We start from the raw sequence: 56,302 nt of genomic DNA, 5'->3' as shown, positions 1-56,302 counted from the left end.
AACGAGGACCGCGACCGTTAGGTCGAGGCCCTCGATTCCGTATCGCTATAAGGAGTGTCCGAGGGGGGACTTGAACCCCCACGCCCGATAAAGGGCACTAGCACCTCAAGCTAGCGCGTCTGCCATTCCGCCACCCGGACTAGGTGTCTGCCGCCTTGCCGGGGGTGTTCCCCGCGGCGACAGGGACAACAATACCAAGGTTTCGGAGTGCGTTTCACCTGCGTATCCGTCCCTGGGAAGCGGCCCGGGGCGTGCCGGGCCGCCTGGTCGGTGGTGGTTTACGGAATGCGTGATCCTGTGTACACACGGCGAGGATCACGGCATGAGCTGGTACTCCGGGAAGTTCCCGGGCAGCCGCTCCCCCGCCGGGCCGCGGGTCACGGCGCGCACCAGGAGATCGCCGCCGACGAACGCGCCCCGCCAGGAGGCACCGAAACCGCCGAACAGCTCGTCGCGGTCGCCCCGGGAGCGTGGGACGCCGTGGCCGGTCTTGAAGGCGCGGATCTGCGGGGCGAGCCGGTCGTAGGTGGCCCGGTCGTCCGTGGCGAGGGTGGCGACCAGCGCGCCGTTGGATGCGTTCATGGCGGCCAGCAGCTCGGCCTCGGTGTCGACCAGGACGATCGTGTCGACCGGTCCGAAGGGTTCCGCGTGGTGCAGCGGGGAGGACGGCGGCGGGTTGAGGAGGGTGACCGGGTGGACGTAGGCGGAGGTGTCCTGGCCCGGCAGGAACCGTGTGTCGTCGGGGCGGCCGCGGTGGAGCGGTACGGCACCCCGGTCGACGGCCTCGGCGACCTGGTCGGTGAGTTCCTTGGCCTTGGCCGCGTTGATCAGCGGGCCGAAGTCCAGCTCGGGCGGCGGGTCGGCCGGGGCCGCTACCGCGAGGGGATGGCCGACGCGGACGGAGCGGACCGCGGGGAGGTAGGCGGCCAGGAACGCGTCGAACAGGGAACGCTGCACGACGAAACGCGGGTAAGCGGTGCAGCGCTGTTTTCCGTAGTCGAAGAGCTTGGGGATCACGGTGGTGAGCCGCTCCCAGCCGGAGAAGTCCCAGATGCCCCAGGTGTTCAGGCCCTCCTGTTCCAGGATGTGCCATTTGCCGAGGCCGGCGACGGCGGTGGCGACGTCCGCTCCCGTGTCGCGGCCGCCGACGAAGGACACACAGCCGATCTCCGGCGCCCGCACCAGTGCCTGGTTCAGCTCGCGGCCGCTGCCGCCGACCAGGGTGACCGGCACCCCCTCGCGGGCGGCCAACGCCATGGCCAGGGTGAGGCATGCCACACCGCCGTCGGTCGGGGTCTTGGCGATCACGGCGTTTCCGGCCAGGGCCTGCACCAGGGCGGCGTGCACGAGCACGCTCATCGGATAGTTCCAGCTGGCGATGTTGGAGACCGGTCCCTCCAGCGCGCTCCGGCCGGCGAGCATGGCCTCGATGCCGTCGGCGTACCAGCGCACGCCGTCGATCGCCCGGTCGACGTCCGCGAGGGCGAGGCGCCAGGGCTTGCCGATCTCCCAGACGAGCAACAGGGCGAGCAGATCACGGTGGGCGGTGAGCGCGTCCAGGGTGGCGGCGATCCGCGCCCGCCGCTCGGGCAGCGGGATGTGCCGCCAGGCGCGGTGCTGGTCGAGGGCCGCTCGTACGGCCTGCTGGGCGGTGGCGCCGTCGAGCCGCGGGGCCCCCGCGATCGGGGTGCCGTCGACCGGGGTGGTCGCCGGGAGCGTACGTCCGTCGGGCCGCCAGGTCGCACCCCACAGATTGAGGACACGGTCGTCCCGGAAGGCCTCCGGTGCGGCGGCGAGGCAGCGCCGCCAGGCGTCGGCGTAGGCCGTGCCGGGTTTGAGGAGCGCGGGAGCCGGGGCGGCCGGGCGCTGGGCGGGGTTCGGGGGCGGAGGGTTCGGGGTGAGGGTGGGTGTCATACGTCGGCTCCGCTCTCGGTGCACGGTCGGGGCGGGGTGAGTGAGGTGGGGCGGGGCGGGGTGGGGTCAGGTGGGGAGAGGTGGGGGATGGCTCGAGGATGGGGTGGGGGGCTTGAGGTTGGTTGGGAAGGGAGTGGGGGCTCGGTGGGGCCCGGATCGGTTCGCCGCGGCTACGCGATCTCCAGCACACCCGCGCCCCCTCCGCCCGCCTCGGCCGGAGTCAGTCCGGCGGCGAAGGCCCGAAGGCCGCCCGGGTCAGGTCAGCCGGCCCGCAAGACGTCCTTGACCAGCCGGGCCGTCTCGGTCGGGGTGCGGCCTACGCGGACCCCGACCGCCTCCAGGGCCTCCCGCCTATGCGCTGGCCGGCGGGGTGTCGATGGTGGCGGCGGCGATCGCGCTGCTGCTGCGCCAGCCGGGTCGGGACAAGGCCGAGGCGGCCGGGGATGCCGTCACGGCCGCGAGGCCGCAGCCGTCGTCCTGAGCACGCGTTCCGGATGTTCCCCCGCCACGATGCTCACCGATCGCCGGAGGGGGAACTCCGCATGCGCAGCACGCTCGGCTTCGCCGTACGCCCGCAGTCCTGGCCACCGTGTCGGTGACGGCGCCAGGGTCGTCAACGGTCTTGCGGCGGACGGGCTTTGGCGAACGGCGGTCGCCCTGCGGGACGGGAAGGCCGCCGAGGCCGCGTTCCGTGCGACGCCTCCCCCGGCCCACCGGCGCCTGGCGATGAACGCCCACTTCCACGCCTGCGGCCGGGCCGCTTCCGAGCGGCCGGGCCGCGCTCGCCTTGGCCACCGCCGCGGCCGGCGTCCGTATGCCGGTCCACGGCGAACTCCTGCTGCCGATCAGGAACCGTTGCGCTCATGGTAGGAGTGGCGGGTGTGTTCCGTGTGGGTGCGCATCAGCTGGGCGGCCCGTTGTTCGTCGCGGGTGGCGATCGCGGTGATCAGTTCCCGGTGCTCGATCCACGACTGTCGTCCGCGCTGCCGGGCCACCGGGGTGTAGTACCAGCGGACCCGGCGGTCGACCTGGGCGGCGAGTTCGGCGAGGACCGCGTTGCCGGCCAGCTCCATGATCTTGGCGTGGAAGGCCGCGTTGAGGGCGACCGCGCGGTCCACGTCGTCGGCGGCGACGGCCTTCTCGCCCTCGGCGCACAGCTCCTCCAGCGCTTCGACCCCCGGGGCGCCGGCATGCAGGGCGGCGAGCCGGGCCGCCTCCGCCTCCAGCAGGGTGCGGACCGTGAGCAGCTGGTCGGCCTCCTCCTCGGTCGGCTCGTGCACGAACGCGCCCTGCGCGGGCCGCAGATCGACCCAGCCCTCGGTGTTCAGCCGCTGCAGCGCCTCGCGCACCGGCTGCCGGGAGACGCCGAGGTGTCCGGCGAGCTCGCTCTCGACCAGATGCTGGCCGGGCTGCAGCGCACGGGTGGTGATCAGCTCCAGCAGTGCCTCGTAGACGCGCTCGCGCAGCGGCCCGGGGCGCTCCAGCTTGGGCACCGCCCCCTGCGGCAGTCCGGTCGACAACATCGCGGTCCCCCTTCTGGGCAGGTCTGGCGTGCGCACGCTGGACTCTCAGTATCGATTGTCTTTTGTCTACAGTCTACGGTGCACAAAAACCAGGCGTGTTTGCGCCCACTTCACGCCGCACTTCGCCGCTCACGGGCAGCGCACGACCTGCCCGGCGTAGGACAGATTGCCGCCGAAACCGAACAGCAGCACCGGGTCGCCGGCGCTGAGCGCCCCCTGTTCGAGCAGCTTGGAGAAGGCGAGCGGGATGCTGGCGGCCGAGGTGTTGCCGGATTCGGTGACATCGCGGGCGACGACGGCGTTGACGGCGCCGAGCTTCTCGGCCAGCGGCTCGATGATGCGCAGGTTGGCCTGGTGCAGAACGACTCCGGCGAGGTCCTCGGGGGCCACGCCGGCCCGCTCGCAGGCGCTGCGGGCGATGGCCGGCAGCTGGGTGGTGGCCCAGCGGTAGACGCTCTGCCCCTCCTGCGCGAACCGCGGCGGGGTGCCCTCGATCCGCACGGCGTGCCCCATCTCCGGCACCGACCCCCACAGCACCGGCCCGATCCCCGGCTCCTCCCCCGGCGGGCAGGCCTCCACCACGGCGGCCCCGGCCCCGTCGCCGACCAGGACACAGGTGGTGCGGTCGCTCCAGTCGGTGACGTCGGACATCTTGTCGGCGCCGATGACCAGCGCACGGGCGGCCGCACCGGCCCGGACGGTGTGGTCCGCGGTGGCCAGGGCGTGGGTGAAGCCGGCGCACACCACGTTCACGTCCATCGCGGCCGGCTGCGGGATGCCGAGCCGGGCGGCGACCCTCGCGGCGGTGTTCGGGGAACGGTCGATCGCCGTGGAGGTGGCGACCAGGACGAGGTCGATGTCGCCGGGGGTCAGACCGGCGGCGGCGAGGGCCTTGGCGGCGGCGTGCGCGGCGAGCTCGTCGACCGGCTCGTCGGGTCCGGCGATGTGCCGGGTCCGGATGCCGACCCGGCTGCGGATCCACTCGTCGCTCGTGTCGACCATGCCGGCCAGGTCCTCGTTGGTGAGCACCCGGGCGGGTTGGTAGTGACCGATGGCGGCGATGCGCGAGCCGTTCATGGCGGGAGTCCCCTCGTGGCCGTGGGTAGCGGGATCCACCAGTCTGATCAGTGACCCACGGGTACGGCGGCAGGTGAAGCCACAGGAATCGGGCGGCCGAGTTGTCGGCTTCCCTCAGACCCTCGGACGCCCGAACACTCTGGGGGTCGGCGGCCACGGGAGGCCTCAAACGTCGCCGCGCGAACCCTTGCCGAGGTTCATCCCATACTGTAGACAATATTTCGTCACAGCATTCAGCCGACGAGTGCCCCGTCGGCCCTTCTCCCCGACACCTCCGCGGTATCCCTCAAACCGAACGGAGTGCTCCCGTGAAAGTGGCAGTTCTCGGCGCCGGCGCCATCGGTGCCTACGTCGGAGCCGCGCTCCACCGCGCCGGCCGACCGGGGCGCTCGCGCCGAAGACGGAGTTCGACATGCGGGCGGCGGGCACCTGGGACGAGTCCCGGCAGACGCGGACGTCCACCGTGTGCGCGTACTGCGGAGTGGGCTGCACCCTCACGCTCCATGTGCAGGACAATGAGATCGTGAAGGTCACCTCGCCGCACGACAACCCGGTGACCCACGGCAATCTCTGCATCAAGGGCCGTTTCGGCTACCAGCACGTACAGAACCGGGGCTGATCAGGACATGGGACGAGTCACGGAACGCCGCAAGGTCCTCCGCATCCGGGGCGGGGCGCCCTCCACCCGGCCGGACACACTCGTCGCCGAGGAACCCCTGGAGATCCGGCTCAACGGAAAGCCCCTCGCGATCACCATGCGCACACCGGGCGACGACTTCGCGCTCGCGGCGGGGTTCCTGGTGAGCGAGGGCGTGTTGGCGACTGCGGACGATCTGCAGAACATCGTCTACTGCGCGGGGGCGACGGCGGACGGCTCGAACACCTACAACGTGGTCGACGTGAAGACCGCGCCCGGCGTCATCCTCCCGGACTTCACCCTGGAGCGGAACGTCTACACGTCCTCCTCGTGCGGCCTGTGCGGCAAGGCCAGTCTGGACGCGGTACGGACGACTGCCCGCTTCCCGATCGCCGACACTCCCCCGGTCCGGGTCACCCCGGAGCTGCTGGCGAGCCTCCCCGACCGGCTGCGGGCGGCCCAGCGGGTGTTCGACCGGACCGGGGGCTTGCACGCGGCCGCGCTGTTCACCGAGGACGGCGAGCTGCTGGACATCCGGGAGGACGTGGGCCGGCACAACGCGGTCGACAAACTGGTCGGGCGGGCACTGCAGAACGGCGACCTGCCGCTGTCGCGGGCGATCCTGCTGGTCTCCGGGCGGGCCTCCTTCGAGCTGGCGCAGAAGGCGGTGATGGCGGGCATCCCGGTGCTGGCTGCCGTGTCGGCGCCGTCGTCGCTGGCGGTGGACCTGGCCGCGGAGACGGGTCTGACCCTGGTGGGCTTCCTGCGGGGCAGCTCGATGAACGTGTACGCGGGCGAGGACCGCATCGCCCTGCGGGAGGCGGCCGCCCAGGGCTGAGGCCTCCCCGCGGCACGGCGGCGGGGCCCGGCCGGCGGGGAGCGCCCCCTGCGCCGCCGGACCCCGCCTCAGCCGAGGGACTGCGCCGCTTCGACGAACGCCGTGATCAGGGGTGAGCGGCGGCCCGCCGCCCAGGCCAGCAGCACCTGGTCGGGTTCGGCGTCGGGGACCGGTACATAGCTGATGTCGGGGCGGGAGTACTGCTCGGCGACCGAGTGCGGCACGAGCGTGATACCGGTGCCGGCGGCCACGCATTCGAACTTCTCCTCGATGGTGCGGATCGGCAGATCGCCGGGCCGGGGATCGGCGTATCTGAGCCATCGCTCGCCGTCGAGGTCGGCGAGCGACAGCTCCTGCTTCCCGGCCAGCCGGTGGCCCTCCGGGAGCATGGCCACGCGGGTCTCGCTGTACAGGGGACGCAGCTCCAGCCCGTCCTCGCGGACCGGTCGCCGTACGTAGGCGATGTCGACGGTCCCGTCGAGGATCAGCCGCTCCTGGTCGTCCCACTCGACCCGGCGGGCGTTGGTCTCCACGTCCGGGTGAGCCGCCGCGAAGGCGCGCAGGGCACGGGTGACGACGACACCGGCGCGGAAACCGACGAGGAGGCGCCGGGGCCCGCGCGCGGCCCGCAGCACGCGACGGCGGGTCCCGTCGGCCGTGGCGAGCAACTGCCGTCCGTCGTCAAGGAGTTGCCGTCCGGCGTCGGTCAACCGCACGCCATGGCCGTCCCGTACGAACAGCTCGGCGCCCAAGTCCTTCTCCAGAGCGCGGATCTGACGGCTGAGCACAGGCTGTGCGATGTGCAGCTGCTCGGCGGCGCGGCCGAAGTGCAGGAGCTCGGCCACCGCCACGAAGTACCGGACTTTCCGCAGGTCGAGGTCCATGGCCGCCCCTTTCACCGGCGATGCCTTCAGGGTATCGCCACAGCCGGAAGAGGTCTTGGACGGCTGGGCGGAGGCGGTCGCAGGCTGGTGTCGGCAAGCAACGACGGAAGGGAAACGCCATGGGCCTGCAAGGACAGCGGATCGTCGTCATCGGCGGCACGTCGGGCATCGGGCTCGCGGTCGCCGAGGGCGCGGCGCGGGAGGGTGCCGAGGTGGTCGTCGCCTCACGCCGGCAGGAGAGTGTGGACGCGGCGCTGAAGCGGCTGCCGGGGACCGCCGAGGGACATGCGCTGGACGCGACCGACGAGGACGCGGTAATCGGCTTCTTCGAGCGGGTCGGCGCATTCGACCACCTGGTCTACACCGCGGGTGAGTCGCTGCTGCTGGAGACGCTGGCCGAGGCGAGTGTCGTACGGGCGCGGCGGTTCCTGGACACGCGGCTGTGGGGTGCGTACACGGCGGTGAAGTACGGCGCCGCCTCGATCCGCCCGGGCGGGTCGGTGGTGCTGACCACGGGGACGGCCGGACACCGGCCGCTGCCGGGGTCGAGTGCCGCGTCGGCGCTGTGCGGGGCGATGGAGTCGCTGACCCGGGCGCTGGCCGTGGAGCTGGCGCCGCTGCGGGTCAATGCGGTATCGCCCGGGCTGGTGCGCACCGAGCTGTGGCGGGAGGTGCCTCAACAGGCGCGGGAGGGGCTGTTCCGGACGTCCGCCGAGTCGCTGCCGGTGGGGCGGGTGGGCGAGCCGGCGGATGTGGCGGAGGCGTATCTGTATCTGCTGCGTGGGGGATACAGCACCGGTTCGGTGGTGGTCGTGGACGGGGGCGGGACGCTGGTGTGAGGTCAGGCGGGGGTGAGGCGTACGGCGGCGGCGGTCACCACCGTGCCGAGCCGAGGAAAGTCGAGGCGTACGGACGCCTCGTGCTCGGCGGTGGTGAAGGCGGCCATGGCGTCCTCGACGAAGACGAGGTCGTAGCCGAGGTCGGCGGCGGCGCGGGCGGTGGACTCGACGCCGAGGTTGGTGGCGATGCCGCCGAACACCAGGGTGCTGACACCGCGTTCACGCAGCCGCTCGTCCAGGCCGGTGCCCTGGAAGGCGCCGATGGTCCGCTTGACCACCTCCAGGTCGCCGGGTCCGGCGAGGCCGGGCACGAGTGAGCTGCCGGGCGGTTGTTCGGCCACCGAGGGCCGTTCGACCCGGACGAGGACGACGGGCGCCCCGCCGGTGCGGAAGGTGTGCGCCAGCTCCTCTGCGGTGGCCAGCACTTCGGTGCCTTTGCGGGGTTCCAGGGGCAGCGCGACGATGCGTTCCATCAGGTCGACGAGGACCAGGGCGGTGCGCTGCGGGTGGAGGACGGGGGCTGCGGTCATGACGGAACGTTAGCCGCCGTCAGCCGTCCGTGCCGGAAATCCGGATCAACAGGCCCGTGAACTGATCGCGTTCGGCGGCCGACAGGGGGGCGAGCAGCTCGTCGTTGGCCTCGCGGGCGGCCTTCTCGCAGCGCGCGAGGAGGCGGGCGCCGTCGCCGGTGAGGGACACGGCGTTCTTGCGCCGGTCCTTGGGGTCGGGGGCGCGCAGGACATGGCCGGCGGACTGCAGGTCGTTGAGCACACCGACCAGGTCCTTGGGGTCCAGGCCCACGCTGCGGCCGAGGTCGGCCTGGGCGACGGGCTGGAGGTCACGGACGGCGGAGAGCACCACGTGGTGCCACATCTTCTGCCCCTCGGCCGCGAGGGCGTCTGCGACGAGGGAACGGCCCCGGGCGGCGGCGCGGCCGAGGAGCCAGCTGGGCAGGGAGCGGATCGCGGGCAGGGGTGCTTCGGCCATGCCGGCAGCCTAACCGAGAAAACGTTGGAGGTCCCCATGAATCTCCACTACCGTTGGGAGCCCCAACGAGTTCGTAGGTATTCCCAACGATCTATGCGCCGGGTGCGCCCGGCGTGGAGGTGTGTGCGATGCGTCGCGTCCGATATGAATCCACCGGCGGCCCGCTGTTCCTGGAGGAGGCGCCCGTCCCCGAGCCCGGCCCCGGGGAGCTGCTGGTCCACTGCGCGGCCATCGGGGTCACCCTGCCCGTGGTCCGCAAGGTGACCGAGGCCGCCGAGCCGATCGCGCTCGGCGGCGAGATCGCCGGCGAAGTGGTCACCGTCGGCGAGGGCGTGACCCGCTTCCGGCCGGGCGAGCAGGTGACCGGACTGTGCTTCGGGCACGGGTACGCCGACTTCGCCCTGCTGCACGAGGCCATGGCCTCTCCGGTACCGGACGGCGCCGACCCCGTGGACGCGGTCGCACTGGTGCGCAGCGGCCTGGTGGCGTTCGGCGCGCTGGAGGCGGCGCGCCCGGTGCCGGGCGAGTCGGTCCTCGTCACGGCGGCGGCGAGCGGGGTCGGTCACCTGGCCGTGCAGCTGGCACGGGCCCGGGGTGCGGGGCGGGTGGTGGGAGCCGTGTCCGACCCGGGCAAGGCGGGGTTCGTCCGCTCGCTCGGCGCGGACGACTGCGTTCGGTACGACGACGACAGCTGGGGAGATCCTGTCGACTGCGTCCTGGACGCCGTCGGCGGTGCGCTGCTCACCCCCGCCCTCGCCGCCCTGGCCCCGCACGGCCGCCTCGTCGCCTACAGCTCGGGCGGCGGCACCGTCCAGGCGTACGACCTGCTGGTGGGCGCCAAGTCGGTGATCGGCTTCCAGATGGCCCTGATCGCCCGCGGCCGGCCGGACCTGTACGAGCGGTGGCGCCAGGAGCTGTGGCGGCTGTTCACCGAAGGCACCCTGAAGCCTGCCGTGCACGCCGAGTTCGCGCTGGAGGACGCGGCCGAGGCGCATGACGTGATCGAGCGGCGGGCCAACCTCGGCAAGGTCGTGCTGTGCCCGTAGGCCCTTCGCGGGCTCCTTGTGCTGCACGCTTCTTGTGAGGCGACCTGGCCCGAACTACCTTCGATGGGGCGCACGTTGGACATGGGATGTCCAGATGTCCGACCGACGAAGGGCAAGGTCGCACCATGCCGTCAGGTCTACGCGCCCGTCTCAGAGCCGTATTCGCCACCGCCCTCACCACGGCGGCACTGCTCCTGGTGCCGCTCGCAACCCCCCACCCCGCACATGCCCAATCCCCCGCAGCCGACCCCGAGTTCGAGCAGCAGATCCTCTTCAAGGCGTCCCAGGACCCCGGCTACGCCTGCTTCCGCATACCGGCGATCGTGAAGACGACCGACGGCACCCTCCTGGCGTTCGCCGAGGGCCGGGTCCTCAACTGCGGGGACGCCGCCGACATCGACATCGTGCTCAAGCGCTCCACCGACGGCGGCCGCACCTGGGGCCCGTTGCAGGTGGTCAACGAGGGTGCCGGCGACACGCATGGCAACCCGGCGCCGATCGTGGACCGCGCGACGGGCCGGGTCTGGCTCGCCGAGACGTACAACACCGGCCGTACCGACAGCGCCAGTTGCTCGGTCCCCTGCGACCGCACCCCGCACCTCCAGTACAGCGACGACGACGGCCGGACCTGGTCCGTGCCGCGCGATCTGAGCCCGGAGATCCTGCCCGCCGACTGGAACTCCTGGTACGCGACCGGGCCGGTGCACGGCATCCAGCTCACCAAGGGCCGGTACGCGGGCCGGCTGGTCTTCGGGGTCAACACCGAGACCTGGAACGGCAGCCGGGTCACCGCCAACCACGCGGCGCTGATCGTGAGCGACGACCACGGCGGCCACTGGCGGATCGGCGCCACCGACACCTGGCCCATCGCCGACGACGGCACCTTCCGGCAGAAGCCGTCCGAACTCACCCTCGCCGAGCGCGGCGACGGCTCCGTCCTGGTCAGCGGCCGGGAGCAGGACGGCACCGACCTCGGCCACCGCACCGAGGCCGTCAGCCGCGACGGCGGAGGCAGCTTCACCGCGCCCTTCCACGACCTGCCCGACCTGTACACCCCGCAGGTCCAGGGCTCGATGCTGCGCCTAGGCGACCGCCTCCTGCTCGCCTGCCCCGCCGACCCCGACCGGCGGCGCACGATGATGATCCGCTCCTCCTACGACGGCGGCCGCACCTGGGACAGCGTGGACCGCGGCACGGTCGTCACCACGAACTGGTCCGGCTACTCCGACCTGGTCCGCGCCGACGCGGACACGGTGGGCCTGATCTACGAGGGCGGTGCGGTGGACGCGCGCGACGAGATCCGCTTCGCCCGCTTCACCGAGGACTGGCTCGCCCCGCGCCGCGGCCCCGACCCGATCACCGCCGACCTCGCCCCGCACGCCCGTCCGGCCGCGGTGCTCGGCGGCGCCGAGGAGACGGACGGGGTCTTCGGCGGCGCGCTGGAGTTCGACGGCACCGACGACGCCGTACGCCTGCCCTTCCGCACCGAGCTGCCGCTCGGGACGAAGGACTTCACGGCGTCCCTGTGGTTCCGGTACACGGCCACGACCGGGGAGCAGCCACTGCTGTGGATGGGCGGGATCGGCACCACCCAGCCGCAGGTGTGGGTGCGCGGGGAGCCGGCGAACAACCGGATCCAGGGGCTGATCACGGTCCGGAACGGGGCGGTCGCGCCGCAGACCACCTATGTGCGCACGGACACCGCGTACAACGACGGGCAGTGGCATCACCTGGTGCTGCGCCGGGGCGGGGGCCGGCTGTCGTTGTTCGTCGACGGTACGGAGACGTCCGTCGCCGACGTCCCGGGGTCGGTCAGCCGTAACTCCCCCTTCGGCGTGCACATCGGCCAGCGCATGGACAGCCGGGCCTTCTTCACCGGCGCCCTCGACGAGGTGCACGTCTGGGACCGGGCGCTCACCGACGCGGAACTGTCGGACCCGAAGGCGCTCAGGTCACCGAAGGACACGGTCCTGTGGCTGCCCCTGGACCAGGTGAGCGGCTGACGCGCCGACGCCGGCGCCCGGGACCTCCCGCGGGTCCCGGGCCCGGCGCTTGGCGATGACGGCGCACACCATCAGCTGCATCTGGTGGAAGAGCATCAGCGGCAGCACGGCGAGCGAGGCGTGGGCGCCGAACAGGACGCTGGCCATCGGGAGCCCGGAGGCGAGGGACTTCTTCGACCCGGCGAACTGGATGGCGATCCGGTCCTCCCGGCCGAAGCCGAGCGCCTTGCCGCCGTACCAGCTCAGCAGGAGCATCACGGCGAGCAGGGCGGCCTCGACGGCGAGCAGCCCGCCGAGCCGGGCGGGGCTGACCTGGTGCCAGATGCCCCGGATCATGCCTTCGCTGAAGGCTGTGTAGACGACCAGCAGGATCGAGCCGCGGTCGACCAGCCCGAGCACCTTCCTGTGCCGGGCGACGAAGCCGCCGATCCAACGGCGCAGCACCTGCCCCGCGAGGAAGGGCACCAGCAGCTGCAGCACGATCTTGACCAGCGAGTCGGCGGAGAACCCGCCGCCGCTGTTGCCGAGCAGCCCCGCCGCCAGCAGCGGGGTGAGGACGATGCCGATGAGGGAGGAGAAGGAGCCCGCGCAGATCGCCGCCGGCACGTTTCCGCGGGCGATCGAGGTGAACGCGATCGACGACTGGATCGTGGACGGCACCAGCGTCAGGAACAGCAGCCCCTGGTAGAGCGGCTGGGTCAGCAGCACCGGCACCAGAGCGCGCGCCGCCAGCCCGAACACCGGGAAGAGCACGAACGTGCAGACCAGCACGGTGACATGGAGCCGCCAGTGGCGCAGCCCGTCCAGCGCCTCCCGGGTGGAGAGCCGGGCGCCGTAGAGGAAGAAGAGGAAGGCGATCGCGGCCGTCGACGCGCCCGAGGCCACGTCGGAGGCGGTGCCCCGGGCCGGCAGCAGCGCGGCGAGGACCACGGTCCCGAGCAGCAGGACGATGTACGGGTCGATCGGCATCCAACTCGGCCGGCGCAGGCGTTTCACGGTGCTCCGATTCATGGGCGGTCGTACGCGGGCCCGCAGGCCCCCGTCCATGGTCCTCCTCGGACCGCTGATCGGGAATCCCACACGCCACTCTGACTGTCATCATGATGTGCGATATCCGGCTAGGCTGCCTGTCGTGTACGACCCGACGCAGCTGCGTACCTTCCTCGCCGTGGCCCAGACGCTGAGCTTCACGCAGGCCGCGCGCCGGCTGGGGCTGCGCCAGTCCACGGTCAGCCAGCATGTGCGCCGGCTGGAGGACGCGGCCGGGCGGCAGCTGTTCAGCCGGGACACCCATTCGGTGGAGCTGACCGAGGACGGCGAGGCGATGCTGGGCTTCGCCCGCCGGATCCTGCAGGTCCACGAGCAGGCGACGGCGTTCTTCACCGGCACCCGGGTACGCGGCCGGCTGCGCTTCGGCGCGTCCGAGGACTTCGTGCTCACCCGGCTGCCGGAGATCCTGGAGGGCTTCCGCTACGACCATCCGGAGGTCGACCTGGAGCTGACCGTGGAGCTGTCCGGCACCCTGCACGAGCAACTGGCCGCCGGGAAGCTGGACCTGGTGCTGGCCAAGCGCCGCCCGGAGGATCCCCGGAGCCAACTGGTGTGGCGCGACGACCTGGTGTGGATCGGCGCCGAGCGGCTGCGCCTGGACCCGGACCGGCCCGTCCCGCTGATCGTGTATCCGCCGCCCGGCATCACCCGGGCCCGCGCGCTGGAGGCGCTGGAGCGCGAGGGCCGCGACTGGCGGATCGTGTGCACCAGCGGCAGCCTCAACGGACTGATCGCGGCGGCCCGCGCCGGGCTCGGCGTGATGGCCCACTCCCGGCGTCTGATCCCGCCCGGCCTGTTCCGCCTGCCGGACCGTGCGGGGCTGCCCGACCTGGGCAAGGTCGACTTCGTCCTCGTCCACGGCTGGCGCCGGGGCACGGCGGAGGAAGCGGCGAACGCGCTGGCCACGGCCGTCCTTGCGGGCGGGGAGCGGCTGCGGCGGCGGGTCGGCTGAGGCCGGTCAGCGCAGCACCGGATACGTCAGCTGCTTGACCCGGCGCAGTAACGGCGTGGTCTCCACGTACTGGACGCCGTCCAGGCCGCCGAGGGGGCCGCTGAGGTAGGCGTACAGGTCGGCGGTGCTCCTGACGACCACGGTCGCCAGGAGGTTGGACGGGCCGGCGGTGGCGGTCGCGTAGGCCACCTCGTCGTGGGCGGCGAGGGCTTGGCCGACCGAGTGCAGGGCGGCGGGCGCGGCGATGATCCACAGCGCGGCGAGGGTGAGATAGCCGAGGCTCTCCAGGTCGTACTCCACGTCGATGTAGATCGCCCCGGACGCCACCAGCGCGGCCAGCCGGCGTTTGACGGCGGACTCGGAGCGGCCGGTGGCGCGCTGGAGTTCGGGGTAGGTGGCGCGTCCGTCGCGTTCGAGGGCGGCGACGAGGGACTCGTCCTCCGGGTGGATGCGGGCCGGTCCGGGCTCGGGTACCGGGTCGGGGCGCAGGGCCGCGATCTCGTCGTCGTCGAGCGCCCGGAACTTCCGCAGCCAGCCCTGCGGGCCGCCGTAGAACCGGTGGAGCAGCTGGTGGGCGCGGATCTCCACGATGCTGGGGGTGCGCGGCAGCTTGCCGAGGAGCAGGTCGTCGCGGTCGCCGGGGCTGCGTGGCCGGGTGCCGCAGATCACCTCCGTACCGCCCGAGGCGAGGCCGATCCAGTTGGTGTCGGGACGCTTGGCGAGTGCGGCGGCGATGGTCGCCGCGGTGTCCGGGACGCACCGCAGACGCAGCATCCACTGGTCCTCGCCCAGCATCTCGGGGTCGCGGACCGCCACCACCCGCAGCCCTGCCTCGGTACGGAGCCTGCGGAAGCGGCGGGCGACGGTCTGGTCGGAGACGCCGAGCACCGCCCCGATGCGGCTGAAGGGAGCCCGGGCGTCGACCTCCAGCGCCGCCATGAGGCGCAGATCGAGTTCGTCGAGCATGTCGGATTCCATTCGTCTGCAGCTCAATTCTGTCGGATTCCGACGGTCAATGGTCGGGCACCGGGCAGATATGCCGGCCGACGGCCATCGTACGAGGCCATACGCAGCCGTTGCACAAGGAGTTCGAGGAGTGGGGACATGCGTACATGGGGGCCGCTGACGGCGATATGCCTGGGCACGTTCATGCTGTTGCTCGACGTCACGATCGTGGTCGTCGCGCTGCCGGACATGGCGCGCTCACTGCACGCGTCGCTGAGCGATCTGCAGTGGGTGGTCGACGGTTACGCGCTGGCGCTGGCCGCCCTGCTGCTGGGCCTGGGGGCCGCTGCCGACGTCCTGGGCCGGCGCCGGGTGCATGTGATCGGGGTGGCGCTGTTCGCGGTGGCCTCGCTGCTGTGCGGCCTCTCGACGGGGCCGGCCGTGCTGGTGGCCGCGCGGGCGCTGCAGGGGGTGGGCGCCGCGGCGATGTTCGCGACGACGCTGCCGTTGCTGGGCTCGGTCTACCAGGGCCGGCAGCGGTCGGCGGCGCTCGGCGTGTGGGGTGCGGTGAGCGGCGGTGCCGCGGCGGTCGGTCCGGTGCTGGGCGGTCTGCTCACCGAGGGGCCCGGCTGGCGGTGGATCTTCTTCGTGAATCTGCCGGTGAGCGTCGTCGAGGTGTGGCTGACGCTCCGGGTGGTGCCGGAGTCGCGGGGGCCGCGCGGGATGCGCGTGGACTGGACGGGCATGGCCGCCTTCGCCGGGTTCGGGGGCGGGGTCACCTACGCGGTGGTGCGGGCCGGCGAGGACGGCTGGACGGCGCCGGCGGCACTCGTGGCGTTCGGCTGCGCGGCGCTGGCCCTGGTGCTGTTCGTGGTGGTGGAGCGGCGGGCCGCGCATCCGCTGCTCGACCTGGCGCTGCTGCGGCGGCCCGCGTTCGTCGGCGTGATGCTGGGGGCGTTCGCCTTCAACGGGGCGGCGTTCGGGGTGACGCCGTACCTGTCGATCTGGATGCAGACGCTGCTGGGCATGTCGCCGGTGCGCGGAGGGCTCACGCTGCTTCCGATGACGGTCGCGGCGATGCTCGTCGCCGTGCTGGTGGGCCGGCTGCTGCACGGGGTGCCGGCGCGGCTCACCATCGGCGGCGGTCTGCTGCTGATCGGCACCGGAAACCTGTGCCAGGCCGTCCTGGACGCGGGTGCCTCCTGGACGGCGCTTGCGCCCGGGTTCGTGCTGGTCGGCGTCGGCACCGGGTTCGTCGGTCCGACGGTGGCCGGAGCGGCGCTGGCCGCGGTGCCGCCGGAGCGGGCCGGAATGGCGGGCGGTGCGGTGAACACCGTCCGGCAGCTCGGGTACGCGCTCGGTGTGGCCGTCTCCGGCACCGTGCTCACCTCCCGGATGACCGGCACGCTGCCGAGCGGCGCGGCCCACGCGCTGGCCGGCGGCGGAGCCGGTGCGCTGCGCGGCGGCTTCCCGGAACACACGCTGCGCGTTGCGTTCGCCTCCGGTCTCAACGGCGCGCTGGTGGTGGCGGGGCTCGCGGGCACGGTCGCGGGCGCGCTGGTGCTGCTGCTGGTGCGGGCGGACCGGCCCGCGCAGCGGACGATGTCCGGCGCGGAGGCGGAGCAGGCGGCGCCGGCGCACCACTGACCCTGGCGTGCGGCGGCGAGGGCGGTCCCGGGAAGTGCCCGGCACCGCCCTCGCGGCGTACACCTGCTGGTTCCGGAGGTACTGATATGTCGCGATCAGTACGGTGTGCGCCGTAATCGCCGCGTACAGATTCGGTGGAGATTACGGCACCGAAACTTACTGACCCGTCAGTATTGTGTCCGGCCCTTCCCCATGTGCGGGCATTTTCCGGTCACCACCCAGGGGAAACGTGAGGTTTGCTCGGTTTCCGACCCCCTCCCGCCCGGTGACGGCGTGGGGTAGCTTTCACCGCGCTGTGCCGAGCGTCACGGGCGTGACCAAGCAGCGAGGATCGGGGAGCGAGGTTTGCGCGAGTTCACCAACCCGCCGCTCACGTCGGCACCGCCGGTGGGCGGTCTGGCCGACGCGGTCTTCGAGCATGCCCGGACGGACCCGGTACATGTCGCTCTCGGCCGCAAGGACGCCTCCGGGCAGTGGCGGGACGTGACAACCACCGAGTTCCGCGACGAGGTCATGGCCCTCGCCAAGGGCCTCCTCGCGCGCGGTGTCCGCTTCGGCGACCGCGTCGCGATCATGTCCCGCACCCGCTACGAGTGGACCCTGTTCGACTTCGCCCTGTGGTCGATCGGCGCGCAGGTGGTGCCCGTCTACCCCACCTCCTCGGCCGAGCAGTGCTTCTGGATGCTGTACGACGCCGAGGTGTCCGCGGCGATCGTGGAGCACGAGGACCACGCGATGACCATCGCCACGGTCATCGACCGGCTCCCGCAGCTGCGCCAGCTGTGGCAGCTGGACTCCGGCTGTGTGCAGGAGCTGTACGACGCCGGGGCGCATCTGGACGACGAGCTGGTGCACCGGCACCGGCAGGCGGTCACCCCGGAGTCGGTCGCCACGATCATCTACACCTCGGGCACCACCGGGCGCCCCAAGGGCTGTGTCCTCTCGCACGCCAACTTCATGTACGAAGCGGACACGATGATCCAGCGATGGCAGCCGGTGTTCCAGACCAGGAAGGACGACGAGGCCTCCACCCTGCTGTTCCTGCCGCTCGCGCATGTCTTCGGGCGGATGGTGGAGGTGGCCGCGATCCGCGGCGGGGTCCGATTCGGGCACCAGCCGCAGCTGAACGCCGCCGCCCTGCTGCCCGACCTGCAGGCGTTCAAGCCGACCTTCATCCTCGCGGTGCCGTACATCTTCGAGAAGGTGTTCAACTCGGCCCGCCGGAAGGCGGAGAAGGAGGGCAAGTCGGGGCCGTTCGAGAAGGCGGTCGACATCGCGGTGAAGTACGCGGAGGCCGTGGAGGCCAAGGCGTGGGGCACCGGGCCCGGCCCGTCGGCGGGGCTGCGCATGCAGCACCAGTTCTTCGACAAGGTCGTCTACTCCAAGGTCCGCGCGGCGATGGGCGGCCGGATCCGCAACGCGATGTCCGGCGGTTCCGCGATGGACCGCCGGCTGGGGCTGTTCTTCGCGGGCGCCGGTGTGCAGATCTACGAGGGCTACGGCCTGACCGAGTCGACGGCCGCGGCGACCGCCAACCCGCCCGAGCGCACCCGCTACGGCACCGTCGGCCAGGCCATCCCCGGCGTGACCGTGCACATCGCCGACGACGGGGAGATCTGGCTGTACGGCAGAAACGTTTTCCAGGGCTATCTGAACAACCCGAAGGCCAGCGACGAGACCCTGCACGACGGCTGGCTGGCCACCGGCGACCTCGGTTCGCTCGACGAGGACGGCTATCTGACCATCACCGGCCGCAAGAAGGAGATCCTGGTGACCTCCGGCGGCAAGAGCGTCTCCCCCGGGGTGCTGGAGGAGCGGGTCCGCGAGCATCCGCTGGTCAACCAGTGCATCGTCGTCGGCAACGACCGCCCCTACATCGCCGCCCTGGTCACCCTGGACCAGGAGGCCGTCGAGCACTGGCTGCAGATGCGCGGAAAGCCCAGGATGACCCCGGTCCAGCTGGTGCGCGACCCGGACCTGGAGACGGAGGTGCGGCGGGCGGTGGTCGCCGCCAACACCCTCGTCTCCCAGGCCGAGTCGATCCGTACCTTCCGCATCCTGGCGCAGCCGTTCACCGAGGAGCACGGCCTGCTGACACCGTCGTTGAAGCTGAAGCGGAAGGCGATCGAGAAGGCGTACGACAACGAGGTCGAGGCCCTCTACCGGACGTGACTCCTCTGATGGGGCGTCAACTGATGGTCACCTTGAAGACCTTGTCCGAGCCGTCGGCGGCACCCCCGTTGTTGTCGCAGTTGGTGGTGGACAGCCACAGCTGGTCGGCGCCCGGCACCTTGGTGACCGTACGCAGCCGGCCGTAGGTGCCGACGTAGTACGCGCTCGGGGTGCCGACACTCTCGGTGTCGCCGTTGATGGGGATCCGCCACAGGCGTTCGCCGCGCAGGGACGCCATGTAGATCACGTTGCGGACGATGGCGATGCCGCTCGGTGAGGCCTCGGAGACGTTCCAGGTGGCCTTGGGGTTGGTCATGCCGGCGACGTTGCAGCTGCCCTCGCAGGTGGGCCAGCCGTAGTTCGCGCCGGGCTTGATGAGGTTGAGTTCGTCCTTGGAGCTGTTGCCGAACTCCGCCTCCCAGAGCCTGCCGTTGCGGTCGAAGGCGAGGCCCTGCGGGTTGCGGTGGCCCAAGGAGTAGACGTAGTTGCCGAAGGGGTTGCCGGGGGCCGGCTTGCCGTCGGTGGTCATGCGCAGGATCTTGCCGTTGAGGGAGTTCTTGTCCTGCGCCAGGTCGGGCTGCTGGGCCTCGCCGGTGGAGACGTACAGGTAGCCGTCGGGACCGAAGGCGAGGCGTCCGCCATTGTGGTAGCGGTTCTTCTTGATGCCCTGCAGCAGCACCTTGTAGTCGCTGAGCTCGGTGCCGTCGTAGGTCATGCGGACGACCCGGTTGCCCTCGGCGGCGGTGTGCATGAAGTACACGTAGTGGTCGGTCTCCCACCTGGGGTCGACGGCGACACCGAGCAGGCCGCCCTCGCCGTTGGTGGTGACGGCGTTCGGGACCGTGCCCACCTGTGTCTTCGTGCCGCTCTTCGTCAGCTTCCAGACCCGGAAGTCGTCCCGCTCGGTGACCAGGGCGGACTGGCCGTCGGGCATCCAGTAGGTGCCCCAGGGGATGGTCCAGCCGGTGGAGAGCGTGGCGATGGCGGACGGGACACCGCCGTCGGTGGCGCAGGCCTTGGTGGTGAAGGAGACCGTGTTGCTCGGCGCGGAGACATTGCCGGCGGCGTCACGGGCGACGACGTTCAGGCTGTACGGGCTGTCGCAGGCGAGCCCGGCGAGTGTGGTGGACGTACCGCTGGTGACGGTCTTGTAGACGGTGGTGTCGCTGCGCACGTCGTAGGCGGTGACGGCGTGGTCGTCGGACGAGGCGCCCCAGGTGAGGTCGACCGTGTTCGATGTGACGTTCGCCGTGTGCAGGGTGCCGGGTGCGGTCGGCGGTGCGGTGTCGGAGCTGGGCTTGGTGGTGCAGTCGACGACCGGGCTGGCGGGCGAGGTATTGCCCGCCGCGTCACGGGCGATGACCGTGAGGTCGTAGGTGGTGTTCGGGGCGAGCCCGGTCAGCGTCTTCGAGGTCGCGTCGCCGGGCGCCTCGCCGATCTTGTTGCCGTGCTCGTAGAGGTCGTACGCCGCGACGCCCACGTCGTCCGTCGACGCGCCCCAGGACAGGGTCAGGCGGTCCTCGCCGATGTCCGAGCAGGACGGCTGCCCGGGGCGGGTGGGGGCCCGGGTGTCGCTCGGCGTGCCGAGGCTCATGCGGTCGAGGTTGGGGCCGCCGTTCGCGGTGGTGGCCGTCGCCCGGATCTTGTTGCTGCCGGCCTTCAGGGTGACGTCGACGGACTTGGCCGCCCACGTGTTCCAGTCGGCGGTGCCCGGGAAGGAGACGGCGGGCGCGACGACGGTGCCGTTGACGGACAGGTCCATCGGCCGGTCGGCGGTGGTGCCGTTGGCGTACCGGAGGGTGACCGACGCGGGCCCGGCGGCGGCCGCGCCGACCGTGAACTCCACATAGGAGCCCTTGACGTTGGTGTAGTCGACGAAGCCGGTGCCCGTGAAGCCGGTGTGGTTGGTGGCGACGGTGCCCTGGGAGATCAGGGCGTCCTCGGCCTGGAAGTCGGTGGCGGCGAGGGCGGTGCCCTGACCGAGCCCGGCGAGGGGCAGTGCGAGGGCCACGGCGAGGCCGTACGACAGAACTCTCTTGAGATGCATGGGTGTCTCCCCTTGTTTCCCCTCAGCCCGTGTACTGGGTGAGGACCTTGAGGTAGTCGTACGGCTGCTGCGACAGGCCACTGCAGGAGTCGCCGTCGGCGCCGGAGCCGCAGGGGCGGTCGCGCTTGGCGGACCAGTAGGTGAGGCGCGCGACGGGGTGCTGCCGGGCGTGGGCGAGCATGGTCCGGAAGTCGGCGACGCGGACGCGCTCACCGGAGTCGTCCGTCCTGCCGCTCATGGACGACAGGCCGATATGGGCGTAGGCGGTGGCGTCGTCGGCCGCGGGGTGGGCGGCGTCGGCGAGGGGCACCACGGCGGCGACGAGCAGCCCGGCCGCCGTCGTCGGGGTTCTGAGCCGGGTCATGGACGTCCCTTCGGCGCGGGTGTGGCGTAGGAGCTGCCGATCCAGGCCTCGTCGATCCGCAGCCGCTGGTAGCGGGTGGTGTCGGTGGAGGCGGCCCAGGTGGAGTCGATCTCCAGGCGGACGTAGCGGGCCGTGGTGGCGGTCAGGTCGATGCCCTGGATCCCGCGCGCGCTGGGGAGCCGGCCCGTCTTCACCGGGCTGCCCCAGTTCTTGCCGTCGTCGCTGAGGTAGACCTTGTAGTCCTTGATCCGCGCGGACTGTTCGGTGGCGGAACGGGCGTAGGCGACGGAGTCCTCGCGCTGGTTCAGCCCGAGGTACTGCACCTTCCTCGCGCCGCCCTGGTCGAAGGTGAGGTTCACCGGGAGCGTCCTGTCGTTGTCCCAGTAGGTCAGGTAGTCGCCGTCGCCGGCGGCGGAGCCGGGGTGACCGCTCGCGGACGTGCTCGCGGTGACCTTGACGCCGGTCGCGATGCCCTGGCGGCCCGAGGTGATCACCTTGAGGACCGTGTCGTACGGGTCCCAGCCGCCGAGGCCGCTGAGGGTGAGCACCCCGCCGGACTGCGACCAGGAAACCGGTGCTCCGGTGCGGAGGTTGGTGACCGAGGCGATGCGGTAGCCGTTGTCGCGGATGCGCAGGGTGCTGGTGCTCGGCGGGGTCAGGACGTGGATGTACTGCCGGTTCGGGTCGTCCCTGGCGATGGTGGTGACGCCGTGGGCGCCGTCGTTCCAGAAGCCGGGTTTGAAGCCGCCGTACATGTAGCCGCCGCCCTCGGTGCCGTGCAGGGACTCCCAGATCTCGCCGAGGTAGGAGTTCGCGAAGTTGTTGAAGTCCGCCTGGTTCGCCGGGAACTTCCCGTTGACCTCGGCGGTCTCCGCCATGAGCGCCTTCACCGAGGAGCCGGCGTTGGTGACCAGCCGGCCGAGCGTGAGCATCTTGTCGACGGTCGGGTTCGAGCCGTCGTACCACCAGGCGCCGGTCGACGGCAGCTTGAAGTCGGCCTCGGTGAGCCGGGGTTGGGCGGTGTAGATCGCCTGCGGGTAGTCGTAGGAGGGAGTCATCCCCGTCTTCTGCTCATTGCTGATCATGTCCATGATCGGCGTGTCTTCGTTGTTGTTGCTGAGCGTGTAGTTCGGGCGCTTCTGATAGATCTGCGCGTAGAGGTCGTGGCTCTCCCAGTACGCGTTGTCGTTGTCGATCCAGAAGCCGCCGAGGTCCGGGTAACGATCCATGACCTCGAAGAAGTTGTCGTAGGAGAACCGACCGAAGCCGTCGCGGGTGGTCAGGTCGACGTTCTTGCCCTTGTAGGCGGAGTAGGCGGCCGAGTCGAGCCACTCGTGGCCGCCCTCGCCGTGCCACTGGGGGTCGTCGGTCATGTAGAGGATGACCTTCATGCCCTTGGCCTTGGCGGCGTTGATCAGCTCACCGAGGAAGTCCCGCTTGGTGGAGCAGGAACCGGGGATCTTCGACGGCCACGGGCGGGCGTAGCCGAGCCGGCTGTGGAAGGTCGCCAGCACGATGTACTGCGTGTGCAGTTTGCGCGCCTCGTTCACCCAGTAGTCCGGCGTCCAGCCGCCGCTGGTGACGTCCTTCTCCCAGGCGGTGCAGCTGGTGTGGGCGGGGGCGGTGCGCAGGCCCCAGTGCAGGAAGAGGCCGCCGACGGAGGCGCGGAGGAAGGCCTGGCGGGGGTTCTCCACGTCGCGCGGGCGGACCGGGGCGGCGGCGCAGTTCTGGCTCGATCCGGTCGCCGAGACGCGAAGGGTGCCGCCGGTGGTGGTGTGGCTGTCGCTGACGCAGTAGCCGGTGACGGACTGGAAACCGAGGTCGTGAGGCGAGGTGCCGCCCTTCTGCGCCGTGAACCGGGTCAACCGGATGCCGCTCGCCGCGTTGGCGATGAAGGCGGGGCGGCCGTCGTCCGCCGCGAACTTCACGGAGCTGTCGGTGAAGGTGACGCCGTCGGCATTGTGCAGATACCAGCCGTACGCCGGCCGGGTCCCGATGCTCTTCGGGTTGTAGTCCTTCGGGTCGTCGCTCGGCACACCGGTGGAGATGGTGCCGTTGCCACCCGGGACCGTGATGTCGACATGGTTGAAGGTGACGTTGCTGATGCGGTGACCGTCCTCGCCCCACAGGGTCGGGCTGAAGGAGGGGCTGCTGCCGGTGGCCGTGATGTTGTCGTACGTGATGTCGCTGATCGATCCGACACCCGGACCGTTTCCGCACCGTTTACGCGTGCCGATCTTCTCCATGATCGGCGAGTGCACGTCGGTCATGGTGATGTCGCGGTAGTGGACGTCGGAGATCTTCGCGCCGTCCATGGAGACCATGCCGAGCCCGGACTTGTCGGCGCCCTCGACACGGATCTTCTCGAACTGGTAGTCACTGAAGTCGCCGCAGGTCTCGGAGCCGAACATCAGGGCGTTGCAGCAGCGCGCCGACAGCACCGAATCGCTCACACGCACATGGCCGTTGGGAAGTTTGGCGCCGAGGGCGTAGTCGCTCTTGAAGACCAGGGCGTCGTCGTTGGCCGCGATGTGCGCGTTGGTGATCCTGACGTTCGTCGTGGAGATGACGTTCCAGCCGTCGCGGTCGCTCGCGGTGTCGATGGTGAGGTGGTCGGAGACGACGTTCGTGCAGCCGTTGACGAGGGCGGCGAAGTGGCCACCGCGGCGCAGGGTGAGCCCGTCGCCGAGCCGGAGTCCGTCGCAGCGGGTCAGCGACAGGATCTTGTCGGCCTGGCCGGACCTGGGGTTGCCGGTGATCAGGTTGCCGGCGCCGTCGATGACCCCGCTGCCGGTGAAGCCGATGTCCGTCAGCCGGTCGCCGTGGATCATCGCATCGTGGAAGTGGCTGTGCCCGTAGTCCTGGTACTTGTCGTTCGGGTTGGACTCGGGCGGGTCGTAGGTGCCGGCGGAGGAGCCCTGGAGGGTGGCGCCCTTGTCGACCTGGAGCGTCACATGGCTCTTCATGTGGATGGTGTTCTTGGACTTGTAGGTGCCGGCCGGGAAGCGGACGGTGCCGCCGCCCGCCGCGCCGGCCGCGCTGATGGCCTTGTCGATGGCGGGGGTGTCGTTGGTCGAGCCGTCGCCCCTGGCGCCGTAGTCGCGCACGTCGTACACGGTTGCCCGGGGTGGTGTGGCGGGGTGTGGGGCCGCGAGGGCGGAGGGCCGGGTGAGGCCGAGGACGACGGCGAGGACGCACAGCACGATCGCCGCCGCCCGTCTCGGGTCGGCGATGAGGGGTTTCATGAGACCGGCTCCTCTGGGCGAGTTGGTGGCCGCGGAGGTTGGTGAGCAGCAGGTAGGTGTCCTGCAGGGATCCGGAGGTGTCGCCGAGTGAGCGGTGGATGCCCCACCTGAAGGTGGGCGTCGCCTTGAGGGTGCTCGGCCTGGCGCTGAAGGTCGGTGGAGGCGGCTCCCAGCACAGCGCTTCTAGACGTGCTCATGACACTGAACCGCCTCGCAGTTGCTCGTTCATGATCAGGAAGGCCCCGAGCCCGTGGAGGTCGTTGGTGGCCCGGGTGCGCCCGACGTAGTACGCGTAGTCGCCGACGTTGGTGCCGACGGAGATGTCGGACAGGTTCGTACGGCCGTCCGCGCCGACCGACAGCCGGGCCAGCACACCCTGGTAGCCGCGCTGGGCGACCGTGTCGAAGTGCGGGTCGAGATAGCCCTGTTGGGCGCCGCGGGACAGGGCGTAGGTGAACATGCTGGAACACGAGGTCTCGGTCCAGTTGTCCGGCCGGCCGCCCTTGTCGAGGACCTGGAACCAGCGCCCGGACGCCGGGTCCTGGTACTTCTCCAGCGCCGATGCCAACTTCTCGAAGATGCCCAGTAGTTGGGAACGCCGTGGCTGGTCGGCGGGGATCGCGTCGAGGACGTCGACCAGCGCCATGGCGTACCAGCCGACGGCACGGCACCAGTGCTCCGGGGCGAGTCCGGTGGCCGGGTCGGCCCAGCTCGCCGACCTGGACTCGTCGTAGGCGTGCCGCAACAGGCCGTTCGCCACCTGGAGATGGCCGCCGTAGACGGACAGTTGCTTGGCCGCCTCGTCGTTCGTGTAGGCGCTGTCGCCGAACTCCCGGCCGTACTCGATCAGGAACGGGTTCACCATGTAGGCACCGTCCGCCCACAGTTGGTGCGCCCGGCTGCTGGTGTCGGCGTGCCAGAAACCGCCGTCGGAGGTGCGCGGATAGCTGTTCAGGCGGTCGCGGATCTTCCGCGCGGCCTTGCGGTAGCGGTCCTGGCCCGTCTCGTGGTGCAGGATCACCAGCAGCCGGCCCGCCTGCATGCTGTCGAGGCTGTTGAAGGACTGGTCGATCGTGCCGTCGCTGTGCACGAACCGGTCGACATAGGCCTTGATGTACGACAGCAGGCGCGGGTCGTGGGTGCGCCGGTAGACGAGGTACTGGCCGTAGAGATACAGGCCCACGGGGTACGACCAGCCGCCGATGGTGGCCGGTGTGTAGCGCGCCATGGTGGAGTCGACGACGGCCGTGGACCAGTCGCGGGCGGCGGTGGGGACCGGAGGGGTGAGGGCGGGGGCGGCGTTCGCCGGGGGCATGGCGGCGGGCAGCGCGGTCAGGGTGACGGTGGCGAGCGCGGCGGCGGTCAGCACCGCCCGCAGGCGTCGGCGTCTCACGGTGCTCCTTCTCGGTAGGCGTACGAGGGTGGGTGCGGGACGCGGGCGGCGCCGTGCACCACCGCGGCCACAAGGTGACGGTCCGGGGCATGCCGACACCCGGGGTCCGTACAGACGGCAGCGCCGGGCACCGCAACCCGCGGGTATCGGCGCCTCAACCTTCCCCCTCGGTAGGCGTACGCGGGCGGATGAGCCGCGTGAGCGGCGCCCTGCACCGCCGCGTCCACGAGGTGGCAGTCCGCGACGCGCCGGCAGGCGGGGTCCGTACAGATGGCAGCGCCGGGCAGCGCAACCCGCAGACATCGGCGCCTCAACCTCCTCCTCGGTAGGCGTACGCGGGCGGATGAGCCGCGCGAGCGGCGCCCTGCACCACCGCGGCCACGAGGTGACGGTCCGGGGCGTGCCGGCAGGCGGGGTCCGTACAGATGGCAGCGCCGGGCAGCGCGCGGGCATCGGCGCCTCAACCTCCTCCTCGGTAGGCGTACGCGGGCGGATGAGCCGCGCGAGCGGCGCCCTGCACCACCGCGTCCACGAGGTGACGGTCCGGGGCGTGCCGGCAGGCGGGGTCGGTGCGGGTGGTGTCGCCGGTCAGGGCGTAGGCCTGGCAGCGGCAGCCGCCGTGGTCGACCGTGCGCAGGGCGCAGCCGCGGCACGGCTCGGGCATCCAGGACTCGCCCCGGAAGGCGTTGAAGGCCCTCGACTCCCGCCAGATCCAGGGCAGTTCGCGGTCCCCCACGTTCGGCGGGTGGAGGCCGGGCAGGGTGCCGGCCGCCGGACACGGCAGCACCGTGCCGTCCGGGGCGACGGTGAGCGAGACGCCGCCCCAGCCGCCCATGCAGGGTTTCGCGGTGGCGTCCAGCAGGTCCGGGGCCACCCACACCAGTTCCAGTGCCCCGCCGAGACGTTCACGCCAGCGGGTGACTCGGGCACGGGCGCGTTCGACCTGGGCAGGTGTGGGCAGCAGCGCGGCGCGGTTGCGGGCCGCCCAGCCGTGGTACTGGGTGTTCGCCAGCTCGATCCGGTCGGCACCCCAGTCGAGCGCGAGCCGGATCAGGCCGTCGAGGTCGTCCAGGTTGTCGCGGTGCAGCACGGCGTTCAGTCCCAGGGGCAGCCCTGCCTCGCGGACCAGCCGGGCGGCGCGTTCCTTCGCCGTGAACGACCGTGCCCCCGCGATGCGTTCGGCGGCGGCGCGGTCCGCGTGCTGCACCGACAGCTGCACACTGCGCAGCCCGGCCCCGGACAGCTCGGCCAGCCGCCGCTCACCGAGACCCACCCCACTCGTGACGAGCTGGGTGTACAGGCCCACGCCGTCGGCGGCGGCCACCAGGTCGGGCAGGTCGCGCCGCAGCAGCGGCTCGCCGCCGGACAGATGGGTGTGGACGACACCGAGCGCGCCCGCCTGCCGGAAGACCTCCGACCACTGCTCCGTGGACAGCTCCGCCGACCGGCCGACCAGTTCGACGGGATTGGAGCAGTAGCCGCAGCGCAGCGGGCAGGCGTGGGTGAGTTCGGCGAGCAGGGCCCAGGGAGGATCAGGAGGCGCGGTCATCTCAGCCAGCCGTCCTTCCGTAACCGGTCGAGAAACTCCGGGACTTCGGCGGCGACGGGCGCGCCGGGGTGGCGTACGGCCAGCTCGGCGACGACGGCGGCCACGTCCCGCACGCCGTCGCACAGCCGGAGCACACCGCCCGCACTGCCGTCGAGGACCACCACCCGCTCCGGCAGCAGCACCAGGTCGGCATCCCGGACCGGGTCGCGGCGCAGCAGCACACCTCGGGCGAGGACGGGGCGCCAGGACATGGCGAGTGAGGGCGGCGACGCCGCTGTCATGGGTCGCTCCGGTCCACCGCGTCCAGCAGGGCCCACAGCACCTCGCACTTGAACTCCAGTGCGTCGACGGCCCGTTGCTGCTCCTCGCGGGTGCGGGCCCGGACGAGGACCAGAGCGAGGGCCTGCTCGGCGTCCCGGGCGCCCTGGGTGACGCGGGTGCGGAAGTAGGCGAGGCCCGCCGGGTCGATCCACGGGTAGTGGCGTTCGAAGGCGGCGATGCGGGTGCGCATCAGATCCGGGGCGGACAGCTCGGTCAGGGAGGCCGCGACCGCGTCCAGCAGCGGGCGCCGCCGGCAGAAGCTGACGTACCCCTCCACCGCGAACCGCACCCCGGGCGGCACCCGGGCGGTGTCCCACAGCTCCTCGCGGGCGAGGCCGGCCGCCTCGCCGAGCCGCAGCCAGCGCTCGATACCGCCGCCCTCCGGGGAGTCAGCGTCGGTACCGTCCTGGTCGTGGATGCGGCGCAGCCAGGCGCGGCGCTCCTCGGGCCGGTCGAGCTTGGCGAGGATCAGCGCGTCCTTGACGGGGATGTGCCGCTGGTAGTGGAAGCGGGCGGCGATCCAGCGGCGCAGCTCGGCGGGGGTCAGTTCGCCGCGGTGCATCCGCTGGTTGAAGGGGTGCCGGTCGTGGTAGCGCGTCGCGGTGACCGCGCGCAGCCGCTCGGTGAACTCGGCGGCCGGCCAGGCGGCGCGGCCGTCGGTCTCCGGTGGTGCCGCGGTCATGCGGCCGGGGGCGGCTCGGGCGGACGGCGGTCGGCGGTCGGCGAGCGCGTACGCGGTCACTTCCAGCGCGGTCTCCACGACGTGGTAATCAGGGCTTTTCCAGAGCTTTTCATCGGATGTCCTGGGGGCGGAGTGGTGCGTCAGGACAGACAGCGAAGGGCTCTCGTTCATGGGTGCGTACTCGCTTTCCTGAGGGTGGGGAGTCTCAGAAGGGAGCCGGAGTGAAGCCGCGGCCTGGTCAGGGCCCGTTCACATGCATGCACCGGGTTCAGCGACACGTCCGGTGGCGCGATACAGAGTCGCGGGACGAGAGGCTCCGGTCAATGGTCCGGACCGAAAACGTCGGATGCGTTTCCGGCCAATCCCTGCCCCAAGGGCTGACTGACCGGTCAGTAGAGGCGATCGCGCCGTGAGGAATGCGCCGCGCCGCGTGATCGTTGACCATGGGAGTACAGCCCGTCGACAACCTAAGGATTACGAGGCCCGTGAGCAGCCAGGTCCCCCCGATCATCCTCAACAACGGCGTCGAGATGCCCCAGCTGGGCTACGGCGTGTGGCAGGTGCCGGACGACGAGGCCGAGCGGGCCGTCGCCACGGCGCTGGAGGCCGGGTACCGCAGCATCGACACCGCGGCCATCTACGGCAACGAAGCGGGCACCGGCAAGGCGATCGCCGCCTCCGGCCTGCCCCGCGAGGACATCTTCGTCACCACCAAGCTCTGGAACAGCGACCAGGGGTACGACGCCACGCTGCGCGCCTTCGACGCGTCGCTGCAGAAGCTGGGGCTCGACTACCTCGACCTGTACCTGATCCACTGGCCGCTGCCGGCCCGCGGCACGTTCACCGACAGCTACAAGGCGTTCGAGAAGCTGCTGGCCGACAAGCGGGTCCGCGCCATCGGCGTGTCCAACTTTCTTCCCGAGCACCTTGAGCGGCTGATCGCGGAGACCTCCGTCATCCCGGCGGTCAACCAGATCGAGCTGCACCCGCATCTGCAGCAGCACGCCGCCCGCGAGTTCCACGCCGAGCAGGGCATCGCGACCGAGGCATGGTCGCCGCTCGGTCAGGGCAAGGGCCTGCTGGAGGTGCCGGCGATCGTCGCCATCGCGCAGAAGCACGGCCGCACCCCGGCCCAGGTGGTGCTGCGCTGGCACATCCAGCTCGGGAACATCGCGATCCCGAAGTCCGTGACGCCGTCCCGGATCAAGGAGAACATCGAGGTCTTCGGCTTCAGCCTGGACGACGAGGACCTCGCGGCGATCCGCGCGCTCAACGAGGACCGGCGCCTGGGCCCTGACCCGGCCACCTTCGACATGGGCTGACAGACATCACTTTCGGTGCGGGCCGGCCTCCATCGCCCAGGGCATGGGCCGAACCCGTCGCCTTGGGCAGGTTCCGGCACCCACCGCGCACCGAACGGCCGCGCGTCCCGGCCGCGCGTCCCGGCCGCGCGGCGGGGCGGGCGGCCGTGTGCGGTCCGGGGGCGCCGCCCGGCGCCCCCGGTGCCTGACCTGCGGCGCCTCGGCCCATTCGGGTCGCACCCCATGCCGGGTCATACACCCGCGCCACCCGGCCCCCCATGCGCCTGACCTGCGCTGCCTCGAACCGTACGGCTGCGCGCGCCCGATACCAGGGCATGCGCCCGCGCCACCCGGCGCCGGTACCCGCGCCCACGCCGGTCCGGACTGCGGCCCCGCACAGGCCCGACCGCGCCCGCCCCGGCTCTCGGGCCCCATGCCGGATCATGCGCCCGCGCCACCCGGCGCCGGTACCCGCGCCCACCCCGGCGCTCGGCCGGCCGCGCGCCCGCGCGTCGGCAGCCTCAGCCACCCCGCACGTCGATGGCTCAGTCGCCCCACGCGTCGGCGGCCTCAGTCACCCCGCACGTCGACGGCTCAGTCGCCCCACGCGTCGACGGGCTCAGTCACCCCGCACGTCCGCGTGCAGGACCTCGAACTCCTCCAGGGCGACCACCGACACGTGCGCCTTGGCCGCACTCTCGCGCCGGATCGCCGCCTGTCCGGACCGGGACAGGGCGAGCAGCGAGCGGTCGGCGAAGAGGACACCGGCCATGCCGCGGCCGCGTTCGCGGTCCAGGAAGAGCGCCGCGCCGGCGAATCCGGGCAGGACCTCCAGCCGGGGCAGCGCGCCGGCATGGAAGGTGTCGGCGGCGAGGTCCGCGTCCGCCGGGTCGAACTCGAGCCGGGTGACCCGTAGCCCGCCGCCGGTCACGGGCCGGTGCGCGCGGTGGAAGACGACGGCCTCGTAGTTCTCCACCGCGATGGTCCCGGCGAAGGGCTGCAGCAGCTCCGGGCGCCGGGCGCTCATCACCTCGTCGCTGTTGCGGCGCGCCTCCGCGGACTCCCACCAACTGACCGTGAGCAGTTTGCCGAGGTCACGGTCGACGAAGACACCCGCGCCCCGATAGCCGGGCCGCTCCTCCAGCAGGTCGTGCCCCCGCGTGTTCAGGGCCCCCACGGCCGTGCCCAGCTGCGCCGGATCGCCGGTCGCGTACACCGTGCGTACGAACATGCGCCTCGCCTCCCGGAGCGGCGACCTGCCGACCGACGCGGCAGACATATCCGAAAAAGTCGCCTCCTTCAGTTTTGCCACGGTCTCAAATCACCGCAATACGCACAGCTTTCGGGAGCTCGCAACTGGAGGCTTGACGAGGACATGCTCACGGGTTCACGGTGTACGACGCTGGTAAGGAAACTTTCCTAACAGAAGGGCCCTCGCATGCGCCTTCGAACCCTGACCCTTGCCGCGGCCTCCGGAGCCGCCCTGCTCGCCGCCGGAGTGCTGCCCGCGCACGCGTCCGCCGGCTCGGCCACGCGGACCGCTCCTGCCTCCGCCCAGGAGGGCTCGGTCAGTGCGGCAGACCTGCTCGCCAAGGTGAAGTCCTGTTCGCAGATATCGCACGGCAAGTACAAGACCGACGACGAGACGTCGGCCACGGTCCCCGTGTGCGGCAAGAACGGCGCGGTCTTCTGGAAGGCCGACATGGACATCGACTGCGACGGCCAGCGCACCACCAACTGCAACGAGAACCGCGACCCCTGGTACCAGGACGACACCGCCTTCCACCAGTCCGACGGCAAGCCGCTGAAGGCGGAGTCGCTCCCGTACGTGGTGGTGCCGAGCTCCAGCAGCATCTGGAACTACGCCGGCGCCGGGATCAAGGGCGGCGGTGTGGTCGCGGTCATCTACAACAACAAGGTCGAGTACGCCGTCGTCGGCGACACCGGCCCCACGAAGATCATCGGCGAGGCGTCGTACGCCACCGCCAAGGCGCTCGGTATCGATCCCGACCCGAAGACCGGCGGCGCCGACTCGGGCGTGACCTACATCCTGTTCAAGAACTCCAAGGCTTCTCCCATCGAGAGCCACAGCGCCGCGGTCTCTCTCGGGGACCAGCTGGCCAAGCAGTTCATCGCGAACAACTGACCATTGCTGTGCGTCAGTTGGGCTGGCCCAGCGGGCGTACGACCACGGTGTTGACATCGACCCCGGCGGGCTGCCGGATCGCCCAGACCACCGAGTCGGCGATCTGGTCGGCGGTCAGCAGGTGTCCCGGCGGCAGGCTGCCGAGGCCGTCCCAGAACGGGGTCTCCACCCGGCCGGGGGCGACCAGCGTCACTCCGATCCCGAACTCAGTGACCTGACGCCGGGTGTTCTCGGCGAGCCCGGTGACCGCCCACTTGGTGGCCCCGTAGAGGTTGCCCGGGCCGTGCACGAACCCGGCGACGCTGCCGACGAGGACGATCCTGCCGCGCGACTCCTTGAGCGCCTCGACGGAGGCCCGGATGAGCAGGGCCGGACCGAGGACGTTGGTGAGCACCATCTCGGTCCAGCCGGCCGGGTCGCCCTCGGCGACGGTGTCGTGGGTGGCGAAGCCGGCGTTGGCGACCACGGTGTCCAGTCGACCGTATGCCTTGAGCGTACGGTCGACAGCATCCTGTATGTCGTCGAACGCCGCCGCGTCACCGGCGACGGTCAGCAGCTCCTCGGGATTGCCGAGCCCGTCGGCGAAGTCCCGCAGCCGGGACTCCGTACGGCCGGTGACGGTGACCCGGTGGCCGGCGGCCAGCAACTGCCGGGCGACGGCGGCGCCGATGCCGGTGGCGCCGCCGGTGACGAGTGCGACCGGAGTGTCGTTCACGTGCGGTCCCCCTGTGTGTCGGTGAGACCGGGAGTCCATCACTTGGAGAACTCTCGAAGTCAAGTGCCGTCGCAGGTACGGCGGTACGGCACCGACGGCAGGTAGCGGTGCCAGGCGGCGGGACCGACACCGCCGTGCGCGCGGGAGCAGATGGCGTCAGCTGCCGACTTCGGCGCCAACGGCCGTACCCGGACCGGCAGATGGCCCGTCGCGAGGCGCAACTCGCCTCCCTCGGAGCCGAATCCGACGGCGAGTACGGGGCCGTCCCCGGCCGGGATCGTCGCCGGTGCGAGGCGGGGCTGCGCGGTCTCCCACACCAGGACGGACCCGTCCGGGGCGCCGGCCGCCAGCAGTGCGCCGTCCGGGGAGAAGGCCAGGGCCGGCCGGTACAGGGTGCTGCCCGTGACACGCAGTACGGCGATCCGGGCGTGGGTCCGCAGGTCCCACAGGGTGATGCGGCCCTGGTGGTCGGCGGCGGCGAGACGCCGGCCGTCCGGGCTGAAGGCGCCGGCGGTGAGCAGGTCCTCGCCGGTGACGGCCGAGCGCCGCCGGCCCGTGCGGAGGTCGACGAGCAGGCCCTCGACGGTGAGGGCGCGCCGGCCCGTGGAGTCGACCGCGGCCGCCCGCTCGCCGAGCACGGTCGCCTCGCGGGGGCGGACGGGCCGGCCGCGCAGGTCGAAGGCGGCCCGGGTCGCCGCCCTGGCCCGCCAGACCCCGTCGGTCAGACCCTGCACGGAGAGGGTGTGCACGCCGGCGGTGCGGCCCTGTTCCGTGTAGCGCAGCACCCCGGCCGCCGTGTCGAGGCGCACCCCGGTGACCGCGTTGCTCTCGACGGGGAGGGTGAACAGGGGTTCGCGGCGGCCGCCGTCGGCGGGGGCCGGAAGGTCCGCACGCCACAGGGACAGCGCGCCGGCGCTCCAGGTGAGGACGTAGGGGCCGTCGAAGGTGACGTCGTACGCACCGACCGCGACCGGCAGCCGGGGGCGTTCCCGGTGGGCGCGGACGTCCCAAGTCACTACGCCGGCGGTGGTGGGGGCGGCGACGGCCCTGCCGTCGGGCGTGAAAGTGAGGTGGTCGTCGGCCCGGCACAGCAGTCGTTCGGTGCCGGGCGACGGCCGGATCCGCAGGAGCCGATCCCGGGCGATGTCCCAGATCCGGAGTCGTCGCTGGTCGTCGCCGCACCAGGCGGCGTACCGGTCGTCACCGCCGAGCACGGGCAGCGGGCCGGCCTCCTCGCCCCGTTCGAGACGGGCCCGGAGCCCCGCCCGACGAACGTCCCACACCTCGAACACCGTATGACCGCCGGCGTGTCGCCGCACGAACAGGGTGTGTCCGCTCGGCCCGAAGGCCGCTTCGGTGTCCTGCCACGGGCCGGTCGGCAGCCGGCGCGTGCTGCCGTCCGTCAACCCGAGGACGCGCAGGCCCCCGCGGCGATGATCCGCGTAGGCGAGGAAGCCGCCGTCCGCGCTCACGGCGGTGAATCCTTCCGACAGCCCCGCCCGGCGTACGGAACGCAGCCGCCGATGGGTCGTCACGTCCCACTGCACCGCGGTGTCACGCACCACCGTCGTCAGGATCCGCCCGTCGGTGCTGAGCGAGGACGGCGCGTTCAGGGCCCGGCCGCCCTCCTCCGGCGCGGTGAACACGTCCTGCTCGCTCTGCGCGGCAGCGGTCCGCAGCGCCTGGCGGGTCTCCGGCAGGTCTGCCGTGCGCCATGCGGCGAGCGCGAGGCGCATCGCGGTGCGCGGGTCCGAGGGGCGCAGAGTGGCGGCGAGTGCGGCCACCCTGCGGGCCTCGGCCTCGTCGCGCTGCCGGGCGCTGACCCCGCCCTGCCGCCAGGCGGCCGCACCGGCGGCGAGCGCGAGACAGAGCAGCACGGCCAGGGCGGCGGTCAGGCCGCGCAGGCGGCGCGCGATGAGGGCGGCGGCGCGCCGGCCGCGTTCGTCGGCCTCGATGCTCGCCGTGAGGAAGTCGCGTTCGAGCCGGTTCAACTCCCGTGCTGTCTGGAAGAGCTCCCGGGCCTCGGTGAGCCGCGCGCCCCGGTACAGCGCTCCCGAGTCCCGCCCCAACTCCGCCCAGGCAGAGGCGGCTTCGGTCAGCCGCCGGTGGGCGCGCAGGCCTTCGCGGTCGGCGTCGATCCACCCGCGCAGCCGGGGCCAGGCGTGCAGCAGCGCCTCGTGGGCGAGGTCGACGGTGCTGCCGTCGACGGTCAACAGGCGGGCCCGGACGAGTCGTTCGAGGACGCGGGCGGTGGTGTCGTCGGCGTCGAGTTCGGCGCGGTCGACCGGGCGACGGGTGTCCTCGGTGCCGTCGCCGGGGCTGACCAGCCGCAGCAGCAGGGCGCGGACCGCGGCGGCCTCGGCGGGGGTGCAGCGGGCGTAGGCCTCCTCGGCGGTGTGGGAGACCGCGCCCCGGATCCCGCCGACGGCCTCGTACGCGGCGAGGGTGAGGGTCTTGGCGGTGCGGCGGCGCCAGACCTCGCGCAGCGCGTGGGCCATCAGCGGCAGCCCGCCGGGCTCGCCGGTCACATCGGCCACGATCCGCGCGGTCAGGGTGCGTTCGACAACGAGCCGGTGGGCGGCGGCGGGCCGGACGATCGCCTCCCGTAGCGCCTGGGGGGACATCGGACCGAGCAGGACCGTGGAGTCACGCAGCGCGCGGGCCAGTTCGGGGTGCTCGGCACAGCGGCCGTAGAAGTCGGCACGCACAGCCAGGACCACGCGCAGGCGGGACGCCGGGTCGAGCGCGGTGAGCAACCGGCGTTGGAACAGCTCGCGTTCGGCCGGGTCCGCGCCGAGTGCGAAGACCTCCTCGAACTGGTCCACGACGAGGAGGGTGTCGCCGGCACCGTCGTGCGCGGTGAACAGGGCCTCGTGGGTGCGGGCGGGGCGGGGGCCGGGAGTGAGCACGCGGATCGCTGCGGGGCGCCCGCCGGGGTCGGCGCTCTCGCGCAGGGCGGGGATCAGTCCGGCCCGCAGCAGCGAGGACTTGCCGCTGCCGGAGGCACCGACGACCGCGCAGACGCGGTGCCGGCGGGTGCGGTCGGCGAGTTCGGCGATCAGGTCGTCGCGGCCGTGGAAGTGCTCCCGGTCACCGGTGTCGAACCGGGCCAGTCCCGGATACGGGCCGGTGGTGTCGCCCCCGGCGGGGATGGCGGCGGCCTCGGCGGCGGCCTGCCGCCAGCGCCGCTCCCACTCGGCCGACTCGCCGCCGCACGCGGCGACGTACGCGCGCAGCACCGGCAGGGTCGGCAGTCGCTCCCCGGCCGCCGCGGCGGACAGGGTGGGACCCGAGTAACCGGCCCGCGCCGCCATAGCCCGATAGGTGGGGGAGCCCGCCTCGTCCCGCAGCTTGCGCAGCTCGTACGCGAACCGCTGCACGGCTCCCGCCCCCGGATCCAGCGGCTTCTCCCGACGCCCCATGCACCTCTCCCCGTCGACAGCGACCCGCTCCACGCTAACAACGCCCGCCGCCCGGGCCTTGGTTGAGGTGCGCCGGGCGGAGGACGCCGAGGGAGCGGGCACGGTGTCGGGTCTCTCGTCGGGGCCGTGCGCTGCGGTCGGCCGGGGGGCCGGGAGATTGATGGGTGAGCCGCGCGGGGGCTGCCCATCAATGGTCCGGCGCCTGGACTGGCCGGTGCGGCCCTCCCGACCGGGGGCCGGTCCCCTTCCCGCGCACCGGAGTCCGCCATCGCCACCACCGACGCCCCGAGGACCACACTCCCGCCCACCCCACGAGTCGCCGCGCGCCCCGCCATCCGCACGCCCGCGATCCTCCCGGCCGTCCTCTCGCTCGCCCTCGGTCTGTGGGGGATCCGGCGAGGCGGCAGCCTGTGGCGGGACGAGGCCGTGACATACGACATGGCGCAGCGCTCGCTGCCGCAGCTGGGCCGGACGCTGGTACACGCGGACGCCGTGCACGGCCTGTACTACCTGCTGATGCACGTCCTGTTCCGTACCGCCGCCGGAGCGGACCCGCTGCTCGTGCTGCGACTGCCGTCGGTGCTGGCGACGGCGGTGACGGCCGGGCTGCTCGCGCTGCTCGGGCAGCGTCTGGCGGGGCCCCGGGCGGGGCTGCTGGCCGGGGTGGCGTTCGCGGTGCTGCCGCCGGTGCAGCGGTATGCGCAGGAAGGCAGGTCGTACGCGGTCGTGTGCATGCTGGTGGTCGGGGCGTCAGCCCTGCTGGTACGGGCCGTGCGGGTGCGGACCCGGGGGGCCTGGGCCGGTTACGCCGCCGTTCTGCTCGCCGCCTGTCTGCTGCACGAGTTCGCGGTGCTGGCGCTGGCCGCGCACGCGGTGGCGGTGCCGGCAGCGGTCCGGCGCGCCTGGGCGCAAGCGGCGAGCGCGGTGGTGTCGGGCGTCGCACCGCTGGCCGTATGCAGTATGCGGCAGTCCGAACAGGTCGCCTGGATCGGCGGCCCAGGCGCCGGGGCGCTGCTCGGCTTCGCCGCGGTCACGCTCGTCGGGCTGGCCTGTGCCGCGTTGCTGCCCCGCGGACGGCGGCCCGAGGGCGTGGGCCTGGTCCAGCTGGCGCTGCCACTGCTCGTGCTGCCGGGACTGCTGCTGATGCTGGTGTCCCTGGCCGAGCCGCTGTACGTCGACCGGTATGTGCTGTACGGCCAGGCCGGGCTCGCCCTGCTGACCGGCGCCGCTCTGGACCGGCTGGCGCGGGGCGGGGGCGGTGTCCGGGCCGGAGCGGTCCTGGCCGCCGGGGCCGCGGTGACCGCGCTGCTCCCCGTCACCCTTGATCTGCGCACCCCGTCGAGCCGGCTCGACGACGTCAGCGCCGTGGCCGAGGCCGTGGGCACGGCGCGGGAGGGCGCCGACGGGGTGCTGTATCTGCCGGGCCGGCGCCGGGTGTGGTCGTTCGTCGCACCGGACTCCGTGCGTGGGCTGCGCGACCTCGCTCTGGTGCGCGCCCCGGCGGCCTCCGCGACCCTCTACGGCGAGGAGGCGGCCCCGTCCGTCATACGGGCCCGCCTGCTCACCGCCCGCCGGGTGGTCGTGCTGCGCGACCCGGTGGGACAGCCGGCGGACCCGGACCCGCGCGAGGCGGTCAAGCGCCGGGTGCTCGCCGAGCACTTCGAGGAGTGCGGGACGTGGGCGGTGCGGGGTGCACGGGTGAGCGTGTTCGCACGGGCGGGGTGGTGCTGAGTTGCGCGGGCAGGCCGCTGCCGAGCCGCGCGGGCGGGGCGATTTGCCGAGCTGCACGAACGGGACGGTGCCGAGCTGCACAGGCAAGGCGGTGCCGGATCGCGCGGCCGAGCGGGCATGCGGCGCCAGGGGCGTGGTCGTGCTCGGTACCGCACCCGCCCCCCGGAGGCACGCCGGGCCGCGTCCGGTCACACCGGTCGTACCGCCCGGTGCACCGTGTGGGCCGCCAGTACGAAGACGTCGGGGCGTCGGTGGAGGCTGCCGGGATCGGCGGGGTCGAGGAGGCGGTCCAGGGTGGCCCGGTCCTCGGTGTCCAGGACGTCGGCGTGGATGTCCCGGGTGCGGGTCAGCACGCCGACGACGAAGGCACGGACCCGGTCCGGTACCGGGGCGGGGATGTCGAGCAGGAAGCTGCGGGTGCCCGTGTGCTTCAGGCCGGCCGCGGCCAGCAGGGCGGGCCAGTCCTCGGTCTCGGCGACCGCGCCGGGCAGCTCGGCGCGCATCCGCGCGAAGCGGTCCTCCTGGGCCGCGTCGATGCGGGCCTGCAGTCCGGGGCGGCCGAAGCCGATCTCGCGGGGCAGATAGCGGGCGTGCAGACCGCCCTCCAGGATGGCCAGGGTGCCGCCGGGGGCGAGCCGCGCGCCGAACGCGGCGAGCGCGGCCCTCTGGTCGCCGAGGTGGTGCAGGCTGCGGCTGGCCCACAGCAGGTCCGCCGGATAGTCCAACCCGGCCAGGGATTCCGGCAGTTCGCCTGCCAGGGTGTCGAAGCGGTCGGCGAAGCCCAGGCGGGCGGCCCGGTCCCGGGCGCGCTCCAGAAGCGGTTCGGAGGCGTCGGCGGCGACCACCCGCGCGCCGGGGAACGTCTCCGCCATCAGGCAGGCGATCACTCCGGGCCCGCTGCCCGCGTCCACGATCAGTCCGGGCTCGGTCACCTCCTTGCCCAGCCAGGCCAGGGCGCGCGCGTACGCGGGGGCGGACACCTCGGCCTCCGCCTCCAGCAGCGCCGCCATCGCGGCCCAGTCGACGTCGCCGCCGTGCTGTGCGGGGTGCCCGTGGTGGTGGGCCCGGTGGTCGTGTGCCATGTCGCTCAGCCTCTCGCTCGGATGCGGTCAGAGTGCGACGGCACACGAGGAGATGCCAGTTTCGTTGCCGGTGCCGCAAAAAGGGTGCCGGTGCGGCAAAAAACCGGGTGCGCCCGAGCGGGCTCGGGGCCACCATGGGGATCCGTGGACGACGAACTGGTGCAGCGCTTCCTCGACGACGGCTTCTTGAAGATCGACGGCGCGGTCCCGGCCCCTGTCGCCGGGGACTGCGCCCGGCTGCTGTGGCGGGAGACCGGTTACGACCCGGACGATCCCGGCACCTGGAAGGATCCCGTGGTGTGGGTCGGGGACATGGCCCAGGAGCCGTTCGACGCGGCGGTCAACTCCCCTGTGCTGCTCGAGGCGTTAGATCTGCTGGTCGGTGAGGGCCGATGGGTGCCGCGCCATTCGCTGGGCGCGTTCCCGCTCCGCTTCCCGCACACCGAGGAGCCGGACGACGCCGGCTGGCACATCGAAGGCAGCTACCTGCCGGACGGCGAGAGCTGGCACTTCGCCAACCTGCGCTCGCGGGACCGCGCGCTGCTGATGCTGTTCCTGTTCAGCGAGGTCACCGAAGCCGACGCCCCGACGCGGATCCGGGTCGGCTCGCACCTGGACGTGCCGCCGCTGCTGCAGCCGTACGGCGAGGCGGGGGCGTCCATCCTGGAGCTCGGCCCCCGCCTGGACCGGGCCACGGCGCACCGCCCGCTCGCCCATGCCACCGGCCGCCCCGGTGACGTCTACCTCTGCCATCCGTTCCTGGTGCACGCGGCCCAGCCGCACCACGGCACCCGGCCGCGTTTCATGGCGCAGCCGCCGCTGTATCCGGCGGTGCCGTTGGAGCTGGAGCGGCCGGGCGGCGGGTACTCGCCGGTGGAGCGCGCGATCCGCCGGGGTCTGGTCCGGTAGGACCCGGACCCCGGCGGAGGTCACCGGGTCAGGACAGCGGCGGATACGTGTTCTGCATCAGCTGCTGGAACTGGGCGGAGAACGAGTGTCCGGCCGGCGGCGCGTCCGGCGGGGCGCCGGTCGGGTTGTTGACGTTGCGGGCGTTGCCGCCGTACGTCGGGTCGCAGCCCCCGCTGAGGACTTGGACGGACCGCCGCCTGGGAGGCGGCGGTCCTGACGAGGTCAGTTCCAGATGCCGCTGATGTCGGAGGCGTTGGCCGCGGCTCCGGCGTGGGTGGTCAGCCCGGCCAGGTCCTCGAGGGTGCGCAGCGTGTCGTAGTGGTTGTAGCGCGTCGAGGTGGAGCTGCCCGGCGCGACGTGCGCACCGTAGAACACGGTGGCGATGTGGTTGCTGTGCGAGCTGTCGTCCTCGTCGAAGGTGACGGCGAGGATGCTGTTGTGCGTCTTGGCCCAGGTGGCATAGGCGCTGAGGTTGTTCTTCAGCCAGGTGTCACCTGTGCTGATGGAGCAGTCGTGCATGTCGTTGCACAGGTTCGGCACGACGAACGACTCCTTGGGCAGGGTCGTGTAGTCCGTCGGGAACTGCGTGAAGGTGTGCGCCGTGTTCAGCGGGACGTTGCTGAAGGCGAACCACGGGTTGTGCTTGCGGGCGTACTTCGTGGCGGAGTTGGTGCACACCGTGGAGCCCTCGGAGGGCAGGCCCTCGTTGTAGCTGCCCCACGTCTTGCCGGCCGCGATGAGCTCGGAGCCGAGGTTCGCGGCGCTGCTGAACTGCGGGGTGTAGCAGTTGTCGTTGGTGATGCCCTGGTTGTTCCCGGAGAACAGGTCCAGGTAGTTCGGCTGGCTGGGGTGGGTGATGGCGAACGAGTTGGTGAGGTTACCGCCGCCGGACACAAGCGTGTTGTTCAGGTACGGGGCGCTGGAGCTGCCGATGACCTGCTCGTAGGAGTGGTTCTCGAAGACCACGACGACCACGTGATCGGGGGTGGGCAGAGTGGCGGCCTGGGCGGCCGGGGCGGCGGCCCAGACACCGAACAGGGCGGCGGGGAGAGCGGTGACGAGGGGGAGCGCCCGGCGCGAGCGCTTGATGCGGGACAGCAAGGACATGGTGGACCTCCTGTGGGAGCGGTCAGGACAGCGCGGGGGGTTGTCTACTGCTCAGGCGGTCGTCTTTGCTCGGGCAGCTAGGAGAGTAGGGGGCCGCCCGCGAGGTCTTCAGGTCCACTGAAGTGAAGGGCCGTCAAACAGTCGTGAACCGCTCGGAGTTGCCGCGTCCTCAGCCGTCCGTGGGCTTGGTGAAGGCCCGCACCCGGAAGACGGGGTCCGGGCGGCGGCGGTCCTGGTCGGGGAGGCGGGCCAGGCGTACGGCGAACTCCTCGGTGCGCGGATCGCCCGGTGGCAGCTGGGTGAACCAGCCGCGGCGCAGGTCGGCGATGGTGGTGCGCGGGCTGCGGCCCTGTCCGACGCCCGTGAACGTGGTGCGGCCGGCCGGCTCCAGCCCGTGCCGGACGGCGTGCGCGGTGACCTTGTCGGCGGCGTCCTGGGCGGCGCGGCGCGGGCGGGAGGCGAGGACGGCGTCGATGTCGCTGCCGACGTCGTGCGCGTCGGCCTTGTCGACGGTGGTGACGTACACCCCGCCGGGGCGCAGCACACGGGCGCACTCGGCGACGACGGCGCGGACGTCGCCGGGGTCGTCCAGGAGGTGCAGCAGCCAGATGCTGGTGACCGCGTCGAAGGTGCCGGCGGGGAAGGGCAGCCGGCGGCTGTCGGCGCGGACGACGGCGCCGGGCAGTCGGGCGCCCGCCATGCGGACCATGGCCGGTGTGAGGTCCGTGCCGGTCACCCGCAGTCCGGGCCGGTCGGCGGCGAGCCTGCGGGTGACGATGCCGGTGCCGCAGGCGATGTCGAGGAGACGGCCCGGGGTGTCGGGTATCAGGTCGAGGACGGCCCGCGTGGCCGCCGCGGCGCGGGCCTCGCCACCTCGGGACGCGTCGTAGACATCGGCTTCTTTGTCGTAATCGAGCACGCCGCTCAGTGTGCGCCGTGACCTGGGGCGATGTCCTCCACCTTGCGGGCGAGCGCGAAATCCTTCTCGGTGAGGGCGCCCCCCGCACTGTGTGTGTGGACGGCGAGGGCGACGGTGTTGTAGCCGAGGGTGAGGTCGGAGTGGTGGTCCAGCTCGTCCTGGACGGCGGCGACGTGCATGACCAGCGCGGCGGCCGCGACGTGGGAGCCGAGCCGGTAGGAGCGGGTGAGCCGGCCCTCGTCCACCGACCAGCCGGGCAGTTCGGCGAGCCGGTCCTCGATCTCCTTCTGCGACAGCGGTTCGACGGCCATGGCCTTCGGCTCCCTTCGACGCGACGGGAAGACGGGGTACGGGTGTACGCCATCAGCCTGCCACGTCAGCCCCTCGCGTAATCCGCCGCACGCCGCCGGGTCAGCCCCGTGCGCACTCCGCCGCCAGGTCGTCCGCGAGTGCGGCGATCCGGGCCCGGCCCTCCACCCGCGCCACCCAGTCGTGCGGCAGGCCCGTGTCGCCGTGCAGCGCGCCGAGGAGGTTGCCGCAGATGGAGCCGGTGGAGTCGCTGTCGCCCGAGTGGTTGACGGCCAGCGGCAGCGACTCCTCGGGGCGGGGCTCGGCGAGCGCGCAGTAGACGCCGATGGCGAGGGCCTCCTCGGCGACCCAGCCCGCGCCGAGGGACTCCACCTTCTCGGCCGTCGGCGTCCCGTCGGCCGCGAGGTCCAGCGCGGCGCGCAGCGCGGCCGTGGTCTCCGTGTGGCCGGGGTGCCGCTCCAGCAACCGCAGCGTGCGCAGTACGGCAGCCTCCAGGGACTCCCCGGCGACCAGATGCGCCACGATCGCGGCGAGCGCACCGGCCGCGTAGTAGCCGGTGGGGTGGCCGTGGGTGATCTGGGCGCCGCGCGCGGCCATGGCGAAGGCCTCCTCGGCGGGGCCGACCAGGCCGAAGGGGGCCGAGCGCATGACCGTGCCGCAGCCCTTGGAGTCGGGGTTGACCTCGCCCGGTGTGCCGTCCAGCGGGAGCGCGGGGTCGGGCGCGTACATCTGGGCCACGCCGGACAGGCAGGCGTTGCCGGGGGCGCGGCGCGCGTACAGCCAGGCCTCGGTGACCAGGCCGCCGGCCGGTGCGCCGGGCTGCGGTGCCGGCTGCTCGGGGCCGGGCTTCGACTGCGTTTCCAGCCAGCGCTCGTACGCCTGACGCAGCAGCAGGGGCCAGGCGCCGCCGATGCCCTCGCGCTGCCGTGCGTGCGCCTGGATCAGGGCCTCGACGGTGAACAGGGTCATCTGGGTGTCGTCGCTGATCAGGCCGATCGCGCCGTACGCACCGGGGACGAGACCGGTGACGCCGCGTGCACCGTGGGCGGCGCGGATCCGGTCCAGGGAGGAGAACTCCACGGGGTAGCCGAGGGCGTCACCGAGCGCGCCGCCGAGGAGACAGCCGCGGACCCTGGCCCGGTACACGGCCGCGGCCTGAAGGGACGCCTGGGTGGACGAGATCCGTTGCCACGGCTTCGACCAGAGCTCGTTCATGCGCAACTGAAGCAACTCCTCGACTACGGTCGGACCTATGGCCATTGTCGCTTCCGGTCCCTCCGCGTCCACCACCGCCCCCACCGCCGACAAGGGCGTCGGCCCGCTGCTGCGCGCCTGGCGGGAGCGGCGCCGGATCTCCCAGCTGGAACTGGCGCTGCGCGCCGACTCCTCGGCCCGGCACATCAGCTTCATCGAGACCGGCCGGTCCCGGCCGAGCGAGGAGATGGTGCTGCGGCTCGCCGAACATCTCGACGTGCCGGTGCGCGAGCGCAACGCGCTGCTGCTGGCGGCCGGTTACGCCCCGCACTATCCGGAGACGCCGCTGGGCGACCCGGCGCTGGACGCGCTGCGCGAGGGCATGGGGCGCCTCATCCAGGGCTACGAGCCCTATCCGGCGCTGGTGGTCGACGCCGGTTACACGGTCGTGGCCGCGAACCGGGGCATCGGGATGCTGCTGGACGGCGTGCCGGAGCAACTGCTGTCGCCGCCGAACTCGATGCGGTTGACCCTGCATCCGGAGGGTCTTGCGCCGCGCATCCGCAATCTGCGCGAGTGGCGGGGGCATCTGCTGGCGCAGATGGAGCGGCAGATCGCCCTGCAGCGCTCGGACCAACTGCGCGCCCTGTACGAGGAGGTGGCCGCCTACCCGGTGCCGGAGGACGCGCCGGGTGACGAACCGGCCGAGCCCGTCCCGTACTTCGCGCTGCCGCTGCTCATCGAACACGACGGCCGGGTCCTGTCGTTCGTGTCGTCGATCTCCACGTTCAACACGCCCATGGACGTCACGGTCGCCGAACTCGCCATCGAGACGTTCCTGCCGGCGGATCCGGCGACCGCCAAGTACCTGCAGACGCTGGCCGTTTGACCGCTCCCGCCACCCGGCTCCCCTCGGACCCGTGTACGAGAGAGGATCACATGGCAGACTGCCCGCGTACTTCGGCGCGTAGGGGAGGGCGTGGCGTGAGTGAGCGGCGGGCTGCGCCCACCGTGGGCCAGGTGGTGCTCGGTAAACGGTTGCAGGAACTGCGCGAGGCGTCGGGCCTGAGCCGGGAGGAGGCCGCCAAGGTCCTCAGGGTGGCGTCGGCGACCGTACGGCGGATGGAGATGGCCGAGGTCGCGCTGAAGATCCCGTACGTGCAGGTGCTGCTGGACACCTACGGGGTGGCCGAGGAGGAGGCGGCCGCGTTCGTGCGGCTGGCCGAGGAGGCGAACCAGCCGGGCTGGTGGCAGCGCTTCCACGACGTGCTCCCGGACTGGTTCAGCCTGTACGTCAGCCTGGAGGGCGCCGCCCGGATCATCCGCTCCTACGAGCCGCACTTCATACCCGGTCTGCTGCAGACCGAGCACTACGCGCGCGCGGTACTGGAGGCCGGGACGATCGGGCAGACCTCGCCCGAGAGCGTGGAACGCCATGTGTCGCTGCGCATGGAACGACAGCGGCTGCTGGAGCGGGACGACCCGCCCCACCTGTGGGTGATCATGGACGAGACGGTGCTGCGCCGCCCGGTGAGCATGCGCGCCGAGGTGATGCGCGAGCAGGTGGACCGGCTGCTGGAGTACGCCGAGCGGGACCGGGTCACGCTGCAGCTCGCCGAGTTCGCGGCCGGCCCGCACCCGGGGACGTACGCGCCGTTCACGCTGTTCCGGTTCGCGGAACCGGAACTGCCGGACATGGTGTTCACCGAGTACCTGACCGGCGCCCTGTACCTGGACTCCCGCCGTGAGGTGGCCGCGCACCTGGAGGTGCTGGACCACATGACCGCCCGCGCCGCTTCGGCACAGCGCACGCGGGCCCTGCTGCGGGAGTTCCGCGAGACCCTGTGACACCACGACCGGACCGATCTGAACGGGGAACAGCCGTATGACCGCACGCGATGCCACGCCCATGCCCGTCGACACCAGCCGTCCGCACCCCGCCCGGGTGTACGACTGGTGGCTGGGCGGCAAGGACAACTACCCGGTGGACGAGGAGCTGGCGCGGAAGATCCTCGCCGTGGACAACACGGTGGTGCGCGGGGCACGGGCCAACCGCCGGTTCATGCACCGGGCCGTCCGCACGGCGGCCGAGGCGGGGGTACGGCAGTTCCTCGACATCGGGACCGGTATCCCGACCGAGCCCAACCTGCACCAGGTCGCCCAGGGCGTGGCCCCGGAGTCCAGGGTGGTGTACGCGGACAACGACCCGATCGTGCTGCGGCACGCGGAGGCCCTGCTGCGCGGCTCCGCCGAGGGCGGCACGGACTACGTCCACGCCGACGTCCGTGACCCGGACACCATCCTGCGGCTGGCGGGCGAGTCCCTGGACTTCGGCCGCCCGGTCTCGCTGTCCCTGGTGGCACTCACCCACTACCTGGGTGACCAGGAGGACGATGTGTTCGGCCTGGTCAAGCGGTACGTCGACGAGCTCGCCCCGGGCAGCTTCCTGATCCTGTCCCAGGTCACGCAGGACCTGAGCCCCGAGGGGGTGGCGAAGGCGGCCGAGCTGTTCCGCCGCAGCGGCACACCGTTCCATCCCCGCACGCTGCCCGAGTTCTCCCGCTTCTTCGACGGCCTGGAACTGCTCGGCCCCGGCGTGATCCCGGTGTACGGCTGGCGCCCGGAGCCGGTGGACGTGGCGGCCCAGGCGGAGGGGGTCGTGCCGGTGTACGCGGGGGTGGCGGTCAAGCGCTGACCGCCCTGCCTCCGCTGGTGTGTGCCGCCGTGCGCCCCGGCCACCGGGCAGGCGTCAGGCGGCTCCGTCCTTGCCGCCGGGTTCGTCGTCCACGATCTCCGCGTCGACCACGCCCTCCGTGTCGGCCGGGGTCTCGTTCTCCTGTGTGGTCTGGCCACCCGCGGAGGCGGACGCGTACATCGCCTGGCCCATCTTCTGGCTGACGGTGGCGAGTTTCTCCACGCCGGTGCGCAGGGCGGTGGTGTCGGCGTTCTGTTCCAGGAGGGTCTTCAGCTCCGCCGCGGCCGTCTCGACCTCGCCGCGCGTGTCGGCGGGGATGCGGTCGTGGTTGTCGCGCAGGAACCTCTCGGTCTGGTAGACGAGTTGCTCGGCCTGGTTGCGGGTCTCGGCGGCCTCGCGGCGTTTGCGGTCCTCCTCGGCGTACTGTTCGGCCTCCCGCATCATGCGGTCGATGTCGTCCTTGGGGAGCGCCGAACCGCCGGTGACCGTCATCTTCTGCTCGCGGCCCGTCGCCAGGTCCTTCGCGGAGACGTGCATGATCCCGTTGGCGTCGATGTCGAAGGCCACCTCGATCTGCGGGACGCCGCGCGGCGCGGGCGGCAGCCCGGTGAGGTCGAAGACGCCGAGCTTCTTGTTGTAGGCGGCGATCTCGCGTTCGCCCTGGTAGACCTGGATGCCGACCGAGGGCTGGTTGTCGGTGGCGGTGGTGAAGATCTCCGAACGGCGCGTCGGGATCGTGGTGTTGCGTTCGATGAGCTTGGTCATGATGCCGCCCTTGGTCTCGATGCCGAGGGACAGCGGGGTGACGTCGAGCAGCAGGACGTCCTTGACGTCGCCGCGCAGGACGCCGGCCTGGAGGGCGGCTCCGACGGCGACCACCTCGTCGGGGTTGACGCCCTTGTGCGGGTCCTTGCCGGTGAGGTCGCGGACCAGGTCGGTGACGGCGGGCATCCGGGTGGAGCCGCCGACGAGGATGACGTGGTCGACCGCGGACAGCTGGATCCCGGCGTCCTGGACGGCCTGGTGGAATGGGTTTTTGCAGCGGTCGAGCAGGTCGGCGGTCAGCTCCTGGAACTGAGCGCGGGTCAGTTTCTCCTCCAGGTGCAGCGGACCCTCGGCGGAGGCGGTGATGTAGGGCAGGTTGATCGTGGTCTCCGAGGACGACGACAGCTCGATCTTGGCCTTCTCGGCGGCCTCGCGCAGCCGCTGCACCGCCATCTTGTCGGCGCCGAGATCGATGCCGTAACTTCCCTTGAACCGCTTCACCAGGTACTCGACGATCCGCTGGTCCCAGTCGTCGCCGCCGAGGTGGGTGTCGCCGTTGGTGGCCTTCACCTCGATGACGCCGTCGCCGATCTCCAGCAGGGACACGTCGAAGGTGCCGCCGCCGAGGTCGAACACCAGGACCGTCTGTTCGTCGCCCCGGTCCAGGCCGTAGGCGAGGGCGGCGGCGGTCGGCTCGTTGATGATCCTGAGCACCTTCAGGCCCGCGATCTCGCCGGCCTCCTTGGTGGCCTGCCGCTGGGTGTCGTCGAAGTACGCCGGTACGGTGATCACCGCGTCCGTGACGTCCTCGCCGAGGTAGGCCTCCGCGTCCCGCTTCAGCTTCTGCAGCACGCGCGCGGACAGCTCCTGCGCGCGCAGGCGGCCGCCGTCGATGGAACCCTGCTCGGGGAAGCGCCAGGAAGCGTCTCCCATGTGCCGTTTCACCGAGCGGGCGGTGCGCTCCACATTGGTCACGGCCTGCCGTTTGGCGACCTCGCCGACCAGCACCTCTCCGTTCTTCGCGAACGCCACCACGGACGGTGTGGTGCGCGCACCCTCCGCGTTGCTCACGACGGTGGGCTCGCCGCCCTCCAGGACGGCCACCACCGAGTTCGTCGTCCCGAGATCGATCCCGACCGCACGTGCCATGGTCCGTCCCCTTCCGCCCGGGCGCCTGCCGCACTCCCAGCACAGGCCGTGCCCGCGACGCTGTCAATGGCCGGTGCCCGGACACGGCGATGCCGCGCCCCTGGGGCGGGACGCGGCATCCGGGGCCGTACGGGCCTCAGGCCAGCTCGGCCGTCAGGGTGATGGTCGTACCGGCCAGGGCCTGGCTGACCGGGCAGTTCTTCTTGGCCTCCTCGGCGGCCGAGGCGAAGCCCTCCGCGTCCAGGCCGGGCACCTCGCCGCGCACGGTGAGGTGGATGCCGGTGATGCCCTCACCGGGCTGGAAGGTCACGTCGGCCTTGGTGTCGAGCCGGGTGGGCGGGGTGCCGGCACCGGCCAGGGCGTGCGAGAGGGCCATGGAGAAGCAGCTGGAGTGAGCACCGGCGATCAGCTCCTCGGGGCTGGTCTTGCCGTTCGCGTCCTGGGAGCGCGAGGCCCATGTGACCGGCTGCTCGGCGATGCCGGAGGAATCGAAGGTGACGACGCCGTTGCCCTGGAGCAGGTTGCCTTCCCAGACGGTGTGCGCGGTGCGCGTGGTGGCCACGATGGTTCCTTTCGCGTCGGGTCCCGTGACGTGAGATCCCGTTACGGGGGTTTTCCGTGCTCCTATCCGATCACATCCGGGCCCATCGCACTCCGAAGACCGGCCCACGCGCCGTGAACGGGAGGGGAACGGGAAGGAGTCGGCCGGTTTTCAGGCGGCCCGCTCGTCCTCGGTGTCGTCGGTCCCGGTGTCGTCGGCCCCGCTGTCGTCGGTCAGCGGGACCTGGGGGCCGTTCAGCTCGCCCAGCCAGCGGCGCAGCACCTGGTGCACCTGCTCGGCGCCGGTCAGTTCCGCCTCGCCGTCCACCGGTGCGGACAGGTCGAGCGGCGAGAGCAGGAACGGGTGGGACTGGGCGCCGCCGAGGCCGCCGTGGGAGCCGATCTGCTCCTCGAAGGCGAGGACCTCGCCGTCGGCGGGGTCGAGGGCGGAGTTCACCATGATGTCGGCGGTGTGCGGGAAGGAGTGGGTACGGCGGACCGCGTCGGCGGCGCCGGGACCGAACCGGGCCAGCGGGCCGGGCTGGTCGTCGAGCTTGCTCAGCGGGATCTCTGCGCCGTGGGCACCCAGCACCACGCCGTCGTGCTCCTCGCTGCGCACCAGGAGGAAGCCGATGCCGGGGTGGTTGGCGAGCGTGGTGAGCAGGGCGGGGTGGCGGGCGTCGATCTCCTCCTTGGTCATGCGGTGGGGCACGTCCGGAAAGGAGATCAGGCCGAGATTGCCGGAGGCCAGCACGATCGGTTCGGAGCGGGGGGAGGGGCGTAGCTGCTCGCTGCGCTCCTCCACCGGCCGGCGCAGCGCCGCGCGTACGGCGGCACGGGCCTCGGCTCCGCTGTGTGTACTCCCCCGCTGCCGAACGCGTGGGGGGACCCCCATCGCCCGGCGCGGCACGTGCAGCCCGCAACCGGCCCGTACCAGGTCGCCGAGGGTGAGTCCGTAGCGGGACCGGAAGGTCTCGCCGGGGGTCTGCCCGTGGTCGGAGAGCACGACGACGCGGTACGGGCGGGGAGCGTGTTCGGCGACCCGCTGGAGGAGGGCGAGGCAGCGGTCGAGGCGCTGCAGGACCTTCTCGGCGTCGCGGCTGCACGGGCCGGAGTGGTGGGCGACCTCGTCGTAGGCGACGAGATCGGCGTAGACGGCGGTGCGCCCGGCGAGCATGTCGCCCATCACCGCCGCGACGACGACGTCCCGTTCGACGACGGTGGCGAAGGCGCGGACGAGCGGGTAGAGCCCGCCGCGGCTCACCCGGGGACGTTGCTTGCGGATCCGGGCGCGGGTGGACTGGCCGATCTCGCGCGCGACCTCGGCGACGAAGGACAGGGCGGTGCGGACGGCATTGGCGGGGTCGGAGAAGTAGGCGAAGTAGCCGGCGCGGGAACGGTTCTCCCGGCCCCGGCGGCGGGCCGCGATGGACAGCACGAGGGCCTGTTCACCGGCGCCGCCGCTGAAGAGGTTGCCCCGGCTGGCGCCGTCCACGGTGAGCAGTCCGCCGTCGCCGGTGTGCAGTATGGCGCGGCGCTGCAACTCGGCGGCGCTCGTCGGCCGGTTGCACACCGTCACCTCCCCGCGCTCCTTCTCGTACCAGCGGAAGGCCGGCACGTCGAAGGTGCTGCCGTGGAGGATGCCGAGCTGACTGGCACCGGTCTGGCTGGACCAGTCGGTGCGCCAGGGGGTGAGGCGGTGGGTCGGCCGCGGGCCGCCGCCGGTCGACCGTATGCCGTCGCCGGTCGGTGGTGCACCGTCGCCCGTCCCCAGCCAGCGTGCGACCGTGGGCATCAGCCCCTTGCGGACCGCGTCGACGAGGACGTCGTGGCCGACCCCGTCGAGCTGGACGAACACCAGGCCGGGGGTGGTGGGGCAGGGCGGGTCGGTTCTGCGGCGGCGGGCGGCGAGGCGGTGCAGGCGGCGGCGGTAGGTCTCGTCGTCGCGGACGGCGAGGGCCGCGCCGGTGGCCGAGGCGACGGCGGACATCACCGCGGCCACGATGACGGCGGTCTCGGGAGCCGCCTCGCCGCGGCCGGAGGGGTTGACGCGCAGGGCGAGCAGCAGCAGGGAACCGTTGAGGAAGAAGACCAGCAGGCCGAGCACGAGGGCGGGTACGAGCAGCAGGAGCCGGACGAGGAGCGGCCAGACCACGGCCGAGAGCACACCGAAGGCACCGGCACCGCAGGCGGCGGTGACGGCGATGCGGGTGGCGCTGTCGCCGTCGGCGGACTGGAGTCGGAAGTCGGGCAGGAGGGCGGCGAGGACCAGCATGGTGAGGGTGGAGACCGCCCATACGGCGGCGCTCCGTCCGATCTGACTGGCGACCCGCCGCCACCGCACGCCTCGCACGCCTCGCACACCTCACGTCCCGGCCCGCTCGACGCGAGGGCCCCGCTCCACCTTGTCACACGGGTTGCCGGGCACGTGACGGGCCGGACTCCCGAGCCGATCGGCGAGCTGCGGGGCCCTCTTCACAAGGCGTCAGGCTGCCCGCGAAGTCGAGCTGATCGCGTTGTCAGTGCCCCCTGTCATCATCCCGGCATGCTCTACGAAGCCTTGGTGACCGAATCCCGCAGGGACGACGCACTCGACGACGTGCGGTCTGCCGCGCTCGACCGGGTCCGCTGGCTCGTCGACCTGCTGGAGCGTCAGCGGACCGAGTTCCGGCGGGCCATGGGACACGAGCGCCGGCGGTCGGGGGCGGCGGGCGCGGCGACCCGGGCCGAGATCGACGCGCGGCTCGCGGCCTGCGCGGACGAGGAGGGCAGGGCCGCGGTCCTGTGCCTCATGCTGGCCGCCCGCTTCGACGACATGAGCCTGTGGCAGTACGACGCCGAGATCGGGTCTCTGATCACACGGGTGCGCGGCTGGACGCCCGAGGAGGTCGCGGTGATGCTGCTCCGCGCCACCGAGTACGACATGGGCTTCCGGTGCGCCGATGCGCTGGCGCTCGTGCTGAACGCCGCCGATCAGCTCGATGCCGACGGCCGCCGCGCGGTCCTGCCCTGGCTGCGGCACGCGCACATGGAGCTGATGGACACCTCGGTCGACGCGCGCCGGCGCACATCGCTCGGCAGGCGCCTGCGCGCGCTGCTCGCGAGCGTGGACGAGGCGCACATCCCCGAGGGACTGATCCCCGCCCCCGCTCCCTGGGCCGCCCCGCTGGCCGACCGCGCGAAGATCTCGCCGACCCGGGAACTGGCGGACTTCCTACGGCACTTGGCGAACCCGTCGGGGCCGCGTCCCTCACCGAAGTGGCGGCGCACGTGCGTCGGACTCGCCGACGCGGCGTCGGCGCGGGACCTCGTGGCCGACGTCCTGTGCGCGCTGGCCGAGGGCGATCCGCTGTGCAGCAGGGGAAGCGGCCCCCACGCCGGCTGGCTCCCCGGCGGATACCACTATCACTACCTCGTCCACCAGAACGACGGGGACCTGGCACGCGGCATCGTCTGGGCGGCCGCGCTGACCGCCGGCCCGGCGGCGGTGCCGTACCTGGACGCGCTCGCCCTGCGCACCGGCGGGCCCGGCAGAGACGTGACCGAGGACGTCAAGCTCGCGGGCGCCGCGATCAACGCGCTGGCCGAGGTCGACGATCCGGCCGCCCTGGAGGCACTGTGGCGGCTGCACTCCCGGATCCGGCACCGGGCCCTGCGCAAGCAGCTCGACACGGCCCTGGTGACGGCCGCCGCGCGGCAGGGCATCACCCCGGGGCAGCTCGTCGAGCGCAGCGTGCCCACCCACGGCCTGGCGCCGGACGGCTCACTGGAGCGGGAGCTGGGCGGACACCGGGCGCGGGTCGCGATCGAGGACGCGCTGACGGTAAGGCTCACCTTCACCGGTCCCGACGGGCGCACCTCCCGGACCGCCCCGGCCGCCGTGAAGGACGGATTCCCGGACCGGCTCGCGGAGTTGAAGGCTCTGGCCAAGTCGGCGCGGGGCACGTTGTCGGGTGAGCGGGCCCGCGTGGAAGCGCTGATGTCGGCGGGGCGCGAGTGGCCGTACGACGAATGGCTCCGTCACTACCGCGACCATCCGGTCACCGGTGTCCTCGTCCGCGGGCTGATCTGGGAGTTCCAGGGAGCGGACGGCGTGTGGCGCGCGGCTCTGCCTGCGGCCGAACCCTCCGGTGCGTCCCGGCGCGTCCGGTTGTGGCATCCGGTCCGGGCGTCGCCGGACGAGGTCGGCACATGGCGGGCGTGGATCCTCGCGGAGGGGCTGCGACAGCCGTTCAAACAGGCCTTCCGCGAGATATACCTGCTCACCGCGGCGGAGGAGGAGACCGGCGTGTACTCCAACCGGTTCGCCGCCCACATCGTCCACTACCGGCGCCTGTACGCGCTGTTCAAGGAGCGCGGCTGGCAGGCCAACTTCCTCGGCCGCTATGACGGCGGCTACGACGGGCTGGCGCGGGCGGAGTTCGGCGACGGCGAGTGGCGGGCCTGCTTCCATCACGAGCCCGCCGAGGGCGACGACCGGGACTACGCGCCCCAGTACGCCGCGACCGACCAGGTCCGCTTCGAGCGGCGGGACGGGCGGCGCTGGCGGGAGGTCCGGCTGGACGAGGTGCCCCCGCTGGTGTTCAGCGAGGCGATGCGGGACGTGGATCTCTTCGTCGGCGTGACGTCGATCGCCGCCGACCCCGACTGGACGGACCGGGGCGAGGACCGCCATGCCGCGTACTGGCGTACGGCCACCTTCGGCGAGCTGACGACGAGCGCGCAGATCCGCCGCGACGCCCTGGAGCGGATCCTGCCCCGTCTGAAGATCGCCGACCGGTGCATGCTCGACGGCCGCTTCCTGGTCGTCCGCGGCGAACTGCGCACGTACCGGATCCACCTGGGCTCGGCCAACATCCTCATGGAACCGGACGACAGCTACCTGTGCATCGTCCCGGCACACGGACGAGGCGACGGCAAGGTGTTCCTGCCGTTCGAGGACGACCGGCTCTCCCTCGTCCTCAGCAAGGCGTTCCTGCTCGCCGCCGACACGAAGATCACCGACGAGACCATCCTCATGCAGATCAAGCGAGGTGCCTGATGGCCACCGTGACGTTCCGGGACGAGACCGCGACGGGCAAGCCGGTCGCCGAGTGGGAGGTCGCCGGGCTGCCGGCACGGATGACCGTACGGGAGCTGATCAGACTCCGGGTCCAGGAGGAGGTCGCCCGGCACAACGCATGTCCCGGCGACCGGTTCAACGGCCTCGTGCGCCCCGACGGCGCCGAGACGGAGCTGAACGGCTACCGGCTGCGCGAGCCCCGCCGCATCGACTGGGCGCGCCAGGCCGAGATCGCCGAACGCGCCTTCCTGGCCAACGGGTTCTTCGTGCTGGCCGGCGATCGCCAGGTCGAGGATCTGGACGAGGTCGTGGATCTCGGCGTAGACCCCGACCTGGTCTTCGTCAAACTCGTCGCCCTCGTCGGCGGCTGAAGGGCCGCCTGGGCGCGGAAGCCGGCGGCATCTAGCGGCCGTCGTAGCCGGCCGTCGGCATGGACAGGCGGCGGTGCACACGGGCCTTCATCTGGGCGTCGTACGACGGCTCGGCCCGTCCGACGGTCTCCACGCGCACGCCCCGGCGCGCGCACTCGGCGGTGAACGCCTCGACCGAGGACAGAGCGCGCTGCAGCACGCGCAGGCTGGGCGCGACGAACACGTCCACTCCCGGCCGGACGCCGTCCCACAGCGCGCCGTGGTCGAAGCGCAGTCCGCCGACGAGGAGTTCCCGGGCGATGACGTATCCGCGTTCGGCGGCCCAGCGGGCGCACATGGCGTGCTGGCTGCGGGAGTCGACGAGGAAGGGGTCCGCCTCCAGTTCCTCCAGAGGGGTCAGGCTGGCGATCGCGATGACCCGCACCAGCGCGGGCGTGTCGGAGGTACCCCGCAGCTGTCCCATGGCGTCCCCCTCACCTCCGGGTTTCGCCGCAGACCCTACTCCTGCCCGTAGGCTTCGGGGAGTCGCGTGAAGGAGGCGAAAAGGGTGCCGGTGGAGATCACCTGGTGGGGTCACGCCACCTGCACGATCCAGGACGCGAACACACGGGTGCTCACCGATCCTCTGTTCGCCCGCCGGCTGGCACACCTGCGGCGGCGCCGGGGTGCCGTGCCGCCGGCCGAGGCCCGGCGCGCGGACGTGGTGCTGGTCTCGCATCTGCACGCCGACCATCTGCATCTGCCCTCGCTGGCGGGCCTCGCCCCGGGCACGCGCCTGCTCGTGCCACGGGGCGCACCACGGACGGTGCCCGGGCTGCGCCGGCTGCGGGTGACGGAGGTGGTGCCCGGGGACGTGGTGCGGATCGGTGAGCTGCTGGTGCGGGTGGTGCCGGCGCTGCACGACGGGCGGCGGCTGCCGGTGGGCCCGCACCGCTCGCCCGCGCTCGGCTATGTCGTGGAGGGCGAGGCCCGGACGTACTTCGCCGGGGACACCGGCCTGTTCGACGCGATGGCCGAGCGGGTGGGGCCGGTGGACGTGGCGCTGCTGCCGGTGGGCGGCTGGGGACCGTATCTCGGTGCGGGGCATCTGGACGCGCGCCGGGCAGCGCGGGCGCTGGCGCGGCTGGCACCGCGGGCGGCGGTGCCGGTGCACTACGGGACGTACTGGCCGATCGGGATGGACGCGGTGCGCCCGCACGAGTTCCATGCGCCGGGGGACGAGTTCGTGCGGCTGGCGGCCGAGGCGGCCCCGGGGGTCGCGGTGCACAGGCTGGGGCACGGCGAGAGCGTGCGGCTGGAGGTCGCACGGTGAGGTGTGCCTCGGTGGCGGTGCTGGCCGCCGCCGCTCCCGCGTCGACGGTGCCGCCGGAGTCGACGCAGCAGGCGATCGGCTATCCGTCGTTGTTCCTGCTGGTGCTGATCGGGGCGCTGGTGCCGGTGGTGCCGACCGGGGCGCTGGTGAGTTCGGCGGCGGTGGTGGCGTTCCATCAGACGGCGCCGTTCTCGCTGGCTCTGGTGTTCGTGACGGCGTCGCTGGCGGCGTTCCTGGGGGATGCTGCGCTGTACTGGCTGGGGCGGCGCGGCATGCGGTCGCGGAACGGGTCGCGGTGGCTGGAGGCGATACGGTCGCGGGCGCCGGACGCGCGGCTGGCTTCGGCGAGGGAGAAGTTGGCCGGGCATGGGGTTGCCGTGCTGGTGTTGTCCCGGCTTGTTCCCGCGGGGCGAATACCGGTGATGCTGGCCTGTCTGATGGCGGAGTGGCCGCTCAGGCGGTTCGCCCGGGGGAACCTGCCCGCGTGTCTGGCCTGGGCGGCCACGTATCAGGTCATCGGGGTCCTGGGTGGGTCGTTGTTCGAGGAGCCGTGGGAGGGGGTTGTGGTGGCGGTCGCGCTGACCGTGGTGATCAGCGCGGTGCCGGGTGTGGTGCGGCGGGTTCGCTAGCGCAGGGGCGCCTTACTCAAGCACCTTTGAAGCCCCGACCGGCAGATCCCACAGGTCTTCCCTCTCCAGTCCCGCCTTCTCCCAGGCCGTCCGCACCCTCGTGAGCGGTTCCAGGACCGGCTCTGCCGAGAGGATGAAGGTGCCCCAGTGCATCGGGGCCATCCGGCGCGCGCCCAGGTCCAAGGTGGCCTGTACGGCCTCCTCGGGGTCGCAGTGGACGTCGCTGAGCCACCAGCGGGGGTCGTAGGCGCCGATGGGCATGAGGGCGAGGTCGATGCCGGGGTAGCGGCGGCCGATGCGGGAGAACCAGTGGCCGTAGCCGGTGTCGCCGGCGAAGTAGAGGCGCCGGCCCTCGGCATCGGTGAGCACCCAGCCTCCCCAGAGGCTGTGACAGGTGTCGGTGAGAGTGCGCTTGGACCAGTGGTGGGCGGGGACGAAGTCGAAGCGGACGCCGGACAGTTCGGCGCCCTCCCACCAGTCCAGTTCGGTGACGCAGGTGAAGCGGCGCCGGCGGAACCAGCGGCCGAGGCCGGCCGGTGCGAACACCGGGGAGTCACGCGGGAGTTGGCGCAGGGTGGGGGCGTCCAGGTGGTCGTAGTGGTTGTGGCTGATGACGACGGCGTCGACGCGGGGCAGGGTGTCCCAGGGGACGCCGACGGGGGTGATACGGGCCGGGGTGCCGAGGATGCGGCGGGACCAGACGGGGTCGGTGAGCACGGTCAGACCGCCGATCCGCACGACCCAGCTGGCGTGTCCGGCCCAGGTGACGGCCAGGGTGCGGGTGTCGACGCGGGGCAGCGGGGCGGGAGCGCAGGGGAGCCGGTGGATG

Annotated in this window: 47 protein-coding genes, 1 tRNA gene and 3 pseudogenes (2 of these 51 running past the window's edge); 20 read left to right on the top strand and 31 right to left on the bottom strand. The window is 72.2% G+C overall.

Features of this window, described 5'->3' with window-relative positions; genetic code table 11:
* Nucleotides 1-74, top strand: partial view of a hypothetical protein gene (locus ACZ418_RS35495; RefSeq protein WP_468371266.1) — the 3' portion only. It extends 793 nt beyond the left edge of the window; only the last 74 of its 867 coding nucleotides appear in the window; its start codon lies off the left edge, out of view; it ends in the stop codon at nucleotides 72-74.
* Here ACZ418_RS35495 and ACZ418_RS35490 read toward each other — a convergent pair.
* From ACZ418_RS35490 to ACZ418_RS35470, 5 genes and pseudogenes are all read right to left on the bottom strand, one after another.
* Nucleotides 56-140: transfer RNA gene (locus tag ACZ418_RS35490), tRNA-Leu, on the bottom strand. The genes ACZ418_RS35495 and ACZ418_RS35490 overlap by 19 nt on opposite strands.
* A 175-nt stretch (nucleotides 141-315) precedes the next feature.
* Nucleotides 316-1,914, bottom strand: a complete 1,599-nt coding sequence (locus ACZ418_RS35485; protein WP_468371265.1) for an aldehyde dehydrogenase family protein — start codon at nucleotides 1,912-1,914, stop codon at nucleotides 316-318.
* 260 nt (nucleotides 1,915-2,174) lie between these two features.
* Nucleotides 2,175-2,267, bottom strand: a pseudogene (locus ACZ418_RS35480) (succinate--CoA ligase subunit alpha); the annotation flags it as partial.
* Nucleotides 2,268-2,759: 492 nt separating this feature from the next.
* On the bottom strand, nucleotides 2,760-3,437 hold the full coding sequence (locus ACZ418_RS35475) for a GntR family transcriptional regulator (protein WP_468371263.1): 678 nt from the start codon (nucleotides 3,435-3,437) through the stop codon (nucleotides 2,760-2,762).
* Nucleotides 3,438-3,566: 129 nt separating this feature from the next.
* Nucleotides 3,567-4,514, bottom strand: a complete 948-nt coding sequence (locus ACZ418_RS35470; RefSeq protein ID WP_468371261.1) for a beta-ketoacyl-ACP synthase III — start codon at nucleotides 4,512-4,514, stop codon at nucleotides 3,567-3,569.
* A gap of 376 nt (nucleotides 4,515-4,890) precedes the next feature.
* Here ACZ418_RS35470 and ACZ418_RS35465 point away from each other — a divergent pair.
* A pseudogene (locus tag ACZ418_RS35465) lies at nucleotides 4,891-5,133 on the top strand (2Fe-2S iron-sulfur cluster-binding protein); the annotation flags it as partial.
* A gap of 7 nt (nucleotides 5,134-5,140) precedes the next feature.
* On the top strand, nucleotides 5,141-5,989 hold the full coding sequence (gene fdhD, locus ACZ418_RS35460; protein WP_468371259.1) for a formate dehydrogenase accessory sulfurtransferase FdhD: 849 nt from the start codon (nucleotides 5,141-5,143) through the stop codon (nucleotides 5,987-5,989).
* 68 nt (nucleotides 5,990-6,057) lie between these two features.
* Here the strand turns inward: fdhD and ACZ418_RS35455 are convergent, their stop codons facing one another.
* Nucleotides 6,058-6,873: a LysR family transcriptional regulator gene (locus tag ACZ418_RS35455; RefSeq protein ID WP_468371257.1), complete on the bottom strand. Its 816-nt coding sequence runs from the start codon at nucleotides 6,871-6,873 to the stop codon at nucleotides 6,058-6,060.
* A gap of 119 nt (nucleotides 6,874-6,992) precedes the next feature.
* Here ACZ418_RS35455 and ACZ418_RS35450 point away from each other — a divergent pair, with 119 nt between their 5' ends.
* Nucleotides 6,993-7,712 (top strand): SDR family oxidoreductase, encoded by a 720-nt coding sequence (locus tag ACZ418_RS35450; protein WP_468371255.1) that lies wholly within the window; start codon nucleotides 6,993-6,995, stop codon nucleotides 7,710-7,712.
* A 2-nt stretch (nucleotides 7,713-7,714) separates the two neighbouring features.
* Here ACZ418_RS35450 and ACZ418_RS35445 read toward each other — a convergent pair whose 3' ends face one another.
* The gene (locus tag ACZ418_RS35445) at nucleotides 7,715-8,242 is read right to left on the bottom strand and encodes an isochorismatase family protein (protein ID WP_468371253.1); all 528 of its coding nucleotides are present in this window, start codon (nucleotides 8,240-8,242) and stop codon (nucleotides 7,715-7,717) included.
* Nucleotides 8,243-8,261: 19 nt separating this feature from the next.
* Nucleotides 8,262-8,699, bottom strand: coding sequence for a MarR family winged helix-turn-helix transcriptional regulator (locus ACZ418_RS35440; RefSeq protein WP_468371252.1), 438 nt, complete (start codon nucleotides 8,697-8,699; stop codon nucleotides 8,262-8,264).
* Between the two features lie 128 nt (nucleotides 8,700-8,827).
* Between ACZ418_RS35440 and ACZ418_RS35435 the strand changes: the two genes are divergently transcribed.
* Nucleotides 8,828-9,745 (top strand): quinone oxidoreductase family protein, encoded by a 918-nt coding sequence (locus tag ACZ418_RS35435; RefSeq protein WP_468371251.1) that lies wholly within the window; start codon nucleotides 8,828-8,830, stop codon nucleotides 9,743-9,745.
* Nucleotides 9,746-9,870: 125 nt separating this feature from the next.
* Nucleotides 9,871-11,748 (top strand): exo-alpha-sialidase, encoded by a 1,878-nt coding sequence (locus ACZ418_RS35430; protein ID WP_468371249.1) that lies wholly within the window; start codon nucleotides 9,871-9,873, stop codon nucleotides 11,746-11,748.
* Here ACZ418_RS35430 and ACZ418_RS35425 read toward each other — a convergent pair.
* A complete protein-coding gene (locus tag ACZ418_RS35425) occupies nucleotides 11,698-12,744 on the bottom strand; it encodes a bile acid:sodium symporter family protein (RefSeq protein WP_468371299.1) in 1,047 nt (348 codons plus the stop codon). The genes ACZ418_RS35430 and ACZ418_RS35425 overlap by 51 nt on opposite strands.
* A 136-nt stretch (nucleotides 12,745-12,880) precedes the next feature.
* On the opposite strand from ACZ418_RS35425, the gene ACZ418_RS35420 reads away from it, so the two are divergent.
* Nucleotides 12,881-13,750, top strand: a complete 870-nt coding sequence (locus ACZ418_RS35420) for a LysR substrate-binding domain-containing protein (RefSeq protein WP_468371248.1) — start codon at nucleotides 12,881-12,883, stop codon at nucleotides 13,748-13,750.
* A 6-nt stretch (nucleotides 13,751-13,756) separates the two neighbouring features.
* Here ACZ418_RS35420 and ACZ418_RS35415 read toward each other — a convergent pair whose 3' ends face one another.
* Nucleotides 13,757-14,716, bottom strand: a complete 960-nt coding sequence (locus ACZ418_RS35415) for an Lrp/AsnC family transcriptional regulator (protein ID WP_468371247.1) — start codon at nucleotides 14,714-14,716, stop codon at nucleotides 13,757-13,759.
* A 138-nt stretch (nucleotides 14,717-14,854) separates the two neighbouring features.
* On the opposite strand from ACZ418_RS35415, the gene ACZ418_RS35410 reads away from it, so the two are divergent.
* On the top strand, nucleotides 14,855-16,342 hold the full coding sequence (locus ACZ418_RS35410; protein ID WP_468371245.1) for an MFS transporter: 1,488 nt from the start codon (nucleotides 14,855-14,857) through the stop codon (nucleotides 16,340-16,342).
* 345 nt (nucleotides 16,343-16,687) lie between these two features.
* Nucleotides 16,688-18,514: an AMP-dependent synthetase/ligase gene (locus ACZ418_RS35405; protein WP_468371243.1), complete on the top strand. Its 1,827-nt coding sequence runs from the start codon at nucleotides 16,688-16,690 to the stop codon at nucleotides 18,512-18,514.
* A gap of 16 nt (nucleotides 18,515-18,530) precedes the next feature.
* Here ACZ418_RS35405 and ACZ418_RS35400 read toward each other — a convergent pair whose 3' ends face one another.
* The 8 genes and pseudogenes from ACZ418_RS35400 to pqqC all read right to left on the bottom strand — a co-directional run bounded on the left by ACZ418_RS35400 (nucleotide 18,531) and on the right by pqqC (nucleotide 28,115).
* Nucleotides 18,531-20,561: a PQQ-dependent sugar dehydrogenase gene (locus tag ACZ418_RS35400; RefSeq protein ID WP_468371241.1), complete on the bottom strand. Its 2,031-nt coding sequence runs from the start codon at nucleotides 20,559-20,561 to the stop codon at nucleotides 18,531-18,533.
* 22 nt (nucleotides 20,562-20,583) lie between these two features.
* Nucleotides 20,584-20,925, bottom strand: coding sequence for a hypothetical protein (locus tag ACZ418_RS35395; protein WP_468371239.1), 342 nt, complete (start codon nucleotides 20,923-20,925; stop codon nucleotides 20,584-20,586).
* Nucleotides 20,922-24,170, bottom strand: coding sequence for a glycosyl hydrolase family 28 protein (locus ACZ418_RS35390; RefSeq protein ID WP_468371237.1), 3,249 nt, complete (start codon nucleotides 24,168-24,170; stop codon nucleotides 20,922-20,924). Before ACZ418_RS35390 ends, ACZ418_RS35395 begins: the two co-directional genes overlap by 4 nt.
* A gap of 19 nt (nucleotides 24,171-24,189) precedes the next feature.
* Nucleotides 24,190-24,279: pseudogene (locus ACZ418_RS35385) on the bottom strand (Tat pathway signal sequence domain protein); the annotation flags it as partial.
* Between the two features lie 84 nt (nucleotides 24,280-24,363).
* The gene (locus tag ACZ418_RS35380) at nucleotides 24,364-25,563 is read right to left on the bottom strand and encodes a glycoside hydrolase family 88/105 protein (protein WP_468371236.1); all 1,200 of its coding nucleotides are present in this window, start codon (nucleotides 25,561-25,563) and stop codon (nucleotides 24,364-24,366) included.
* Between the two features lie 460 nt (nucleotides 25,564-26,023).
* Nucleotides 26,024-27,112: a pyrroloquinoline quinone biosynthesis protein PqqE gene (gene pqqE / locus ACZ418_RS35375; protein ID WP_468371235.1), complete on the bottom strand. Its 1,089-nt coding sequence runs from the start codon at nucleotides 27,110-27,112 to the stop codon at nucleotides 26,024-26,026.
* On the bottom strand, nucleotides 27,109-27,393 hold the full coding sequence (gene pqqD, locus ACZ418_RS35370) for a pyrroloquinoline quinone biosynthesis peptide chaperone PqqD (protein WP_468371233.1): 285 nt from the start codon (nucleotides 27,391-27,393) through the stop codon (nucleotides 27,109-27,111). The genes pqqE and pqqD overlap by 4 nt, the downstream gene beginning before the upstream one ends.
* Nucleotides 27,390-28,115, bottom strand: a complete 726-nt coding sequence (pqqC, locus tag ACZ418_RS35365) for a pyrroloquinoline-quinone synthase PqqC (protein WP_468371297.1) — start codon at nucleotides 28,113-28,115, stop codon at nucleotides 27,390-27,392. Before pqqC ends, pqqD begins: the two co-directional genes overlap by 4 nt.
* Nucleotides 28,116-28,600: 485 nt before the next feature.
* On the opposite strand from pqqC, the gene ACZ418_RS35360 reads away from it, so the two are divergent.
* A complete protein-coding gene (locus ACZ418_RS35360) occupies nucleotides 28,601-29,437 on the top strand; it encodes an aldo/keto reductase (protein ID WP_468371231.1) in 837 nt (278 codons plus the stop codon).
* Nucleotides 29,438-30,035: 598 nt separating this feature from the next.
* Here the strand turns inward: ACZ418_RS35360 and ACZ418_RS35355 are convergent.
* Nucleotides 30,036-30,647, bottom strand: coding sequence for a hypothetical protein (locus tag ACZ418_RS35355; RefSeq protein WP_468371229.1), 612 nt, complete (start codon nucleotides 30,645-30,647; stop codon nucleotides 30,036-30,038).
* Nucleotides 30,648-30,854: 207 nt separating this feature from the next.
* Between ACZ418_RS35355 and ACZ418_RS35350 the strand changes: the two genes are divergently transcribed.
* Complete coding sequence (locus ACZ418_RS35350; RefSeq protein ID WP_468371228.1) at nucleotides 30,855-31,562, top strand: glycoside hydrolase family 75 protein; 708 nt, start codon at nucleotides 30,855-30,857, stop codon at nucleotides 31,560-31,562.
* A 13-nt stretch (nucleotides 31,563-31,575) separates the two neighbouring features.
* On the opposite strand, the gene ACZ418_RS35345 is transcribed toward ACZ418_RS35350, so the two are convergent.
* Complete coding sequence (locus tag ACZ418_RS35345; RefSeq protein WP_468371227.1) at nucleotides 31,576-32,277, bottom strand: SDR family oxidoreductase; 702 nt, start codon at nucleotides 32,275-32,277, stop codon at nucleotides 31,576-31,578.
* 59 nt (nucleotides 32,278-32,336) lie between these two features.
* A complete protein-coding gene (locus ACZ418_RS35340; RefSeq protein WP_468371226.1) occupies nucleotides 32,337-35,699 on the bottom strand; it encodes an nSTAND1 domain-containing NTPase in 3,363 nt (1,120 codons plus the stop codon).
* Nucleotides 35,700-36,125: 426 nt separating this feature from the next.
* Between ACZ418_RS35340 and ACZ418_RS35335 the strand changes: the two genes are divergently transcribed.
* Nucleotides 36,126-37,430 (top strand): glycosyltransferase family 39 protein, encoded by a 1,305-nt coding sequence (locus tag ACZ418_RS35335; RefSeq protein ID WP_468371224.1) that lies wholly within the window; start codon nucleotides 36,126-36,128, stop codon nucleotides 37,428-37,430.
* A 188-nt stretch (nucleotides 37,431-37,618) separates the two neighbouring features.
* On the opposite strand, the gene ACZ418_RS35330 is transcribed toward ACZ418_RS35335, so the two are convergent.
* Nucleotides 37,619-38,512: a class I SAM-dependent methyltransferase gene (locus ACZ418_RS35330; protein ID WP_468371223.1), complete on the bottom strand. Its 894-nt coding sequence runs from the start codon at nucleotides 38,510-38,512 to the stop codon at nucleotides 37,619-37,621.
* A gap of 144 nt (nucleotides 38,513-38,656) precedes the next feature.
* Here ACZ418_RS35330 and ACZ418_RS35325 point away from each other — a divergent pair, with 144 nt between their 5' ends.
* Nucleotides 38,657-39,421 (top strand): phytanoyl-CoA dioxygenase family protein, encoded by a 765-nt coding sequence (locus ACZ418_RS35325; protein ID WP_468371221.1) that lies wholly within the window; start codon nucleotides 38,657-38,659, stop codon nucleotides 39,419-39,421.
* Nucleotides 39,422-39,643: 222 nt separating this feature from the next.
* On the opposite strand, the gene ACZ418_RS35320 is transcribed toward ACZ418_RS35325, so the two are convergent.
* From ACZ418_RS35320 to ACZ418_RS35305, 4 genes are all read right to left on the bottom strand, one after another.
* The gene (locus ACZ418_RS35320; protein WP_468371219.1) at nucleotides 39,644-40,528 is read right to left on the bottom strand and encodes an alkaline phosphatase family protein; all 885 of its coding nucleotides are present in this window, start codon (nucleotides 40,526-40,528) and stop codon (nucleotides 39,644-39,646) included.
* A 169-nt stretch (nucleotides 40,529-40,697) separates the two neighbouring features.
* On the bottom strand, nucleotides 40,698-41,447 hold the full coding sequence (locus ACZ418_RS35315) for a class I SAM-dependent methyltransferase (protein WP_468371218.1): 750 nt from the start codon (nucleotides 41,445-41,447) through the stop codon (nucleotides 40,698-40,700).
* Nucleotides 41,448-41,452: 5 nt separating this feature from the next.
* On the bottom strand, nucleotides 41,453-41,758 hold the full coding sequence (locus ACZ418_RS35310; RefSeq protein WP_468371217.1) for a 4a-hydroxytetrahydrobiopterin dehydratase: 306 nt from the start codon (nucleotides 41,756-41,758) through the stop codon (nucleotides 41,453-41,455).
* Nucleotides 41,759-41,858: 100 nt separating this feature from the next.
* Nucleotides 41,859-42,971, bottom strand: a complete 1,113-nt coding sequence (locus ACZ418_RS35305; protein WP_468371296.1) for an ADP-ribosylglycohydrolase family protein — start codon at nucleotides 42,969-42,971, stop codon at nucleotides 41,859-41,861.
* Nucleotides 42,972-43,008: 37 nt separating this feature from the next.
* On the opposite strand from ACZ418_RS35305, the gene ACZ418_RS35300 reads away from it, so the two are divergent.
* The 3 genes from ACZ418_RS35300 to ACZ418_RS35290 all read left to right on the top strand — a co-directional run bounded on the left by ACZ418_RS35300 (nucleotide 43,009) and on the right by ACZ418_RS35290 (nucleotide 45,645).
* Complete coding sequence (locus ACZ418_RS35300; RefSeq protein ID WP_468371216.1) at nucleotides 43,009-43,839, top strand: helix-turn-helix domain-containing protein; 831 nt, start codon at nucleotides 43,009-43,011, stop codon at nucleotides 43,837-43,839.
* Nucleotides 43,840-43,934: 95 nt separating this feature from the next.
* Entirely contained in the window at nucleotides 43,935-44,798 is an 864-nt protein-coding gene (locus tag ACZ418_RS35295) for a helix-turn-helix domain-containing protein (RefSeq protein WP_468371214.1), read from the top strand.
* A gap of 37 nt (nucleotides 44,799-44,835) precedes the next feature.
* Nucleotides 44,836-45,645 carry an SAM-dependent methyltransferase gene (locus ACZ418_RS35290; protein WP_468371213.1) on the top strand — a complete coding sequence of 270 codons (810 nt, stop codon included), beginning with the start codon at nucleotides 44,836-44,838 and terminating at the stop codon, nucleotides 45,643-45,645.
* Nucleotides 45,646-45,699: 54 nt separating this feature from the next.
* On the opposite strand, the gene dnaK is transcribed toward ACZ418_RS35290, so the two are convergent.
* The 3 genes from dnaK to ACZ418_RS35275 all read right to left on the bottom strand — a co-directional run bounded on the left by dnaK (nucleotide 45,700) and on the right by ACZ418_RS35275 (nucleotide 50,452).
* Nucleotides 45,700-47,559, bottom strand: coding sequence for a molecular chaperone DnaK (gene dnaK, locus ACZ418_RS35285; protein ID WP_468371212.1), 1,860 nt, complete (start codon nucleotides 47,557-47,559; stop codon nucleotides 45,700-45,702).
* Nucleotides 47,560-47,695: 136 nt separating this feature from the next.
* On the bottom strand, nucleotides 47,696-48,121 hold the full coding sequence (locus ACZ418_RS35280) for an OsmC family protein (protein ID WP_468371210.1): 426 nt from the start codon (nucleotides 48,119-48,121) through the stop codon (nucleotides 47,696-47,698).
* 150 nt (nucleotides 48,122-48,271) lie between these two features.
* A complete protein-coding gene (locus tag ACZ418_RS35275) occupies nucleotides 48,272-50,452 on the bottom strand; it encodes an alkaline phosphatase family protein (RefSeq protein WP_468371208.1) in 2,181 nt (726 codons plus the stop codon).
* 192 nt (nucleotides 50,453-50,644) lie between these two features.
* Here ACZ418_RS35275 and ACZ418_RS35270 point away from each other — a divergent pair, with 192 nt between their 5' ends.
* On the top strand, nucleotides 50,645-53,140 hold the full coding sequence (locus ACZ418_RS35270; protein WP_468371206.1) for a DUF4132 domain-containing protein: 2,496 nt from the start codon (nucleotides 50,645-50,647) through the stop codon (nucleotides 53,138-53,140).
* Complete coding sequence (locus ACZ418_RS35265) at nucleotides 53,140-53,532, top strand: hypothetical protein (RefSeq protein ID WP_468371205.1); 393 nt, start codon at nucleotides 53,140-53,142, stop codon at nucleotides 53,530-53,532. Before ACZ418_RS35270 ends, ACZ418_RS35265 begins: the two co-directional genes overlap by 1 nt.
* A 31-nt stretch (nucleotides 53,533-53,563) precedes the next feature.
* Here ACZ418_RS35265 and ACZ418_RS35260 read toward each other — a convergent pair whose 3' ends face one another.
* Nucleotides 53,564-53,995, bottom strand: a complete 432-nt coding sequence (locus tag ACZ418_RS35260) for a hypothetical protein (protein WP_468371203.1) — start codon at nucleotides 53,993-53,995, stop codon at nucleotides 53,564-53,566.
* Nucleotides 53,996-54,079: 84 nt separating this feature from the next.
* Between ACZ418_RS35260 and ACZ418_RS35255 the strand changes: the two genes are divergently transcribed.
* Nucleotides 54,080-54,844, top strand: coding sequence for an MBL fold metallo-hydrolase (locus ACZ418_RS35255; RefSeq protein WP_468371294.1), 765 nt, complete (start codon nucleotides 54,080-54,082; stop codon nucleotides 54,842-54,844).
* 11 nt (nucleotides 54,845-54,855) lie between these two features.
* A complete protein-coding gene (locus tag ACZ418_RS35250; RefSeq protein ID WP_468371201.1) occupies nucleotides 54,856-55,473 on the top strand; it encodes a DedA family protein in 618 nt (205 codons plus the stop codon).
* 12 nt (nucleotides 55,474-55,485) lie between these two features.
* On the opposite strand, the gene ACZ418_RS35245 is transcribed toward ACZ418_RS35250, so the two are convergent.
* Nucleotides 55,486-56,302: the 3' portion of an MBL fold metallo-hydrolase gene (locus tag ACZ418_RS35245; protein ID WP_468371200.1), read on the bottom strand. 284 nt of this gene lie beyond the right edge of the window; the window shows 817 of its 1,101 coding nt (coding positions 285-1,101); its start codon lies beyond the right edge, outside the window; its stop codon occupies nucleotides 55,486-55,488.

The organism is Streptomyces sp. NPDC030820 (assembly GCF_055572075.1).
Note: the sequence above shows the minus strand (reverse complement) of the source record. Positions and strands in the feature narration are given on the sequence as shown.

Coding starts and splice junctions, on each gene's coding strand:
- ACZ418_RS35485 (WP_468371265.1), bottom strand. CDS start 1,914: ATGACACCCACCCTCACCCCGAACCCTCCGCCCCCGAACCCCGCCCAG.
- ACZ418_RS35475 (WP_468371263.1), bottom strand. CDS start 3,437: ATGTTGTCGACCGGACTGCCGCAGGGGGCGGTGCCCAAGCTGGAGCGC.
- ACZ418_RS35470 (WP_468371261.1), bottom strand. CDS start 4,514: ATGAACGGCTCGCGCATCGCCGCCATCGGTCACTACCAACCCGCCCGG.
- fdhD (WP_468371259.1), top strand. CDS start 5,141: ATGGGACGAGTCACGGAACGCCGCAAGGTCCTCCGCATCCGGGGCGGG.
- ACZ418_RS35455 (WP_468371257.1), bottom strand. CDS start 6,873: ATGGACCTCGACCTGCGGAAAGTCCGGTACTTCGTGGCGGTGGCCGAG.
- ACZ418_RS35450 (WP_468371255.1), top strand. CDS start 6,993: ATGGGCCTGCAAGGACAGCGGATCGTCGTCATCGGCGGCACGTCGGGC.
- ACZ418_RS35445 (WP_468371253.1), bottom strand. CDS start 8,242: ATGACCGCAGCCCCCGTCCTCCACCCGCAGCGCACCGCCCTGGTCCTC.
- ACZ418_RS35440 (WP_468371252.1), bottom strand. CDS start 8,699: ATGGCCGAAGCACCCCTGCCCGCGATCCGCTCCCTGCCCAGCTGGCTC.
- ACZ418_RS35435 (WP_468371251.1), top strand. CDS start 8,828: ATGCGTCGCGTCCGATATGAATCCACCGGCGGCCCGCTGTTCCTGGAG.
- ACZ418_RS35430 (WP_468371249.1), top strand. CDS start 9,871: ATGCCGTCAGGTCTACGCGCCCGTCTCAGAGCCGTATTCGCCACCGCC.
- ACZ418_RS35415 (WP_468371247.1), bottom strand. CDS start 14,716: ATGCTCGACGAACTCGATCTGCGCCTCATGGCGGCGCTGGAGGTCGAC.
- ACZ418_RS35410 (WP_468371245.1), top strand. CDS start 14,855: ATGCGTACATGGGGGCCGCTGACGGCGATATGCCTGGGCACGTTCATG.
- ACZ418_RS35400 (WP_468371241.1), bottom strand. CDS start 20,561: ATGCATCTCAAGAGAGTTCTGTCGTACGGCCTCGCCGTGGCCCTCGCA.
- ACZ418_RS35395 (WP_468371239.1), bottom strand. CDS start 20,925: ATGACCCGGCTCAGAACCCCGACGACGGCGGCCGGGCTGCTCGTCGCC.
- ACZ418_RS35390 (WP_468371237.1), bottom strand. CDS start 24,170: ATGAAACCCCTCATCGCCGACCCGAGACGGGCGGCGGCGATCGTGCTG.
- pqqE (WP_468371235.1), bottom strand. CDS start 27,112: ATGACCGCGCCTCCTGATCCTCCCTGGGCCCTGCTCGCCGAACTCACC.
- pqqD (WP_468371233.1), bottom strand. CDS start 27,393: ATGACAGCGGCGTCGCCGCCCTCACTCGCCATGTCCTGGCGCCCCGTC.
- pqqC (WP_468371297.1), bottom strand. CDS start 28,115: ATGACCGCGGCACCACCGGAGACCGACGGCCGCGCCGCCTGGCCGGCC.
- ACZ418_RS35355 (WP_468371229.1), bottom strand. CDS start 30,647: ATGTTCGTACGCACGGTGTACGCGACCGGCGATCCGGCGCAGCTGGGC.
- ACZ418_RS35350 (WP_468371228.1), top strand. CDS start 30,855: ATGCGCCTTCGAACCCTGACCCTTGCCGCGGCCTCCGGAGCCGCCCTG.
- ACZ418_RS35340 (WP_468371226.1), bottom strand. CDS start 35,699: ATGGGGCGTCGGGAGAAGCCGCTGGATCCGGGGGCGGGAGCCGTGCAG.
- ACZ418_RS35330 (WP_468371223.1), bottom strand. CDS start 38,512: ATGGCACACGACCACCGGGCCCACCACCACGGGCACCCCGCACAGCAC.
- ACZ418_RS35320 (WP_468371219.1), bottom strand. CDS start 40,528: ATGTCCTTGCTGTCCCGCATCAAGCGCTCGCGCCGGGCGCTCCCCCTC.
- ACZ418_RS35310 (WP_468371217.1), bottom strand. CDS start 41,758: ATGGCCGTCGAACCGCTGTCGCAGAAGGAGATCGAGGACCGGCTCGCC.
- ACZ418_RS35305 (WP_468371296.1), bottom strand. CDS start 42,971: ATGAACGAGCTCTGGTCGAAGCCGTGGCAACGGATCTCGTCCACCCAG.
- ACZ418_RS35300 (WP_468371216.1), top strand. CDS start 43,009: ATGGCCATTGTCGCTTCCGGTCCCTCCGCGTCCACCACCGCCCCCACC.
- ACZ418_RS35290 (WP_468371213.1), top strand. CDS start 44,836: ATGACCGCACGCGATGCCACGCCCATGCCCGTCGACACCAGCCGTCCG.
- dnaK (WP_468371212.1), bottom strand. CDS start 47,559: ATGGCACGTGCGGTCGGGATCGATCTCGGGACGACGAACTCGGTGGTG.
- ACZ418_RS35270 (WP_468371206.1), top strand. CDS start 50,645: ATGCTCTACGAAGCCTTGGTGACCGAATCCCGCAGGGACGACGCACTC.
- ACZ418_RS35265 (WP_468371205.1), top strand. CDS start 53,140: ATGGCCACCGTGACGTTCCGGGACGAGACCGCGACGGGCAAGCCGGTC.
- ACZ418_RS35260 (WP_468371203.1), bottom strand. CDS start 53,995: ATGGGACAGCTGCGGGGTACCTCCGACACGCCCGCGCTGGTGCGGGTC.